This window comes from Rhizobium herbae (assembly GCF_017873135.1).
Classification (GTDB): Bacteria; Pseudomonadota; Alphaproteobacteria; order Rhizobiales; family Rhizobiaceae; genus Pararhizobium; species Pararhizobium herbae.
Genome location: NZ_JAGGJV010000009.1, coordinates 112,891 through 169,195, shown reverse-complemented (window position 1 = coordinate 169,195; position 56,305 = coordinate 112,891). Strand labels below are relative to the sequence as shown.

53 protein-coding genes (1 of these 53 cut by a window edge) are annotated in these 56,305 nt (G+C 59.7%); 23 read left to right on the top strand and 30 right to left on the bottom strand.

The genetic code is table 11. The features are described from left to right. Positions 1 to 43 precede the first annotated feature (43 nt). On the top strand, positions 44 to 949 hold the full coding sequence (locus tag J2Z75_RS22985; RefSeq protein WP_209855117.1) for a COG3904 family protein: 906 nt from the start codon (positions 44 to 46) through the stop codon (positions 947 to 949). 154 nt (positions 950 to 1,103) lie between these two features. Next, complete coding sequence (locus tag J2Z75_RS22980) at positions 1,104 to 2,783, top strand: formate--tetrahydrofolate ligase (RefSeq protein WP_209855115.1); 1,680 nt, start codon at positions 1,104 to 1,106, stop codon at positions 2,781 to 2,783. A 57-nt stretch (positions 2,784 to 2,840) separates the two neighbouring features. Here the strand turns inward: J2Z75_RS22980 and J2Z75_RS22975 are convergent, their stop codons facing one another. The 3 genes from J2Z75_RS22975 to J2Z75_RS22965 all read right to left on the bottom strand — a co-directional run bounded on the left by J2Z75_RS22975 (position 2,841) and on the right by J2Z75_RS22965 (position 4,894). After that, on the bottom strand, positions 2,841 to 3,350 hold the full coding sequence (locus J2Z75_RS22975) for a DUF1993 domain-containing protein (RefSeq protein ID WP_209855113.1): 510 nt from the start codon (positions 3,348 to 3,350) through the stop codon (positions 2,841 to 2,843). 140 nt (positions 3,351 to 3,490) lie between these two features. Beyond that, positions 3,491 to 4,324: an extensin-like domain-containing protein gene (locus J2Z75_RS22970; RefSeq protein WP_209855111.1), complete on the bottom strand. Its 834-nt coding sequence runs from the start codon at positions 4,322 to 4,324 to the stop codon at positions 3,491 to 3,493. Between the two features lie 138 nt (positions 4,325 to 4,462). Then, complete coding sequence (locus tag J2Z75_RS22965) at positions 4,463 to 4,894, bottom strand: winged helix-turn-helix transcriptional regulator (RefSeq protein ID WP_209855109.1); 432 nt, start codon at positions 4,892 to 4,894, stop codon at positions 4,463 to 4,465. 89 nt (positions 4,895 to 4,983) lie between these two features. On the opposite strand from J2Z75_RS22965, the gene J2Z75_RS22960 reads away from it, so the two are divergent. The 6 genes from J2Z75_RS22960 to queF all read left to right on the top strand — a co-directional run bounded on the left by J2Z75_RS22960 (position 4,984) and on the right by queF (position 11,646). Then, the gene (locus tag J2Z75_RS22960) at positions 4,984 to 5,799 is read left to right on the top strand and encodes an oxidoreductase (protein ID WP_209855108.1); all 816 of its coding nucleotides are present in this window, start codon (positions 4,984 to 4,986) and stop codon (positions 5,797 to 5,799) included. A gap of 39 nt (positions 5,800 to 5,838) precedes the next feature. Beyond that, entirely contained in the window at positions 5,839 to 6,840 is a 1,002-nt protein-coding gene (locus J2Z75_RS22955; protein WP_209855107.1) for an NADP-dependent oxidoreductase, read from the top strand. Positions 6,841 to 7,005: 165 nt separating this feature from the next. After that, a complete protein-coding gene (locus tag J2Z75_RS22950; protein ID WP_209855106.1) occupies positions 7,006 to 7,749 on the top strand; it encodes an SDR family oxidoreductase in 744 nt (247 codons plus the stop codon). Positions 7,750 to 7,992: 243 nt separating this feature from the next. After that, positions 7,993 to 10,182, top strand: coding sequence for an anthranilate synthase (locus J2Z75_RS22945; RefSeq protein ID WP_209855105.1), 2,190 nt, complete (start codon positions 7,993 to 7,995; stop codon positions 10,180 to 10,182). A 79-nt stretch (positions 10,183 to 10,261) separates the two neighbouring features. Beyond that, on the top strand, positions 10,262 to 11,185 hold the full coding sequence (locus tag J2Z75_RS22940; protein ID WP_209855104.1) for a cation diffusion facilitator family transporter: 924 nt from the start codon (positions 10,262 to 10,264) through the stop codon (positions 11,183 to 11,185). Then, complete coding sequence (queF, locus tag J2Z75_RS22935) at positions 11,182 to 11,646, top strand: preQ(1) synthase (RefSeq protein ID WP_209855103.1); 465 nt, start codon at positions 11,182 to 11,184, stop codon at positions 11,644 to 11,646. The genes J2Z75_RS22940 and queF overlap by 4 nt, the downstream gene beginning before the upstream one ends. A gap of 54 nt (positions 11,647 to 11,700) precedes the next feature. Here the strand turns inward: queF and J2Z75_RS22930 are convergent, their stop codons facing one another. Continuing rightward, positions 11,701 to 12,279 carry a HupE/UreJ family protein gene (locus J2Z75_RS22930; protein WP_209855102.1) on the bottom strand — a complete coding sequence of 193 codons (579 nt, stop codon included), beginning with the start codon at positions 12,277 to 12,279 and terminating at the stop codon, positions 11,701 to 11,703. 209 nt (positions 12,280 to 12,488) lie between these two features. After that, on the bottom strand, positions 12,489 to 13,190 hold the full coding sequence (locus J2Z75_RS22925) for a DUF2076 domain-containing protein (protein WP_209855101.1): 702 nt from the start codon (positions 13,188 to 13,190) through the stop codon (positions 12,489 to 12,491). 247 nt (positions 13,191 to 13,437) lie between these two features. Between J2Z75_RS22925 and J2Z75_RS22920 the strand changes: the two genes are divergently transcribed. Both J2Z75_RS22920 and J2Z75_RS22915 read left to right on the top strand, forming a co-directional pair. Then, positions 13,438 to 14,019: an ATP-dependent Clp protease proteolytic subunit gene (locus J2Z75_RS22920; protein ID WP_407692808.1), complete on the top strand. Its 582-nt coding sequence runs from the start codon at positions 13,438 to 13,440 to the stop codon at positions 14,017 to 14,019. A 266-nt stretch (positions 14,020 to 14,285) separates the two neighbouring features. Further along, the gene (locus J2Z75_RS22915; protein ID WP_209855099.1) at positions 14,286 to 14,921 is read left to right on the top strand and encodes an acyltransferase; all 636 of its coding nucleotides are present in this window, start codon (positions 14,286 to 14,288) and stop codon (positions 14,919 to 14,921) included. Positions 14,922 to 14,960: 39 nt separating this feature from the next. Here J2Z75_RS22915 and J2Z75_RS22910 read toward each other — a convergent pair whose 3' ends face one another. Together J2Z75_RS22910 and J2Z75_RS22905 are read right to left on the bottom strand one after the other, a co-directional pair. Then, positions 14,961 to 16,151: a right-handed parallel beta-helix repeat-containing protein gene (locus J2Z75_RS22910; protein WP_209855098.1), complete on the bottom strand. Its 1,191-nt coding sequence runs from the start codon at positions 16,149 to 16,151 to the stop codon at positions 14,961 to 14,963. Between the two features lie 135 nt (positions 16,152 to 16,286). After that, on the bottom strand, positions 16,287 to 17,990 hold the full coding sequence (locus J2Z75_RS22905; protein WP_209855097.1) for a hypothetical protein: 1,704 nt from the start codon (positions 17,988 to 17,990) through the stop codon (positions 16,287 to 16,289). A gap of 172 nt (positions 17,991 to 18,162) precedes the next feature. Between J2Z75_RS22905 and J2Z75_RS22900 the strand changes: the two genes are divergently transcribed. The 4 genes from J2Z75_RS22900 (at position 18,163) to J2Z75_RS22885 (ending at position 24,887) form a co-directional block, all read left to right on the top strand. Then, positions 18,163 to 19,119, top strand: coding sequence for a class I SAM-dependent methyltransferase (locus tag J2Z75_RS22900; RefSeq protein ID WP_209855096.1), 957 nt, complete (start codon positions 18,163 to 18,165; stop codon positions 19,117 to 19,119). Between the two features lie 23 nt (positions 19,120 to 19,142). Further along, positions 19,143 to 20,402, top strand: a complete 1,260-nt coding sequence (locus J2Z75_RS22895) for a capsular polysaccharide export protein, LipB/KpsS family (protein ID WP_234937513.1) — start codon at positions 19,143 to 19,145, stop codon at positions 20,400 to 20,402. A 433-nt stretch (positions 20,403 to 20,835) separates the two neighbouring features. Beyond that, positions 20,836 to 22,545 carry a 2-isopropylmalate synthase gene (gene leuA / locus J2Z75_RS22890; protein ID WP_209855095.1) on the top strand — a complete coding sequence of 570 codons (1,710 nt, stop codon included), beginning with the start codon at positions 20,836 to 20,838 and terminating at the stop codon, positions 22,543 to 22,545. A 392-nt stretch (positions 22,546 to 22,937) separates the two neighbouring features. Then, positions 22,938 to 24,887: a methyl-accepting chemotaxis protein gene (locus J2Z75_RS22885; RefSeq protein ID WP_209855094.1), complete on the top strand. Its 1,950-nt coding sequence runs from the start codon at positions 22,938 to 22,940 to the stop codon at positions 24,885 to 24,887. A 70-nt stretch (positions 24,888 to 24,957) separates the two neighbouring features. Here the strand turns inward: J2Z75_RS22885 and J2Z75_RS22880 are convergent, their stop codons facing one another. The 4 genes from J2Z75_RS22880 to J2Z75_RS22865 form a co-directional block, all read right to left on the bottom strand. Continuing rightward, positions 24,958 to 25,788 (bottom strand): anti-sigma factor family protein, encoded by an 831-nt coding sequence (locus J2Z75_RS22880; protein ID WP_209855093.1) that lies wholly within the window; start codon positions 25,786 to 25,788, stop codon positions 24,958 to 24,960. Positions 25,789 to 25,791: 3 nt separating this feature from the next. Further along, positions 25,792 to 26,310: an RNA polymerase sigma factor gene (locus J2Z75_RS22875; protein WP_068956743.1), complete on the bottom strand. Its 519-nt coding sequence runs from the start codon at positions 26,308 to 26,310 to the stop codon at positions 25,792 to 25,794. A gap of 196 nt (positions 26,311 to 26,506) precedes the next feature. Further along, the gene (locus J2Z75_RS22870; RefSeq protein ID WP_209855092.1) at positions 26,507 to 27,064 is read right to left on the bottom strand and encodes a tetratricopeptide repeat protein; all 558 of its coding nucleotides are present in this window, start codon (positions 27,062 to 27,064) and stop codon (positions 26,507 to 26,509) included. Positions 27,065 to 27,223: 159 nt separating this feature from the next. Continuing rightward, positions 27,224 to 28,126, bottom strand: a complete 903-nt coding sequence (locus J2Z75_RS22865; protein ID WP_209855091.1) for a metallophosphoesterase family protein — start codon at positions 28,124 to 28,126, stop codon at positions 27,224 to 27,226. 100 nt (positions 28,127 to 28,226) lie between these two features. Between J2Z75_RS22865 and J2Z75_RS22860 the strand changes: the two genes are divergently transcribed. Then, a complete protein-coding gene (locus J2Z75_RS22860; RefSeq protein ID WP_209855090.1) occupies positions 28,227 to 28,715 on the top strand; it encodes an NUDIX domain-containing protein in 489 nt (162 codons plus the stop codon). A gap of 1 nt (position 28,716) precedes the next feature. On the opposite strand, the gene J2Z75_RS22855 is transcribed toward J2Z75_RS22860, so the two are convergent. Further along, a complete protein-coding gene (locus J2Z75_RS22855) occupies positions 28,717 to 29,700 on the bottom strand; it encodes a glutathione S-transferase family protein (RefSeq protein ID WP_209855089.1) in 984 nt (327 codons plus the stop codon). 280 nt (positions 29,701 to 29,980) lie between these two features. On the opposite strand from J2Z75_RS22855, the gene J2Z75_RS22850 reads away from it, so the two are divergent. Both J2Z75_RS22850 and J2Z75_RS22845 read left to right on the top strand, forming a co-directional pair. Next, on the top strand, positions 29,981 to 30,481 hold the full coding sequence (locus J2Z75_RS22850; RefSeq protein WP_209855088.1) for a GNAT family N-acetyltransferase: 501 nt from the start codon (positions 29,981 to 29,983) through the stop codon (positions 30,479 to 30,481). A gap of 98 nt (positions 30,482 to 30,579) precedes the next feature. Continuing rightward, positions 30,580 to 31,752 (top strand): glycoside hydrolase family 5 protein, encoded by a 1,173-nt coding sequence (locus J2Z75_RS22845; RefSeq protein ID WP_209855087.1) that lies wholly within the window; start codon positions 30,580 to 30,582, stop codon positions 31,750 to 31,752. A gap of 509 nt (positions 31,753 to 32,261) precedes the next feature. Here the strand turns inward: J2Z75_RS22845 and J2Z75_RS22840 are convergent. The 5 genes from J2Z75_RS22840 to J2Z75_RS22820 all read right to left on the bottom strand — a co-directional run bounded on the left by J2Z75_RS22840 (position 32,262) and on the right by J2Z75_RS22820 (position 39,912). Further along, positions 32,262 to 32,531 (bottom strand): hypothetical protein, encoded by a 270-nt coding sequence (locus J2Z75_RS22840; RefSeq protein WP_209855086.1) that lies wholly within the window; start codon positions 32,529 to 32,531, stop codon positions 32,262 to 32,264. A gap of 559 nt (positions 32,532 to 33,090) precedes the next feature. Continuing rightward, positions 33,091 to 35,160: a hypothetical protein gene (locus J2Z75_RS22835; RefSeq protein ID WP_209855085.1), complete on the bottom strand. Its 2,070-nt coding sequence runs from the start codon at positions 35,158 to 35,160 to the stop codon at positions 33,091 to 33,093. Between the two features lie 10 nt (positions 35,161 to 35,170). Continuing rightward, positions 35,171 to 37,978 (bottom strand): DUF4159 domain-containing protein, encoded by a 2,808-nt coding sequence (locus J2Z75_RS22830; protein WP_209855084.1) that lies wholly within the window; start codon positions 37,976 to 37,978, stop codon positions 35,171 to 35,173. Beyond that, a complete protein-coding gene (locus J2Z75_RS22825; RefSeq protein ID WP_209855083.1) occupies positions 37,975 to 38,895 on the bottom strand; it encodes a DUF58 domain-containing protein in 921 nt (306 codons plus the stop codon). Before J2Z75_RS22825 ends, J2Z75_RS22830 begins: the two co-directional genes overlap by 4 nt. 3 nt (positions 38,896 to 38,898) lie before the next feature. Then, positions 38,899 to 39,912: an AAA family ATPase gene (locus J2Z75_RS22820; RefSeq protein ID WP_209855082.1), complete on the bottom strand. Its 1,014-nt coding sequence runs from the start codon at positions 39,910 to 39,912 to the stop codon at positions 38,899 to 38,901. A gap of 167 nt (positions 39,913 to 40,079) precedes the next feature. Here J2Z75_RS22820 and J2Z75_RS22815 point away from each other — a divergent pair, with 167 nt between their 5' ends. The 3 genes from J2Z75_RS22815 to J2Z75_RS22805 are packed head-to-tail and all read left to right on the top strand — an operon-like array spanning position 40,080 to position 42,579. Beyond that, entirely contained in the window at positions 40,080 to 40,703 is a 624-nt protein-coding gene (locus J2Z75_RS22815; RefSeq protein WP_209855081.1) for a DUF1285 domain-containing protein, read from the top strand. Further along, entirely contained in the window at positions 40,700 to 41,332 is a 633-nt protein-coding gene (locus J2Z75_RS22810; protein ID WP_209855080.1) for a CoA pyrophosphatase, read from the top strand. The genes J2Z75_RS22815 and J2Z75_RS22810 overlap by 4 nt, the downstream gene beginning before the upstream one ends. Continuing rightward, on the top strand, positions 41,329 to 42,579 hold the full coding sequence (locus J2Z75_RS22805) for a CCA tRNA nucleotidyltransferase (RefSeq protein WP_209855079.1): 1,251 nt from the start codon (positions 41,329 to 41,331) through the stop codon (positions 42,577 to 42,579). Before J2Z75_RS22810 ends, J2Z75_RS22805 begins: the two co-directional genes overlap by 4 nt. A gap of 3 nt (positions 42,580 to 42,582) precedes the next feature. Here J2Z75_RS22805 and J2Z75_RS22800 read toward each other — a convergent pair whose 3' ends face one another. Then, positions 42,583 to 42,768, bottom strand: coding sequence for a DUF1059 domain-containing protein (locus tag J2Z75_RS22800; RefSeq protein WP_209855078.1), 186 nt, complete (start codon positions 42,766 to 42,768; stop codon positions 42,583 to 42,585). A 304-nt stretch (positions 42,769 to 43,072) separates the two neighbouring features. On the opposite strand from J2Z75_RS22800, the gene J2Z75_RS22795 reads away from it, so the two are divergent. Together J2Z75_RS22795 and J2Z75_RS22790 are read left to right on the top strand one after the other, a co-directional pair. Continuing rightward, positions 43,073 to 43,483 carry a DUF4168 domain-containing protein gene (locus J2Z75_RS22795; RefSeq protein WP_209855077.1) on the top strand — a complete coding sequence of 137 codons (411 nt, stop codon included), beginning with the start codon at positions 43,073 to 43,075 and terminating at the stop codon, positions 43,481 to 43,483. 181 nt (positions 43,484 to 43,664) lie between these two features. Further along, positions 43,665 to 44,210, top strand: a complete 546-nt coding sequence (locus tag J2Z75_RS22790; protein ID WP_209855076.1) for an adenine phosphoribosyltransferase — start codon at positions 43,665 to 43,667, stop codon at positions 44,208 to 44,210. Between the two features lie 9 nt (positions 44,211 to 44,219). On the opposite strand, the gene J2Z75_RS22785 is transcribed toward J2Z75_RS22790, so the two are convergent. The 6 genes from J2Z75_RS22785 to J2Z75_RS22760 all read right to left on the bottom strand — a co-directional run bounded on the left by J2Z75_RS22785 (position 44,220) and on the right by J2Z75_RS22760 (position 49,961). Beyond that, entirely contained in the window at positions 44,220 to 44,687 is a 468-nt protein-coding gene (locus tag J2Z75_RS22785; protein WP_209855075.1) for a MaoC family dehydratase, read from the bottom strand. After that, positions 44,684 to 45,139, bottom strand: a complete 456-nt coding sequence (locus J2Z75_RS22780; RefSeq protein WP_209855074.1) for a MaoC family dehydratase — start codon at positions 45,137 to 45,139, stop codon at positions 44,684 to 44,686. Before J2Z75_RS22780 ends, J2Z75_RS22785 begins: the two co-directional genes overlap by 4 nt. A gap of 104 nt (positions 45,140 to 45,243) precedes the next feature. After that, entirely contained in the window at positions 45,244 to 46,692 is a 1,449-nt protein-coding gene (locus J2Z75_RS22775) for a hypothetical protein (RefSeq protein ID WP_209855073.1), read from the bottom strand. 184 nt (positions 46,693 to 46,876) lie between these two features. After that, complete coding sequence (gene ychF, locus J2Z75_RS22770) at positions 46,877 to 47,980, bottom strand: redox-regulated ATPase YchF (RefSeq protein WP_209855072.1); 1,104 nt, start codon at positions 47,978 to 47,980, stop codon at positions 46,877 to 46,879. Between the two features lie 153 nt (positions 47,981 to 48,133). Further along, complete coding sequence (prfH, locus tag J2Z75_RS22765) at positions 48,134 to 48,751, bottom strand: peptide chain release factor H (protein ID WP_209855071.1); 618 nt, start codon at positions 48,749 to 48,751, stop codon at positions 48,134 to 48,136. Further along, positions 48,744 to 49,961 carry an RNA ligase RtcB family protein gene (locus tag J2Z75_RS22760; RefSeq protein ID WP_209855070.1) on the bottom strand — a complete coding sequence of 406 codons (1,218 nt, stop codon included), beginning with the start codon at positions 49,959 to 49,961 and terminating at the stop codon, positions 48,744 to 48,746. Before J2Z75_RS22760 ends, prfH begins: the two co-directional genes overlap by 8 nt. Positions 49,962 to 50,297: 336 nt before the next feature. On the opposite strand from J2Z75_RS22760, the gene clpS reads away from it, so the two are divergent. After that, entirely contained in the window at positions 50,298 to 50,609 is a 312-nt protein-coding gene (clpS, locus tag J2Z75_RS22755; RefSeq protein WP_209855069.1) for an ATP-dependent Clp protease adapter ClpS, read from the top strand. A gap of 12 nt (positions 50,610 to 50,621) precedes the next feature. Here the strand turns inward: clpS and J2Z75_RS22750 are convergent, their stop codons facing one another. The 6 genes from J2Z75_RS22750 to J2Z75_RS22725 form a co-directional block, all read right to left on the bottom strand. Next, positions 50,622 to 51,083, bottom strand: coding sequence for a GNAT family N-acetyltransferase (locus J2Z75_RS22750; RefSeq protein WP_209855068.1), 462 nt, complete (start codon positions 51,081 to 51,083; stop codon positions 50,622 to 50,624). A 4-nt stretch (positions 51,084 to 51,087) separates the two neighbouring features. After that, the gene (gene pth, locus J2Z75_RS22745; protein WP_209855067.1) at positions 51,088 to 51,816 is read right to left on the bottom strand and encodes an aminoacyl-tRNA hydrolase; all 729 of its coding nucleotides are present in this window, start codon (positions 51,814 to 51,816) and stop codon (positions 51,088 to 51,090) included. An 81-nt stretch (positions 51,817 to 51,897) separates the two neighbouring features. Then, the gene (locus tag J2Z75_RS22740; protein ID WP_209855066.1) at positions 51,898 to 52,611 is read right to left on the bottom strand and encodes a substrate-binding periplasmic protein; all 714 of its coding nucleotides are present in this window, start codon (positions 52,609 to 52,611) and stop codon (positions 51,898 to 51,900) included. A 127-nt stretch (positions 52,612 to 52,738) separates the two neighbouring features. Next, entirely contained in the window at positions 52,739 to 53,455 is a 717-nt protein-coding gene (locus tag J2Z75_RS22735) for a substrate-binding periplasmic protein (RefSeq protein WP_209855065.1), read from the bottom strand. 22 nt (positions 53,456 to 53,477) lie between these two features. Further along, positions 53,478 to 55,859: a bifunctional diguanylate cyclase/phosphodiesterase gene (locus tag J2Z75_RS22730; protein WP_209855064.1), complete on the bottom strand. Its 2,382-nt coding sequence runs from the start codon at positions 55,857 to 55,859 to the stop codon at positions 53,478 to 53,480. Positions 55,860 to 56,102: 243 nt separating this feature from the next. Then, on the bottom strand, positions 56,103 to 56,305 hold the 3' portion of the coding sequence (locus J2Z75_RS22725) for a 50S ribosomal protein L25/general stress protein Ctc (RefSeq protein ID WP_209855063.1). The gene runs 403 nt beyond the window's last position; only the last 203 of its 606 coding nucleotides appear in the window; the start codon falls outside the window, past its right edge; it ends in the stop codon at positions 56,103 to 56,105.

Genomic DNA, 56,305 nt, shown 5'->3' with positions numbered 1-56,305 from the left:
CGTGGATCGGCGGCAGAGGGTTTCGCTGAGAATATTGTCGCAGATGCACGGATGGGTATTCGCGCTGATTGCTCTGTCTGTCCTCGCAATTCCGGCGCCTGCCGGTGCGGCTCAGCCGGACAAGGAGGCCATGGTCTTTTCCATCGTGCGGAATGCGGCGCCCGCATGCGAACCCAATTGTCCGGAATGGATCTTCGCCGAAGGCAAGATCGTCGGCAATTCCCCTTCCGGGCTGAAGCGGATTTTGAAACAGGCGGGGAAGCGGCGGCTTCCCATCCTGATCAATTCGCCCGGCGGCGACGTCGATGCGGCCATCGCCATGGGGCGGATGATCCGGGCGAAAGGACTTGATACCGCGGTGTCTTTAACCCGCTTCAAGGGATGCAAACCGCGCGATCCCGATTGCAAGCTGCTTCCCCAAAATCAGGGCGTCTATTCCGGAAATGCCTATTCCGGGGGTGCGTTCTGTGTTTCGGCCTGTCCGCTGATGCTCGCCGGGGGTATCGAACGCCTCGCCAGCCAGTGGTCCTATGTCGGCGTCCATCAGGTGACGACCGTCTATCGGGAGGCCAAGGTCACCTACCAGACGCGCTATCGGATCGTGAATGGCAAAAAGAAGATTCTCGATCGAACGGTCGCAAGCCGCGGTCCCACCAAAACCCGCACCACAACGAAACTCAGCAAGGCCATGCGAAACAAGCTGGTTGGATATTTCGGCGAGATGGGCATCCGCACCGCTACTCTGGATGCCATGCTGAGTACTCCGGCCAGCGAGATGCGGCAACTCCCCGAAAACGAATTGTTGCAGCTGAAGCTCATCACCCGATCCGGAACGGTCGACATGCTTGTGGCCTCCGCTATCTGCAGGAACGAAGTTCCCGCTGACAACTGCAGGGCGACGATGTCTGTTCAGACGATCCCGGGGCCGGCGAACTCCCCGAAGCCATAGCGAGCATGTTCGCCTGCCATATGCGATTTGTCGCTGAGAAAAGGTGATTTGTCGTTTTTGGCGTACCCGGCGGCAAAGTAGGGTGTGGCCAATACGTTCGCTTCACGCTCATATGCGTCGAGATAAAAAAACGGTGGAAGGGGAGAGACACCATATGGCCGAGGTCAAGTCCGATATCGAAATAGCCCGCGCAGCGACGAAAAAACCGATCCTCGAGATTGGCGCAAAGCTTGGGATCCCGCCCGAACATCTGCTTCCCTACGGCCACGACAAGGCGAAAATCAGCGCCGAATTCATCTCACAACAGAAAGGCAGACAGGACGGCCGGCTGATCCTGGTCACGGCGATCAATCCGACGCCGGCGGGCGAAGGCAAGACGACGACGACCGTCGGTCTCGGCGACGGGCTCAATCGCATTGGTAAGAAGGCGGTCGTCTGCATTCGCGAGGCGTCGCTCGGCCCCTGTTTCGGCGTCAAGGGCGGGGCGGCTGGCGGCGGCTATGCGCAGGTCGTGCCGATGGAGGATATCAACCTCCATTTCACCGGCGACTTCCACGCCATCACGTCCGCTCACAACCTGCTGTCGGCGCTGATCGACAACCACATCTACTGGGGCAACGAGCAGAATATCGACATCCGCCGTATTGCCTGGCGCCGCGTGATGGACATGAACGACCGGGGGCTGCGCCATATCGTCGGCTCGCTTGGCGGCGTTGCCAACGGTTTTCCGCGTGAGACCGGCTTCGATATCACCGTCGCCTCGGAAGTGATGGCTATCCTGTGCCTGTCCACCGATCTCAAGGATCTCGAAAAGCGCCTCGGCGACATCATCATCGCCTATCGGCGCGACAAGACGCCGGTCTTTGCCCGCGATCTCAAGGCCGACGGCGCCATGGCCGTATTGTTGAAGGATGCGATGCAGCCGAATATCGTGCAGACGCTGGAAAACAATCCGGCCTTTGTGCATGGCGGCCCGTTCGCCAATATCGCACACGGTTGCAACTCCGTGGTGGCGACGACGACGGCGTTGAAGCTTGCCGACTATGTCGTCACCGAAGCCGGTTTCGGCGCTGATCTCGGTGCGGAAAAGTTCTTCGACATCAAGTGCCGCAAGGCTGGATTAAAGCCCGATGCAGCGGTGATCGTTGCGACCGCGCGCGCGATGAAGATGAATGGTGGTGTAAAGAAGGAAGATCTCGGCCAGGAGAATGTCGACGCCGTGAAGAAGGGCTGCGCCAATCTCGGCCGCCATGTCCAGAACGTCAAAAAATTCGGTGTGCCGGTGGTCGTCGCGATCAATCATTTCACCTTGGATACCGAGGCCGAGATCCGGGCGATCAAGGACTACGTCGCGACCCTGGGTGCCGAAGCGATCCTTTGCAAACACTGGGAGCAGGGCTCTGCAGGCATGGAGGATCTGGCCCGCAAGGTCGTGGCGCTGGCCGAAAACGGCCGTTCTCAGTTCTCGCCGCTCTATCCCGACGACATGCCGCTGTTCCACAAGATCGAAACCATCGCCAAGGACATCTATCACGCCGGCGAGGTTATCGCCGACAAGTCTGTACGGGATCAACTCCGGATATGGGAAGACCAGGGCTACGGCCACCTGCCGATCTGCATGGCCAAGACACAGTATTCATTCTCAACCGACCCTAATCTGCGCGGCGCGCCGACCGGGCATACCGTGCCCATCCGCGAGGTTCGCCTGTCGGCCGGCGCCGGCTTCGTCGTCGTCATTACCGGCGAGATCATGACCATGCCGGGCCTGCCGAAGGTGCCGTCGTCGGAGAAGATTTTCCTGAACGAGCAGGGTTTTATCGAAGGGCTGTTTTAGGACCAATCATGAGGACCGTGGCATATGCACGGCCCCAGGCCCTCAGCAGCTTTCGCCTCAGCTGTAAGCGCCGAGGTAGTCGACCTTACCTACCGCCACGCCCTTGTTGCGCAAGATGTCGTGGGTGGTGGCGACATGGAAGAAGAAATTCGGCAGTGCGAATTTCAGCACGTAATCGTCGCCAGTGAAGGTAAATTTCAACTTGCCGAAACTGATGGTGACGTCGCGGCCATCGCTGCCCTCCAAATCGGACGGCTTGACGGTTTCGAGGAAGGCGATCGTCTTGGCGATGCGTTCGCGAAGTTCGGCAAAGGTCTTTTCCTCATCCGGAAAGCTTGGCGCGGGAACGCCGGTCAGGCGCCCGATCGCGTTCTTGGCGGTGTCGCTGACGCGCTGGATCTGGCCGGAAAGCGGCAGCATATCGGGGGCAAGCCGGGCACCGAACAAATCGTCCAGCGGAATCTTCTTTTCGGCCGCGTGGGACTCGGCCTTGTCGAGAAGTGCGGCAAGAACGTTCAGACCGCGAATGAACACCGGTACCGACAGTTTGAACATGGAAACAGGCATGGAGAATTCCTTGTCTTGGGTGCCGGGGGCAAGTCCAACGATCTCAGACAGATGGGGTGCGCTCGGCCTTCGCGCAAGCCAGATGTGGCTGCCGGATGCTATCTTTATCAAGCCAAAGCCGGATGATGTGTGACGATGTCTCACCGGCAGTAACGGTATCCGCCTTTCCGCTCGATCACGTCGAAATGCAGGTGGTCCTCGTGGGCTTCGTCACTGCCGGGGTCGAGCACGGTTTCGAAATAGAGGCAACCGGTCGCGGTCACCGCGCGCTGGAAGGCACCGGCTAGTGTCGAATCTTCGTCGCGCGGTTGGATCTCGATCGATTTGCCACTCTTGAAGGTGAAGGAGGCGATGTCGATGGCATTGCCGCGCGCGTGTTCGGAGATCTTCCCGGTCTTTGCATTGTTGCGCAACCGGCAGATATAGCTTGATGCCTGATTGATCGTGGTCAGTGGGCCTTCGTTTTCGAGGGCTGCCCTGACAGCAGGCAGGACCGCGTCCTTGGTCCAGCGGGCGAGTTCCAGCGCCGTTTCGCAACGCATCTTGCCTTCGGGCTTCAGCGTGATGCCGGGAAGGACGGTCTGGAGCGTCAATGGTTTGTCGATGCCGCAGCCCTTGCCGTCATCGATCCGCTTTTCCTCGCGAAAGGTGGCGCCGAGTTCCTTCAACGCCGTCAGGCAGGCGGCATATTCCTTGCCGTCCTCCGGCGCAATCGTCAGCACCGGCTCGGGTTTGCTTTCAGGCGTCTCTATAGAAGGCGTGTCGGGCGAAGGCTTGGTCTCCGGCGATGTCTGTGCCGGTTTCTCGTCCTTGGACGGCAGAGGGTCTTCCTTCGCCTTTTTCTCCGTTTTTTCCGCCGGTTTCGCCGTCTCTGTTGTTGCCGGCTTTTGTTCGGGGAGGGGACCTTTTTCGGGAAGGCCGGCGCTTGAAAGCAGGAGGATCGACAGGAGGGAGGCGATGATTCGAAGGTGCATGAACGAACTCCGGTTCTGCCAGCGGCGGCAGGGTCACGGTTTCACAACGCATTCGGGCGGTGAAGGGTTGCATTGCAGCCGCAAGGCATCGCTTCACTGCCCATGGAGTTCCTTCAGGGCATTTGTCGAGGCTTGGTATTATTCCGGTGCGCCGATCCGGATGGGACGTGTTCCGACCGGAGCGCCGGTGACGCGGTCGATGGTGACGGCATCGATCTCCGTTCCGGTCTCGGCGTCGAAGAACCGCGTCACCTCGCCGCCGCTGCGATGCTTGCGTCCCCACGCGCCGATCGCAAACAGCACCGGCAGAAAGTCGCGGCCGGCCTGCGTCAGCAGATATTCGTCCCGTGGCGGACGCTCGGAATAGCGGTGTTTTTCCAGCAGCCCATCGTCGGTTAGGGCTGAAAGCCGCGCCGTCAGCATCGTCGGCGCGATACCCAGACTTTTGCGGAATTCATCGAAGCGGGTCAGCCCCGTATGGGCATCCCGCATGATCAGCATGCTCCATGCGTCCCCTACAATGGCAAGGCTGCGGGCGATCAGGCATGGTTGGTTCGAAAGATTCTTCATGTTGATATCTTTTTGATAGTGACTTACTACTAAAATCATAGTAACTGATTGTTCATCGATGTTCCACGACAAAATGAAAGTTGAACGCAATGAACAAGACAGAACGCGGCATCGCCCTGGTGACGGGTGCTTCCTCCGGGATTGGACTGGCAACGGCACAAGCGCTGCGGCGCGATGGCTATCGTGTTTTCGGCACCAGCCGGAAGCCGATGCCCGATACATCGGATGGGATCACGATGCTGGTCTGCGACGTGATCGATGACGCATCGGTGCAGAGCCTCGTCGATGAGGTTCTCAGCCGCGCGGGGCGGATCGATCTTCTCGTCAACAATGCCGGTCTCGGGCTCATAGGGGGCGCTGAAGAATCCTCCGTCGCACAGGTGCAAGCCCTGTTCGACGTCAATCTGTTCGGCGTCATCCGCATGACCAATGCGGTGTTGCCGTCGATGCGGCGGCGCGGCAAAGGGCGCATCATCAACATCGGCTCGGTCCTGGGCTTCATACCTGCGCCCTATTCGGCTTATTATTCAGCGGCCAAGCACGCAATCGAGGGCTATTCGGAATCACTGGATCACGAGGTGCGTGCCTTCAATATTCGCGTCTCGGTGATCGAGCCGGCCTTTGTGCGTACTGTCTTCGACCAGAACGGGATCAAGCCTGATTCCCTGCTGAAGGAATATGATCGTGCTCGAGCCGACGTGGACGCGCTCTTTCGCGATGTGATGCCCAAAGCCGATCTGCCGGATGTGGTCGCCGATGTGGTCGTCAAGGCCGCGGCCGATGCCCGTCCGCGACGGCGCTATACCGCCGGCAAGGCAGCCAGACAGATCAGCATATTGCGCCGGTTTGCCCCCGCAGAGATATTCGACAAGAGCTTACGCAAGCAGTTCCGCCTGCCGGTCTGACGGCACTGCTCGCTCGCCATGAAAATGAAAGTTAAGCTGATGAAATCATTCATGATCGATCGCTACAAGAAAAGCGGCGCCCTGCGGCTCGGCGAAAGTCCTTTGCCTGCTATGAAGGACAACGACGTCATGGTGGAAATCCATGCCGCCGGAGTGAACCCGTTGGACAGCAAGATCCGGGACGGAGAGTTCAAGCTCATCCTGCCCTACCGCCTTCCTTTGGTGCTGGGCAACGATGTTGCCGGTGTCGTGGTCCGGGTCGGGGCCAAGGTCCGGCAGTTCAAGCCGGGCGATGAGGTCTACGCGCGTCCGGCGCAGGATCGCATCGGGACTTTCGCGGAATATATTGCCATGGACGCGGCCGATGTCGCCTTGAAGCCCGCCAACCTGACCATGGAAGAGGCCGCCTCCATTCCGCTTACCGCCCTGACGGCATGGCAGGCGCTGGTCGAGCGGGCCAACGTGCAGAAGGGGCAGAAAGTGCTGATCCATGCCGGCTCGGGCGGTGTGGGCACGATGGCGATCCAGCTTGCCAAGCATCTCGGGGCTTATGTGGCGACGACCACCAGCACAGCCAATATCGATCTCGTCAAAAGTCTCGGCGCAGACGTCGTAGTCGACTACAAGACGGACGACTTTGCGACGGTGCTGCAGGGCTACGACGTCGTGCTGAACAGCCTCGGCAAGGACACGCTGGAGAAGTCTCTTGCCGTGCTGAAGCCCGGCGGGAAATTGATCTCGATTTCCGGTCCGCCCGATCCGGATTTCGCAAAGGAGAATGGTTTCGGCTGGCTGCTGCAACAGATCATGCGCCTGCTGAGCTCAGGAATCAGGCGGAAATCGAAGCGCCGGGGAATCCGCTATTCCTTCCTCTTCATGACGGCGAATGGCGGACAGCTCGCAAAGATCACCGCCCTGATCGAGGCAGGCGTCATACGCCCGGTGATGGACCGGATTTTTCCGTTCGAAAAGACCAACGAGGCATTGGCCTATGTCGAAACGGGTCGTGCGAAGGGCAAGGTCGTTATCGCCGTCAAATGACATCCGACAAGTAGAACTGTTGGAGCAAAGCGCGCAGACGAATTGCGCCAGATGCTCTCGCCGATCCGGCAGGCATCGGAGCCGGAAAAAGTGAAAGTGGCCGGAATCCCTCGGCTTTTCCGATCAACAAAAAAGTGCACGTGCACATTGAGAGAAAGAAAAATCATGTCGCAGAAAATCGAAAATGCCGTTGCTCTCGTCACCGGCGCCAATCGCGGTATCGGCCGCGAATTCGTCACCGAACTGCTGCGCCGTGGCGCAAGCAAGATCTATCTCGGTGCCCGCGATCCGGCTTCGCTTGCCGATCTCGTTGCTGTCGATCCTGCTCGCCTCGTGCCGCTCAAGCTTGATGTGACCAAAGCGGCGGATGTCGCGGAAGCCGCGAAAGAGGCAACCGATGTCACGCTGCTGATCAACAATGCCGGTTTTGCCGGCGGGCAGGGGGTTATCTCCGCGTCTGACATTTCGATCGCCCGGCAGGAAATGGACGTGAACTATTTCGGCGTGCTGGCGCTGTCGAAGGCCTTCGCACCGATCCTCGCCAAGGTGCCGCAGAGCAGCATCGTCAATGTCTTGTCCTTCCTGTCTCTGGTGACACTGCCCTCGGCCGGTACCTACTCGGCGTCAAAGGCAGCCGGTCTGGCCGCAAGCCGTTCCATTCGGGCAGAATTGCAGAGCCAGGGCACGCAGGTCGTCGCCACGATGCCGGTGCAGGTGGAAACCGACATGGGCCGTAACCTGCCGGAGCCGCGCCTGCAACCGATTGACGTTGTCAGCGAAACGCTCGATGCTGTCGAGACCGGTGTGGAAGAGGTTTTCCCGGGCGAGCTGACCCGCAATGTCGCAGCAGCGTTCGCGGCCGATCCGAAGGGCGTACAGGCGCACATGTTGACCAGGCTACCTGGCTAGGAGGCGTAAAAGCGCTGCGGAAAACGGACTTTTATTTTTCCGCAGGTGGCCGCTTGCACAATCTTGCGTCTCACGCTAACAATTCCGCCATGACACAGGCACGCAACATTGCAATCTGGTGGTGGGCTCGCTAAAGCGGCCTTGACCAGTCATGCGTGATTGAGACGACAAGCCGCCCGGAAGTTTCGAGGCGGCTTTTTTGTATTCGGGCCGCAGGAATGACGGGCCTGAACGGAGCGACAGATGGCGACGACAATTCTTGCAGACGGCGCGGAAGCCTATACCACCAAGGGCGGCATTTCCGTCACCCGCCGGCGGCGCGAGGCCCCTTACGGCGAAGCGATCTCCAGCTATGTCGACAGGCTCGACGAACGCCGAGGCGCGGTCTTTTCCTCCAACTACGAATATCCGGGCCGCTACACCCGCTGGGACACGGCGATCATCGATCCGCCGCTCGCCATCTCCTCCTTCGGCCGTTCGCTGTGGATCGATGCCTATAACGAGCGCGGCGAAGCGCTGTTGTCGATGATTTCCGACCATCTTGCCGGGATTGCGGACATCACGCTCGGTGCCTCGACGGCCCGCCGTCTTGACCTGACGATCAACATGCCGGACCGGGTCTTCACCGAAGAAGAACGCTCGAAGATGCCGACGGTGTTCACGGTGCTGCGTGCGGTGACCAGCCTGTTCTATTCGCAGGAGGATTCCAGCCTCGGGCTTTACGGCGCCTTCGGCTACGATCTTGCCTTTCAGTTCGATGCCATCGAACTCAAGCTCAAGCGTCCGGACGACCAGCGCGACATGGTGCTGTTCCTGCCCGACGAAATTCTCGTCGTCGATCACTATGCCGCCAAGGCCTGGATCGACCGCTACGATTTCGCCAAGGACGGCAAGACCACCGCAGGCAAGGCGGGCGATATCGCGCCGGAACCTTTCCGCACCGTCGACAGCATTCCGCCGCATGGCGATCACCGCCCCGGCGAATATGCCGAACTGGTGACGAAGGCGAAGGAAAGTTTTCGCCGCGGCGACCTTTTCGAGGTCGTTCCCGGCCAGAAGTTCTTTGAGCGCTGCGAAAGCAAGCCATCGGAAATCTCTAACCGGCTGAAGGCGATCAATCCGTCGCCCTACTCCTTCTTCATCAATCTCGGAAACCAGGAATATCTGGTCGGTGCCTCACCGGAAATGTTCGTGCGCGTCTCCGGCCGCCGGATCGAGACCTGCCCGATCTCCGGCACGATCAAGCGTGGCGAGGACCCGATCGCCGACTCGGAACAGATCCTCAAGCTCCTGAATTCAAAGAAGGACGAATCCGAGCTGACCATGTGCTCGGACGTCGACCGCAACGACAAGAGCCGTGTCTGCGTACCCGGCTCGGTCAAGGTCATCGGCCGCCGCCAGATCGAGATGTATTCGCGCCTGATCCACACGGTCGACCACATCGAAGGCCGCCTGCGCGACGACATGGATGCCTTCGACGGCTTCCTCTCCCATGCCTGGGCCGTCACTGTTACCGGTGCGCCGAAACTCTGGGCGATGCGCTTCATCGAAAGCCATGAAAAGAGCGCCCGCCTCTGGTATGGTGGCGCCATCGGCATGGTTGGCTTCAACGGCGACATGAACACCGGCCTGACACTGCGCACCATCCGCATCAAGGACGGCATTGCCGAGGTGCGCGCCGGTGCCACATTGCTCAACGACAGCAATCCGGAAGAAGAAGAAGCCGAAACCGAACTGAAGGCATCCGCCATGATCGCAGCGATCCGCGACGCAAAATCCGCCAACAGCCGCGGCACCGGCCGCGACGTGGCCTCGGTCGGCACCGGCGTCAATATCCTGCTTGTCGATCACGAGGACAGCTTCGTCCACACGTTGGCCAACTATTTCCGCCAGACGGGTGCGACGGTCACCACCGTGCGCTCGCCGGTCGCCGACGAGATCTTCGAACGCGTCAAGCCGGACCTCGTCGTGCTGTCGCCCGGTCCGGGCATGCCGAAGGACTTCGATTGCAAGGCGACGATCAAGAAGGCGCGGGCCCGCGACCTGCCGATCTTCGGCGTCTGCCTCGGGCTGCAGGCGCTCGCCGAAGCCTATGGCGGCGACCTGCGCCAACTCGCCGTTCCGATGCACGGCAAGCCGTCGCGTATTCGCGTGCTTGAGCCCGGAATTGTCTTCTCAGGGCTCGGCAAGGAAGTGACGGTCGGCCGTTATCACTCGATCTTCGCCGATCCCTCGACATTGCCGCGCGAGTTCATGATCACAGCCGAGAGCGACGACGGCACGATCATGGGCATCGAGCACATGAAGGAGCCGATCGCAGCCGTGCAGTTCCACCCGGAATCGATCATGACGCTCGGCGGCGACGCCGGCATGCGGATGATCGAGAATGTGGTGGCGCACCTGGCCAAGCGGGCGAAGATCAAGGCTGCCTGACAAAGCATGGACGCAAGGTTGAAAACCGTCGCGCCCGAAATGGCGCGGCGGTTCTTTTTATTGGAAATGGGGGCCAGCAATGGCGACTGACACTCAGGGAAACAAGGCCCAGCGTTTGGCGTTTTGGGGCATTCCGCTCGCGGTCCTCGTACTGGGGTTGAAGATGCTCGCCTGGTGGCTCACCGGCTCGGTAGCGCTGCTGTCCGACGGGCTGGAATCGATCGTCAACGTCGTTGCCGCGATCGTCGCCTTCGTCGTTATCGGTTATGCGGCAAAACCCGCCGATGCGGGCCATCCCTTCGGTCACTACAAGGCGGAGTATTTGTCGGCAGTCATCGAGGGCGTGCTGATCGTCGTGGCGGCGCTGCTCATCGTCTGGGAAGCCGTGCCGGCCATACTGGAACCGCGCCTGATGGAAGCCCCGGTTATCGGCCTTGGGATCAATGTCCTCGCCGGCATCGTCAACGCTCTCTGGGCCTATACGCTGATCCGCGCCGGGCGGGCGCTTCGCTCGCCGGCATTGGCGGCCGATGGCCATCACATCCTCTCCGACGTCGTGACGTCGATCGGCGTTCTGATCGGCCTCGTGCTGGCCATCGCCACCGGCTACGCGGTGCTTGATCCGCTGCTCGCGGTGCTGGTTGCCTTCAACATTCTCTATCAGGGCTGGAAGGTGATCAGCCGTTCTGTCGACGGATTGATGGACAAGGCCGTTCCCGCCGAAGAGGAAGATGCGATCAAGCAGGCGATTGCCGCCAATGCGACCGGCTCCCTCGGCGTCCACGACCTGAAGACCCGCGAGGCGGGATCGGCCATCTTCGTCGATTTTCATATGGTGGTTCCGGCGGCCATGCCGGTCGGCGATGCGCATGATATCTGCGACCGCCTGGAAGACGCGATCCGGGAGGTCAATCCCGGCGCCAAGATTGCCATCCATGTCGAGCCGGAGAGCGAAAAGGCCCATGGTATAAGAGTGAAGGTTATTGAAGGAATGAAACGATGACGAAAACGGATGTCTCCGGCCTGTCTCAACTGGGCCAGAATGTGGCAGCACCCCAAAGCCCCGAAGAGGCTGTACTCGAGCGCGTGCCGACCAGCCATGCAGGCACGGATTTCGTGGTGCGCTTCACCGCGCCGGAATTCACCTCGCTCTGCCCGATGACCGGCCAGCCGGATTTCGCCCATATCGTCATCGACTATGTGCCGGATGGCTGGCTGGTCGAATCCAAGTCGCTGAAGCTCTACCTGCATTCGTTCCGCAATCACGGCGCGTTCCACGAGGATTGCACCATCGATATCGCCAAGCGCCTGGTCGATCTGCTTGCGCCGAAATGGCTGCGGATCGGGGCCTACTGGTATCCGCGCGGCGGTATTCCGATCGACGTGTTCTGGCAGACCGGCGCACCGCCGGAAGGCCTTTGGTTGCCGGATCAGGGCGTTCAGCCCTATCGCGGGCGCGGCTGAAACGAAAAACGGCGGGTTGTTGAGCCCGCCGTTTTTATTTGGATAGAGTGGGTGTCAGCTGAAGATCAGCGCCATGCCGGCGAACGCGGTGATGCCGCCGAGGATGCGCGAAATGATCCGGCCGGACGAGAGCCGGCTGACGCCAAGACCCAGGCCGATGCCGGCGGCATGCAGAAGTGCTGTTGCGACCACAAAGCCGGTGCTGAAGGGCATAGCGCCGGCGGCACCCAGTTCGCCGCCATGGGCATAGCCGTGGAACAGGGCAAAGACCCCGACGACTGCTGCGCAGGCCAGCGTCTCCATCCGTACCGCCATGGCAACCAGAAGGCCAAGCGCGACGACGGAGGCGAGGATGGCCGGCTCGACGAAGGGCAGGTGCACACCGGTCATCGCCAGCGCGAAACCCAAGGCCATGGTGCCGACAAAGGCGGACGGAACGATCCACAGCGCGCGGCCGCCGATCTGCGCTGCCCAGAGGCCGACGGCGATCATGACGAGGATATGGTCGAGGCCCGACAGGGGATGGGTGAACCCTGCCATCAGCGAACCATGCCCGGCTGGATCGAGATGGGCAAAGGCTGGCGCTGCGGAGGCGGCGAAGGCCAGGCCCGTGAGAAGAAGGCGTTTTTTCATTGTGGTCCCCACTGAAGGGCGGGAGCGTGGGAGGCGGCCCCGCCGGATGCGAATTCATGACGCCGGTATCTTATTGCCGATTGTGAACCTGTCCATACGGCAAATACCGAAGAGCCGGAAAAACGGTTTCGACACCTTTTTTCCGGCACTGATGTGGTTTGTACCCGTATTCGGTTTGAACGTTGTTTTTGCCGGGAGGACAGCGGCGGTCAGACGTCGAAGCTGTCGTCGGAAAAATCCGGGCTGTCGTCGCTGAAATCGGCATTGGTAAGGGAATTGTCGTTTCCGGCAGAGTTGGCGATATCCGGCGTCGTATCGCCGCTGCCGAAGTAATTGTTGTTGACGACGTTTTCCTCGATCACCTCCTGTGGTCCAGTCAGCCCGCCTGTTCCGCCAAACAGGCCATGGCCGCCACCGAAGAGGCCGGTCAGCGAATTGGCAAGCAGCATGCCGCCGGCAACGCCCGCTGCCGTCCCCATCGCGCCACGCAGGAAGCCGCCGGCGGGAGACGGGGCAGCTGCGCCCCACGGACCGGCGGTCGGCCGCTGTTCATTCCCCCAGGGGCCGGAGGGTGCCGACTGCTGCGCATAGGCGGGTTGAGAGGATTGCGGAGGTTGACTGCCGAACAGGCCGCCGAGACCGCCAAGGAAGCTGCCGCCGCTTTTCTGCGGCTGCTCACTTCGGCTTTCCAGCTCCGTTATCCTTTGTTCCAGCTCCTTGAGGCGGCCGGCGGCGGAGCGCAGTGCCTGATCTTGCAAGATCACCGCCTGGGACAGAAGGTACGGGGCGTGGGGTTGGGCACGGATGGCCTCGTTGATCAGCGTTTCGGCCTGCGGATCGCGCTGGGTATCCTGCGCTGCGCGGGTCCGTTCGAAAAGCTCTTCGAGCAGTTTTTGTTCATCAGGTGACATCATCGTTCTCCTGGGACACGGGGACGGCATCTCTTGTCGTGCGTTCCGGTCGTCACGAACCTGATTTAGGCAACGATCATGGCGGCGCAACGTCGCGGGGCCTGCATTACGCATTTGTAATGGATGATGTCGCCGCCGCATTTTTACCAATGCGCCGCTTTGCCTCGCAGGCCGCATTGTTATAGGAGGAAAGTTGCACTATGTGCAGGACAGATGAAATCATGCTGGAGACGAGCGTATGAATCGTATGAATGAAGACGAGGAAGACAAGGCAAAGGAACTGCCTTTGGGCAAGGAAACCGAGGCGAACCTTTTCAAGTCGCGCTCGATCTTTATCTACGGCACGATCAACCAGGAACTGGCGCAGAAGGTCTGCTCGCAGCTTGTGGCGCTTGCCGCTGCCAGCGACGAGGACATCCGTATCTTCGTCAGCTCTCCGGGCGGTCATGTCGAATCCGGTGATTCGATCCATGACATGATCCAGTTCATCAAGCCGAAGGTCTGGATGATCGGCACCGGCTGGGTCGCTTCCGCCGGCGCGCTGATCTACGTATCGGCTCCGAAGGAGCGGCGCATCTGCCTGCCGAACACGCGCTTCCTGCTTCACCAACCCTCTGGCGGCACGCGCGGCATGGCCTCGGACATCGAAATCCAGGCCCGCGAGATCATCAAGATGAACGAGCGCCTGAACCGGATCTTTTCGGAAGCGACCGGTCAGTCGGTCGAGAAGATCGCCAAGGACACGGACCGCGACTATTGGCTCTCGGCTGAAGAGGCCAAGACCTATGGTCTCGTTTCGCGGATCGTGAAGTCGGCCGCGGAAATCTGAGCCTTTCGGATATTCGAAGCATTTCGACCCCGCTGGTTTTTCCGGCGGGGTTTCTTATTGTCCGGGAGCTGTAGCAGTGAGGGGATGATCTTGGGGAACCGTGTCGATTGCAACGAGTTTCATGTTCTCGGCAGCGCATTGATCCAGATATTGCTCGCTCGGTAAATGCAAACGCACGCGCCAATAACAGGCGGTTCCGTCCCTGCTAGCGGATTGCAGCTGTAACGGTTTGCTGTTATTCGGGACGCAAAAGATAGTGAGGAAGAATGTTCGGCAAGCTGATATTGCAACTCGATGGCTCGGAATTAGAACGAAAGAAAGCCAAGTCGGTTACCGGATCCTGCAAGGTGCTGGGTGGAACGGAAAATCTCATCTCCATCGGCGAAAACTCTGTTTTTTCTGGAGATATCGTCATCACCGGCAGCGGAAACAAAGTTGTCATCGGAAACAACTGCGATTTTAACGGCAAGATCACCGTCAAGGGTGATAATCAGACCGTCCATTTCGGCGATCATTCGACGGCCAAACGGGTGAGCATCCTTTGCCAGGAAAACTGTGACGTCATCATCGGCAAATGGTGCATGCTGTCGCGCGGTATCGAAATCCGAACGACGGACGCACACTCGATTATTGACAGGGCAACAAAGGCCCGAACCAATTTGCCCGGATCTGTCTCCATCGGCGCCCACGTCTGGATTGGTGCAAATGCGATGATCAGCAAGGGCGCACGTATTGCAGCCGATACCGTTGTGGGTGCTGGATCTTTCGTCAACGGTCAGTTTGATGAGGAGTCCGTTTTGCTCGCTGGGGTCCCGGCCCAAATCCGCAAACGCGGACTGACCTGGAGCCGGTCGCTTAAGTTCAATCCGGCTCGCATTGACGACTGGCGGGAAGATGTCTGAACATTCTTGCCGCCATACACCATAAACGATAGCCTTCAGCTATCGGAAAGTGTTGCCGATATCGACAGTACCTGTGACGGGCGAGTTCAACAAGTCTGCGCGGAATTGCGCTCCCACTTCGGTCGGGGCAGGCATATTCGTGAAGCTGTTGTTCCGAATCGTCGTGAAGTCATCCTCTATCCGCACACCCACTTCCGTCAGATTGGCGAATCTGTTGTCCGTGATGATGTTGGAAGGGGCGTGGTCGAGGAAATATCGGTTTTTCAGCGCCCCAGTGTAGGGCGACTTGTCCCAGCAATCCGATTTTGACAAGTCGCGGCTTTGGCGTGATGCGACCCAAACACCCACCGGCATATTCATAAAGGTGTTGCCAACTATCTCATTATGGGCAGCGGGCTCTACACGTATGCCGGTTTGGGCGTTATGCTCCGAGCAATTCTTATAGAGAAAAATTCCACCACCTGCGTTCCCGTCAAAGACATTGTCTTTGATCAGATTTGAAGACGCAGAATCGATCGCCAGACCTTCACGGAAAGAACTCGGAATTTTTTTTACTTTTCCGGATGTCCGGTTTCGAAAACCGCAGTGTTCGAAAACATTGCCGAGAATCTGATTATATTTGGAATAAGCGTCGATGTAGATGCACACGCCATACGAATCTTTGATCGTCGAATTGCTTACCGTCACCCCGGTAATGTATTTCTTGATGTAAATACCTGCGTTTTTCGCAGCACCTATGGTCACATCGTCAATGACAACGCTTTTCGGGGAGAATGCTCGAACGGCATCGCCATTCATCTGTTGTGATTCACTAAGGCCCGCAACATTCACGCCGTTGTCGATCACTATCCCCGCCGAGTCGGCATTCAGGATGATGCAATTTTTGACCGAGATATCGGTGATAACCTTGCCCGCGTCAGCCTTGATTTGGATACCAAAGTCCCGTTGGTACTGCAGGTTGATCGTCGCGCCGCGGCAATCCAATGTTGTTTGCGACTGCGAAATGACAAAGGTTTCGTCATATTCGCAGTCCGGATCCAGCAGAACCAGTCCGGTCAGCTGACGCGCTTCACTCTGTAACGAGCAAGCCTCCTTTGCCTGTGCTGGGCTACCGTTAACAGCCCACAGGAAAAGAAAAATGACGTTGATAAAAACAGCCAAGGGCGCATTCAGCATAAAGTTCAGCTCAGCAGCCCTGGCCTCTTTGCGGTATTTCTGGATTTTTTGCACGTCAGATGGCTCACTGATTTGCTCTTGTATCCGTCCCACAACACCGGGCATTGCCTACGACGTCGTCACCACTGGCAATGCTTGTTACGTTCATGGTCCTGAAGGACGTGTCTCGCCGGATTCTGGCTCAATAGATCAGGATTCTGCCCGACTGATATCGGGAGCATCTTGCAACAACGATTTGGACTTTTGTGGTTCCACTGCCGCTACGGAAGCAAGTTCGTTCAATTGCTCATCGCTGAGAATGTACACCGGTCGACCCAGGCCAATACGAGTGCTCTCAAATTTTGGATCATCGATGCTAGGCGAGCGTACAAAGAGATCCCCTGATGCCGCATTAAACACGCTGGATGCCGCAAATACTCGTTCGACCCCGAGATAGGACTTCATTCTCTCTGCGCCATATTCATCGATAAGGTCCTTAGCGACGACGACCGCAGATGGTCGGAATAGCTCATTGCCGATCTTCGGCTCCGCGTTCGCGGTGGTCAACTGAAGCTGGTTGTGCGGAGCTTGAAGGATACTGTCCAGGTTTTGCTGGATACGTGAGAGGGCCTCTCCATCGATACCAAATTTTTCGTTCGAGAAATTACTTGCCGCCCATTCCAGTGTACGTTCGGACATGCGGTGATCGTTCGATCGCAGTGCTTCATCTGCGTGTAAGGAAAATTGAAGTCCTGATGTTGCTATGAGGATATCCGTATTTTCCCATATGGTCGGCAAATCAATATACTTCATCGCAATGCTGGGTTTGGACATCAGCCGCGCCTCAAACAGCATTGTACTGTTGACCGAAACAACCAGATCGGCTTGGCACAATGTCTCCTCGGGAGTCAGGACATATTCGCCGGCGACGTCGATCGATACGTTCGGGCTTGCGTTCAACCTCAGTTGTAGATGTTCAGGCAGAATTTGTTCGCGCGACGGCGGCGTTCTTAAAAACAGATGGTGTCCTCGGTCGTGGCAATATTGCAAAACGTCCGAAATAGCCGAGGCCTGCCGCTGCCTAGCGTATTTTTTGTCGTTATAGTTGTCCATGGGTTGCATCGTGAACAGCACGATCTTTGCGTTTTCAGCGATGCCGAACAATTGCTCAAACTGCTGCCTGGTGAGAGCCGGACGATATTTGAAATCGAAGTCCAGCTTTGGCGACCCCACCTTGACGATACGGGATCGCGGATATCCTCTCTCCTCGAAGATTCCCGCCTGCATCTCACCCCAACACAGAACGTGATCCGTCAAGGGGGCGTTGGTTCTGCGGCGTTTCTGGTAATAGAAAGTGTCGGTTGTCGAAAAAACGCTTTCGTGCGGGATCAATATAGTCCTAATCCCGATGCTCCTGCAGGCGAAAACGATTTCTCTAAGGGGGGCAGTCCAGTCGAGTGTCAAAACAATCGCGTCAATCCCCTTGGTGCGCAATGCAAGCAGCGAAGCCAGGGCCAGCCGGCGGAACCGGATCGGGTCCCTTTCCGCTGCCTGCGTCAGTGCTCTGCGGATCTCAGGGTGCTGTTGACCCTTAAAGATATTGACATCGACAAATTTGATATGCGGGCAGGCGTCGATGACCCGTGCGATCAAGATGTCGCTGTGCTCTGGTATCCACCTCACGTAACCGACCATTTTTGTCCCTGCTTCCTTTGACGGAAGGTCAATGGGATTGGTCGATACAGCCCAGTCCTCGAAAAGGAATTCGAAATCCTCTTTTGAGGCGACGGCCGATAGCGGGGGTCTTTTGTGAGCCGCAACCGCGCGTCGAACCGGTTTTGCTGATTTCTTTTTACCGAAAAAAAAGTTCCAACTATGTTTTATGTTCTTTTCCAAACCGAAACCTATTTTCATGCAAGCTTGCTCCAGAGGCACGCGACCGCCTGTTTAAAACCACTTGATAGTGAGTTAGATTCGCAATGTCCACAATGCAAGGGTGGTCGCCAGTTGCCGCACGGATACACGAACGGGATGCCACAGTTCTGGTGAATTGAAACCTCAAATACGGGCACTTTTAGGAGCGGTAATGCCGATTCCAAATCTCAAGAAAAATGCTGTCGTTAAGGTCCGGCAATTGCTAAAAGATGGGAACATTGCTCCTGCAAGGATTATTTGTTCCCTTTTCGAATGCGACAAAACCGCTCCGGCGGAAGAGATAGCTTTTTACGGAAGGCTGCTTTTAATGACTCGTCAATACGGCCTGGCAAAACGGACCCTCCAATTTGCTTACGGCAAGTCAAGATCGGACGATGTTGGTCGCGATCTGGAAACGGCGACCTGGTTAGGCAAAAGCAGGAGTGATCTTCGTCAGATGCGGGCGGGCGCGGCACTGTCATTCGTCCTCGATTTGCCGGATGTGTCCCGGGTACTCGACGTTGGTTCCGGCGGTGGTCAGCATGCACAGAAGTTTGCTTCTGCGGGCAAATCGGTGCATTGCGTTGATTACGGACGCTCCGTCTACTTTCAGCGATCGGAAACGGTCCCAAAGCTTGAGGGGGGTGATGTCGTCGAATTGACGATCGGAGATTTCATGGATCTGCCCGTGCAGCAGCCATATGATCTGGTGTGGTGCAGCCATGTACTGGAACATCAAGTGGATGCGAATGCCTTTCTCAAGCGATGCCTCAGTTTCACCGCTGACGACAAATGGCTCGCAATAACCGTTCCTCCTCTGAAACACTCAATTGTCGGTGGTCATGTCAGTCTCTGGAATGCGGGACTGATTCTGTACCAACTGGTTATGGCTGGAAACGATTGCTCCGATGCGGTTGTCATGACATATGAATACAACATCAGCATCATTGTCAGGAAACGGATCATTTCCCTACCCGTACTGGATTACGATGCCGGCGATATCGACCGGCTTGCTGATTTTCTGCCGCATAATTGTGGTGAAGGTTTTGACGGACGTATGATAGGCGGTCGAACGCCTCGAATACCCAACGAATTGGAAACTCAGGAATTGACGGTTCCGATCCATTAAGATTCTGAACAGAGTTAGAAAGCATGAAAATTTCAAAATTGGCAAAGACTATTTACCGCGCTATAACGCGGCCATTATCCGCGAAAAAACGCAATTGGTTGAACCCTGGAACGGCAATCCCTTCGAGGAACGCTGTTCCTGAAAGTCTGAGTGAATTCCTCGCCAAAGGTAACGGTGCCAAGCTAGATAATCCGCCCCTTTTCGCTTTTTACTTTGATGATCGGAAGAGTTACCTAAAAAAGTGGTTTCCGGAGAAAACTTTGCTTCTTATGGGCATGCGCGTTGACAAGGGCATGTTCGAAAAGAATTTCAAGTCATTGTTGCTGTCCAATCCGGATTCCGAGATTTTGTCTTGGGGATACCGGGCCGACAAGTGGGTTTATGATTTTGCCAACGAGCATTGCATACCGCTAACCTATTGTGAGGACGGCTTCATCAGAAGCACCGGATTGGGCAATGAGAGGCAGCAGCCGTTGTCGCTTTGCTTCGATCGTCAAGGCATCTACTTCGACGCACGCTCGCCATCGGACCTTGAAACCCTGCTGTCGCTCTACGACTTTCAACGCGATGCGACGCTCATGGAGCGGGCAGCGGTGTGCAGGGAAAAGCTGCTTTCCCTGGGGTTAAGCAAGTATAACTTTGCCAGCCCACAGGACATTGACAATATTTACGGGCCAAAGTCGGGGAAAAGAATTCTCGTACTGGGCCAGGTCGAAACGGATGCATCCATAAAATACGGCTGCGAAAAGAAGATCAACAACAATGACGCGGTGCGCTTGGCCCGGGCCGAAAATCCGGATGCGCAGATTATCTACAAACCGCATCCCGATGTTCTTCACGGAGGCAAATTGCAGGTCTCTGACCCACAGGAGGTCGCGGATATTGCGACCGTCGTATACGAAAGCATTCCTTTCGCGCAGGCGTTGGAAACGATCGACCATGTCTACACCATCACGTCGCTTGGTGGATTCGAGGCTTTGCTGCGCGGAATCACGGTTACGACTTTGGGATGCCCGTTTTATTCCGGATGGGGGCTCACCGACGATCGCCAGCCCAATCCACGCCGTAAGCGCAACCTGACAATCGATCAGTTGTTCGCCGGGGCTTATATCCTTTATCCTTGGTATTTTCATCCCCTGGACAACCGTCGCATTGAACTTGAGGAAGCGCTTGAAGTTATGGCGCAGCTTAAAGCCGGGCGGGATGCAGGGATCGATGCGACTCCATCTGCGCTTATGGGAATTGCATTACCCAACGTTGTGGCTGCGTCGGTAACGACGTGATGTCGCCAAGGGAACCGGCACAGTTCCAAACCACCGTGCCGGTCCTCGTCTTTGGCGATCCAATCATCGTTCGATCGTTCCGAAAGCAGAGTCTTCACGGATTTTCTCGGTTGCCCTTGCCTCCGCCTCCGGTTATATACCGCTTTATGTTGAAGTCAGGCGCCATCATCATCGAACAGGTTTCCCGCGGGCACATTGCCTTTGCGGAGCGTTCGCGCGCCTTCACATCGCTTCTTCTTCTCGGCCTTACACGCGGTTGCCGGGTTCTTTGAAGGAGCGCCCGGTGGCCGAAAGCCCACCGGCCCCAGCTCCTTGCATCCTGTGAATTCCAGATACGAAAAGAACCCGAGAGCCAGCATTTTGCCGTCGCAATGCGACCGTTGATCGGTTATTGCATGCGGGCCATGCGCCTCACAGATGAAGAGAAGCCGCAATGATCATGAAGTCCCACACCGTCAAGCAGGGCATGCCCGAGGCCGCGGTCAAGTACCAGCCCTATCCGCAGATCAATATTCCCGACCGCACCTGGCCGGGCAACACCATCACCAAGGCGCCGATCTGGTGTTCGGTCGACCTGCGCGATGGCAACCAGTCGCTGGTCGACCCGATGGGTCACGACCGCAAGGCCCGGATGTTCCAGCTGCTGCTCGACATGGGCTTCAAGGAAATCGAGATCGGTTTCCCGTCCGCGTCGCAGACCGATTTCGATTTCGCCCGCTGGTGCGTGGAGGAGGGCAATGTTCCCGCCGACGTGTCGCTGCAGGTCCTGGTCCAGTGCCGTCCCGAACTGATCACCCGCACGTTCGAATCGCTGCAGGGCGCCAACAAGCCGATCGTGCATTTCTACAATTCCACTAGTGAGCTGCAGCGCCGCGTGGTGTTTGCCAAGGACGTGCGCGGCATCAAGCAGATCGCCACCGATGCGGCCAAGATGATCGCCGACATGGCCGCCAAGGCCGGTGGCGGCTTCCGCTTCGAATACTCGCCGGAAAGTTTTACAGGCACCGAGCTGGAAGTGGCGCTGGAAATCTGCAACGCGGTGTCCGAGATCATTCAGCCGACGCCGGACAACAAGCTGATCCTGAACCTGCCCTCGACCGTCGAGATGGCGACGCCGAACATCTACGCCGACCAGATCGAATGGATGTGCCGCAATCTCGACAATCGTGAAAACCTGATCATCTCGCTGCATCCGCACAATGACCGCGGCACGGGCATCGCCGCCACCGAACTGGGCCTGATGGCCGGCGCCGATCGTGTCGAGGGTACGTTGTTCGGCAATGGCGAGCGCACCGGCAACGTCGACGTGGTGACGCTGGCCTTGAACATGTTCACGCAAGGGATCGACCCCGAACTGGATTGCTCCGACATCGAACGGATCAAGGAAGTCTACGAATATTCCAACCAGATGGTCATTCCGGAGCGTCACCCCTACGTCGGCGAACTGGTCTACACGGCCTTCTCCGGCTCGCACCAGGATGCGATCAACAAGGGCATGAAGGCGATCAAGGTTGCCAACAAGCCATTGTGGGAAGTGCCGTACCTGCCGATCGACCCACAGGACGTCGGCCGTTCCTATGAGGCGATCATCCGCATCAACTCGCAGTCCGGCAAGGGCGGCATCGCCTATATCCTGCAAGCCGACTACGGCATCAACCTGCCGCGCAACCTGCAGGTCGAATTCCGCGAGGACATCCAGCGCATCACCGACGAACATGGCAAGGAACTGCCGTCGAAAGCGATCCATGGTCGTTTCATCGAGCGTTATGTCGATCAACCCGGCGCCCGCATCCGCTTCGTCGATCACCACACCTATCCGGTCGGCGAACACAAGGGTCTCCGCGTCGTTGCCGCCGAGATCACCGACGATGGCGAGACCAGACGGATCGAGGGCAAGGGGACAGGTCCGATCGACGGCTTCATCAATGCGCTGTCGATCTATCTCGGCATCGATATGTCGGTTGCCGATTACTCCGAGCATTCGCTGCAGCACGGCTCCAATGCCGCGGCGATCGCTTATGTCGAAGTCGAATATTCGGGCGGCAAGCTCTTCGGTGTCGGAATCAACACCAATATCGTCGCGGCGTCCCTTGAAGCCATCGTTTCGGCTGCCAATCGGGTTCTTGAGCAGAAGCAACGGTAAGCTTCGTCATTTCGAACAAGCATGAGAATCAAACAGTTCAGGACCGCAGCGCCACCGCTGCGGTCTTTTTGTGTGCGCTGCGGTATGATTTTTCAGGAAAATCCGAAACTGCGAATCCTGTTTTGTACTTTGGGTAAAATTATGGATTATTCTGCGCGTCATGATTGTATCTGCATTCGCGCTAAAGTTTAATTTTTCATTAAAAGAATTTATTAACCACAAAGATCTAATATGCCTGTCCAGTAAGACAGCTGGACACACAGCGCCGTATTCGGCCTGCTGCCATGAAGGCACGCCCGATCCCGATTAGCCGGGATGTCTTGATTATCTCATTCATTTGAAAAGCGCTGCCTGTGCCTGTTTCTGTGCGCCGGCCAGTAGGAGGATTCAACATGAAACTAGGTTTCGGCATCGGAATGCGCCTAGGCATTGGCTTCGGCTTTCTCGTTCTGCTCATGCTTCTTCTGACCCAGCAATCGGTGTCGAAGGTCGACGCGATCAACAGCGATCTCGGCGAGATCAACGACGTCAACAGCGTCAAGCAGCGTTTCGCGATCAATTTCCGCGGCAGCGTTCATGACCGCGCCATCGCCATCCGTGACGTGACGATCGTCGAGACGCCTGAGGAGCGGCAGGCTGCGGTCTCCTTGATTGCGAAGCTTGCCGATACCTACGCTGCCAATGAAGCGAAGATGAAGGACATGATCGCCGCCGGCGCGTCCGACCAGGAAAAGACGATCCTTGCGGAAATCGCCGACATCCAGTCAAAGACCAACCCGCTGGTAGCAGAAATCGTTTCCCTCGAAGACAAGGGAGACAAGGCTGCGGCCAAGAAGATCCTGCTGGAGCAGGCGCGCCCGCTGTTCGTTTCGTGGCTCGGTGCCATCAACAAGTTCATCGACTACCAGGAAGAACTCAACAAGTCCGTCGGCGGTGATATCCGTGGCGTGGTGAGCGGGTTCCAGACGATGGCTCTTGGTTCGCTGGCCGGCGCGGTCGCGCTGGCGATGATCGCCGCTTTCGTCGCGACCCGGTCGATCACCGGCCCGATGGCAAAGCTGCAAGCTGCGCTTCGCCAGATGGCGCAAGGCAAGCTGGACGGCGACCAGGCGCTCGATGCCCGTCGTGATCAGATCGGCGATCTGGCCCGCGCCGTTGGTGCTGTCCGCGACGCCGTCGGCTCGCAGGCCGCGCGCCAGGCTGAAAGCGACGCAGAGCGGGCGGCTGCCGAACGAACTCAACTGGAAAATACTGCCCGCCAGCGCGACGCGGAAACTGCCCAGACCAACCATGCCGTGGCCCAGCTTGGTGAAGCGTTGGAAGAGATGGCGAATGGCAATCTCGAATTCCGCCTGTCCGAACCCTTCGGCTCAGCTCTCGACGAGTTGCGCGTCAACTTCAACAATTCCGTCGACAAGCTCCATTCGGCTCTCAAGGCGATCGGAGGCAATGCCTTTTCGATCGACGCCGGCGCTAAGGAAATTAGCGGGGCGGCCAACGATCTGGCGCGCCGGACCGAACAGCAGGCGGCCTCGATCGAACAGACGGCCGCGGCACTGGACGAAATCTCCGCGACCGTCAACGATTCGACCAAGCGGGCCGAAGAGGCGGGAACTTTGGTTGCCAAGACGCGTGCAAACGCCGAGCGCTCCGGCGAGGTCGTCAAACGCGCAGTCGCGGCGATGGGCCAGATCGAAGGCTCATCGAACGAGATCAACAACATCATCAGCGTCATCGACGATATCGCCTTCCAGACCAATCTTCTGGCGCTGAACGCCGGTGTCGAAGCGGCACGGGCAGGGGACGCGGGCAAGGGCTTTGCCGTCGTGGCACAGGAGGTGCGCGAGCTTGCCCAGCGCTCTGCCAATGCCGCCAAGGAGATCAAGCAGCTGATCAACAATTCCGGCGAACAGGTGCGTTCCGGTGTGACGCTGGTCGGCGAAACCGGCAAGGCGCTGACCGAAATCGTCGCCGAGGTGCAGGAGATCAACCGCCATGTCAACTCGATCGTCGAATCCGCCAAGGAACAGTCCGTGGCGCTGAAGGAGATCAACGCCGCCGTCAACACAATGGATCACTCGACGCAGCAGAACGCCGCGATGGTCGAGGAAACCTCGGCTGCCAGCCAGAAACTCGCCATGGAAGCAGCATCGTTGTCCGATCAACTGGCAAAATTCCGCTTCGAAGGCGGCGGCAATGTCAGGCATGTCCAGGCAGCCGGACCTTCATCGACGCCGCGTTCTTCACCGGCTGGCGCCATGATCCGCAAGGTGGCCTCGGCCTTCGGCGGCCGCGCCCCGGCGGCCCAGGCTCAGGCATCAAACGACTGGCAGGAGTTCTGATATCTGAATACCACCAAAAAGGGCCGCATCCCGACAGAGGCGGCCCTTTTTACGTGAGCGGTGTCGGTCTTCAGATCGTCGCCGATACGGCGTCGGCAAGCTGCTGAAGATTGGCATCGGCCGAAGGGCCGACCACCACGTAGGCCGCACCGGCCTTCTGCCAGGAAATCATCGCGATATCGTCGCGCATGCTTTCGGTCATCTTTCCGTCCGTCGTACCGGGTCTGCTCTTGAGGAAGCAGATCGCGAAAACGTCGCCGTCCTCGTCCTTGTACATCAGCTGTGCCACCGGTTTGCCGGCTGCGACCAGCAGGCGCGCGCCTTCAAAGGTCAGGCCTTTGTCGCTGAGATCCGGCAACGCGAAATTCACCCCGACGCTTGAGGCCAGCCAGCTCTCGATCTTGGTGTTGCCGGCCGGAACTTCGACCAGATGTTCCGCCGTTTGCCGCGAATAGATGCGGTGGTAATCGGCGATATCGTCGAGCCAGGTGCGGGCAGCGGCCATGTCCACGGGCGCAACGCCGTCATTGCCGGTCTTACCGATGATAAAGCCGGTCGAGCCGCCGACGAGCAGCAAAGCGATCGACGCCGCGAGTGCCCGCGGCCAAAGGCGCAGCCTTGCCTGGCGCGGCGCGGCGTTGACGACGCGCTCGGACTTCGGATTGACGCCGGGTCCCTGCTTGATGCGACGGACCAGCGACAGCGGGACCGGATCGTGCAGAAATTCCTCGAATGCCTTGTTGCCGAAGGCGTTGCCGGCCTTCAGCATTTCAAGCACCAGCCGGGCTTCGTCATCGCGCGCCACCAGCTGTTCCAGTTCTTTCCGTTCCGCTTCATTCACTTCGCCGTCGATATAGGCCGACAGACGAACTTCAAGCGCGAGCCCCTTCGTGTTTTGCAACGTTCAGGCCCTCCTTTCCGTCGTCTCTGTAATCATTGCGGCCAGACGCATGCGTGCGGTCGAAAGCCTGCTCATCACCGTGCCGATCGGGATCTTCAGAATATCGGCGGCTTCCCGGTAGCTGTGCCCCTCGACATTCACCAACAGGAAGACGCTCGCCAGCCCTTCCGGCATGGAGAGGATCATCTTCTGCAACTGGTTGGCGTAAACGGCCTTTTCGCCGGATGCCTCGATCGACAGTTCGTCCTGTTCGGATGCATCGACGGTGCCGCCGCCGGTGCGTACCTTGCGTTTTCTGATTTCGTCGATCCACAGGTTGCGTGTCATTGCGTATATCCAGCTTTCAAGCCGCCCTTCACCGTTCCAGAGGTGGTTGCGGGTGATCGCACGCTCGCAGACCTCCTGAACCAGGTCATCGGCGTCGGCGGCGTTGCGCGTCAGTGTCATTGCGAAACGGCGCAACTTGGGCAGCACACTGACCAGGTCCCGTCTGAATTCGTTCGATTCTGCCGCTGGACGCATTGCTCTTCCAAAGAAACGTTCCGGATCGGGATTTTATTCGTCCGGGTCGAAATACACGCCGGTTGATATGAAACATTTGACCCATGGTCTGCAAGTCGGCAGCCGGCCGGAAGCACATATTTCGCCGCTTCGGGACATTTCTCAATACCAAATAACAGGCCGAGCAACCCTGAAGAGCAGCCCGGCCTGGTCTCGATCAATAATGGCGGACGCCGCCGAGGGATTCGAGAAGCGCGCGGTAGGCCCAGCTGTTTTCGCCACCACGATCGCGAATCTCGATCAGCTGCGCCTTGGCCTCCTCGACCTTGCCCTGTTCGATCAGCGCCTGGCCCATATAGGAGCGGGCGAGGATGTAGTTCTCGTCCGCCTGCAGCGCGCGCTTGTAGAAGCTCATGCCGAGTTCCATGCGTCCGGCCTTGCGGTTGGAATAGCCGCGATAGTTGAGAATACGGGCGCTGTTCTGGTCCTTGACGGCGTCCAGCACCTTCAGCGAGTTTTCATACTGGCCGGCATAGGCAAGTTCGCGCGCCGCCTTGAACAGGGTGTCGTCATCGAGCCCGCTTTTCTTCGGATCGGCACATTCCTTCTTCACCTCGTCCCAGACCTTTCCATCCTTGCATTCGGTCGAAGTCTTGGTTTCTTCCGGCGGCTTGGTCGTGTCTTCGCCGGCGGCCCAGGCCGATTGGCCGAGGGCAAAGAGGGAGGCGGCTGAAAACAGGGCAATCAGTGCGGTCTTGCGATTGATCATGGTCATCTCCTGGCTGAAAACTGCTTCCGGCAAACCGGGTTGCGCGACGTCCTTGCGGGGGCCAGCGGTCCTGTCTTCCGGTCAGTCACGTATGACGGATGACGAGCGCCGATTATTTCGTCAGCATAGCGGTTTTTGGTGTTTTGGCGAGTAACGATCGCAGGATCAAAAGCGCGTGGTTTCGACCAAAGTCACCGAACGGCCGTCCATGGTGAGTTCGAAGCGCTCGCGGACCAGGTTCCATTGCCCTGGGCTTCCAGAGATGAAAAACAGGTTGAATCCGGCCGGCGGTTTCTTGCCGCCCCGGCCTTGAGATGCCGATGCGATGCCGACGACCGGTACCGGTTTCACCTGGCCCTTGAGCGAATAGACCGTGTTCAGATGCGTATGCCCGTGCAGCACCAGTTCGGCGCCGCCGGCGGTAATCGTGGCGGCAAACCGCCTGATGCCGAGCATGCGCTTGTGCATGGAGGTTGCCCCCCGGATCGGCGGATGGTGGATCATCACGACGCGGAACAGGCCGGCTTCGCCCGCCGCGCGCAGCAGATTGACTGTTTCACGCGCCTGGCGGCTGCCGAAATAGCCGCTGGCAGCAAAGGGCGGCGTGGCAACCGCGGTCGAGCAGCCGATCAGCGCCACGGGTCCGCGAACGCGCAGATAGGGATAGCAGTGAAAATCCTCGTCCCATTCCGCCGGTCCCCGCTCGCCGCGCATATAGGGATACCAGGCCCTGGTGGTTTTCTCGTAGGCGCCCGGTACATAGGCATCGTGGTTGCCGGGCACGATCGAGATGTTCTCCGGCTCGCCTGCCTCCTTCAGCCATTCGGTCATCACCTCGATTTCGCGGGAGGAGGCGAGGTTGACCAGATCGCCGGTGATCGCCAGATGATCCGGATCGACCCGCTCGATCTCGTCCATCAAAAGGTTGAGCGTATCGCCGACAAGATGGTTGCGGCGGTTGCGGTGCCAGTTGACGAAGCCGGTGATGCGTTTCGATGCGAGTTCGCGGAACGAAAGATCGGGCAGGGGGCCAAGATGAATGTCGGAAATATGCGCGAGTTTGAACATAACTGGTACCTAGCGCATATTCCTGAAAAGGGGAATCACTCGACGCGGTTTATCCTCCCCGAGACGATGGGTGAGCAATGACGGAAGGAACCCGATCGGCATGAGCGAAACGCCACCGGAAATGCGCAGCTGGAGATCCAGGCTCTTTACACGCCTGGTCCATAGCTATTTCGCGCTTGCGCGGGGCATGACGATGGGGGTGCGCGCTGCCTGCTTTGACAGCGAGGGCCGGGTTTTCCTAGTCAGGCATTCCTATATTCCCGGTTGGCACATGCCGGGCGGCGGGCTGGAGCGGGGCGAGACGGCCTTCCAGGCGCTGGTCAAGGAACTGCGCGAGGAGGGAAATCTGGAAATGACCGATCTCCCTGAACTCTTTCACGTCTATTTCAACCGTCAGACCAGCAAGCGCGATCACGTCGTTTTCTATCGTTGCCGCAATGTCCGGCAGGTCTCGCCGAAGAAGCCGGGCCTTGAGATCGTCGAAAGCGGCTTTTTTACGCTGGACAAACTGCCGGCGGATACGACTGCCGCCACCCACCGGCGTCTGGCGGAACTCTCGGGGAGCGCTCCGCCAGCCGATTTCTGGTAGCTCAGGCGGCCAGCGTCTCGCGGCCATGCGGTGCGTCGAGGGCGAGGATTGGCCCGACGGGAACCACGCCGGTCGGATTGATCATCGTGTGGCTGCGGTAATAGTGTTCCTTGATGTGGCGCATGTTGACCGTCTCGGCGACGCCTTCGACCTGGTAAAGGTCCTGCAGGTAGCCTTGCAGGTTCCTGTAGTCTGCGATGCGGCGGATGTTGCACTTGAAATGGCCGACATAGACCGGATCGAAGCGCACCAGCGTCGTGAACAGCCGCCAATCGGCTTCGGTGACCCTTCCGCCGGTCAAATATCGCCGTGTCGACAGCCGCTCCTCCAGCTCGTCCAGCATCTCGAACAGCACCGTGACGTTTTCCTGGTAGGCGTCCTGCGTCGTGGCAAAGCCTGCTTTGTAGACGCCGTTGTTGACGGCGTTGTAGATGCGCTCGTTGAGACCGTCGATTTCGCCGCGCAGGTCTTGCGGATAGAAATCCTCGTTCGAACCGGTCAATCCATCGAAAGCCGAATTGAACATCCGGATGATTTCGGAGGATTCGTTCGAGACCATCCTGTTCTGCTGCTTGTCCCAGAGCACCGGCACGGTGACGCGGCCGGAATAGTGCGGGTCGGCCTTCACATAGACCTGCCAGAGCGCGTCCGAGCCGAACAGATGATCGACGGTGCCGCCGATCTCGTTCTTGAACTCCCAGCCCTTCGACAACATCAGCGGATCGACGACCGAGACGGTGATCAGGTCTTCGAGCTTCTTCAGCTTGCGGAAGATCAGCGTGCGATGCGCCCAGGGGCAGGCGAGCGACACGTAGAGATGATAGCGCCCGGCCTCCGCCTTGAAGTCGCCTTCGCCGGAGGGGCCGGCCGAGCCGTCGGCGGTGATCCAGTTGCGGAACTGCGCGGCCGCCCGCTTGAAATGGCCCTTGGTTTCCTTCGTATCGTACCAGACGTCCTGCCAGACGCCGTCAACCAGCATGCCCATCGTCGCTATCTCCCGCGGCGAGAGCGCCGCTTGTTCCGTGAATTCGTTGTCCTCTAAATAGCGACTATAGGCGGCGCATATAGCCCGCAAATACTGAACAGTGCGTTTTAGGCTTTGACGTGGCGCTTTTTTCTGCTATCCGGCCATCCAGAATTTTCATGCACACGGATTCAATTTGATGTTTTTCCCGGGAAGCCCACGACGACGCTGATGCCGAAAACGCCTTGAGGGCGAAGCCATCACCTTTTATCCGTCTCGTATGCCCGGTTTCCCGATGTTCATGAAAAAGCACGACCTCGTCTATCTCACCGAAGACGCTTCCCACGACGCTGCCATCGACCTCATCAATGAGGAAGCATTCGGTCCCGGCCGGTTCGCCCGCGCCGCCGCCCGCATCCGCGAGCAGGGTCCGCACGACCTGTCGCTGTCCTTCGTCTGCGCCGACGATGGCGAAACCATCGCCTCGGTGCGGATGACCCCGGTTCTCGCCGGCTCCATCAAGGGCCACCTGCTCGGGCCGCTCGCGGTGCGCCCGTCGCACAAGAACCGCGGTATCGGCCGGGAACTGGTGCGCATCGCCGTCGAGGCGGCGCGGCGCAAGGGGTCGCAATGCGTCATCCTGGTCGGCGACCCGCCCTATTACCAGCCGCTCGGCTTCGAGAAGGTCGCTTATGGCGCGCTCACTTTTCCCGGGCCGGTCGATTTCAATCGCGTTCTGGTCGTGCCGATGACGGAAGACGTTCATGCCGGCCTGAAGGGCGACATCCATTGGCGGGCGTGATTGCCGGGCAAGGGAATACCGGCGGATAAGTCCGCCGGTTTCCCAATTCCGCCACAGTGACTGCGAATATCCCGGCCATCGCAACCGGGATATTGTCAATGCGTCTCCTGCCGGCCTTCTTCGCCTCGCTTCTGTTTGCCAACTCGGTCTCCGCCGCCGATCTCATCCATTTCTGGGACAAGCCGCAGCACGGTGGCAACAGCTTCAATCGTTTGCCGCCGGACCAGGCCTATTTCGACGCCCTGAAAGGCTATGGCGCCAGCTGGGTGCGGCTGTCCTACGACAAGTGGAAGCCGGCGAAACGCGACTTCCTGATTGGCGATGCCGACAAATACGAGGGCATTCCGGCGCAGGACCTTGCGACGCTGAAGGCGACGCTCGACCGGGCCGACAAGGCCGGGCTAAAAGTCGTGATCACGCCGCTGTCGCTGCCCGGCATGCGCTGGGCGCAGAACAACGGCAACACATTCGATGGCCGGATCTGGCAGGACGAGGTGTGGTGGGCGCAGGCCGCCGCCTTCTGGAAGGATCTGGCCGCGGCCCTGAAGGATCACCCCGGTGTTGCGGCCTACAACATCATCAACGAGCCGGCACCGGAGAAGAACAATGGTGTTGCCGAACATGCGAGCGCGGATGCGATGGGCGCCTGGTATGCCGGGCAGGCTGGAACGGCGCGCGACTTGCCTGCCTTCTACGAGACGGTCATCAAGGCCATCCGCGAAGTCGATCCGTCGACGCCGATCATGGCCGATGCGGGCTGGTATGCGGCAGCCGATGCCTTCAGCTATTGGCCAAAGCCGCTCGCCGACGACAAGGTGCTCTACAGCTTCCATATGTACGAGCCCTATGCGGCCACCAGCGCGCCGAATATGAAGCGCGAAACCCCTTATGCCTATCCGGGCAAGGTGCCGTTCGGCGATGCTGACGAGACCTGGAACCGCGAGCGTGTCGCAGCTTACCTGAAACAGCCGGTCGACTGGGCCGACAGCCATAATGTACCCCGCAACCGCATGGTCGCCGGCGAATTCGGCTGCATGCGCCGCTGGGCAGGCTGCACGACCTATCTCGAGGTCGTGCTGACGTCGCTCGACGACAGCAAGCTGCACTGGGCGTTCTACAGCTTCCGCGAGGATAGCTGGGATGGCATGGATTACGAGCTCGGCTCGAAAAAGGTCCACTGGAAATATTGGGACGCGATCGATGCCGGGGAACCCGATCCGGTCAAGCGCAAGCCCGGCCCGGAATTCGATCCGATTCGGAAGAGGTTGTAGGCGGCCCGCAGAAGAAGACTGCGCGCCAAGCGAAGGTTGAACCCCGCACTCATTTACCGGTCGGCCATACAGAAGGCTTGCTTTGGCTGACCGAGGCTAGCCTGAAAATGCTAGTCGAAATCAAAACTCCCCCACTTTTTTGCATTTTGTATTGCCGCCATAAGAGTGTCGTGCCCTTGATCTCTGTGATCTATAGGCTCATCTAAAAAAAGCTCTATGGAATTTTTTCGCAAATTGTACATCTCGCGTATTTCCTCGTCGGGCCTATATGCGTCAATGCTTTGAACGTAATATAGATTAGATCCCAAATGGCTGAAGCAAATAAAAACGTATACAAATTTACTATTATTTGAGTTTTCCCACACCTCAATTTTTTCGTACATTTTTATTTCAATAGCTCCCTTCTTCCAGACATAACTCCGCTCCCGTATTTGCTTTGGTATTTTCGAGCTAAGTCACAAACTTTCCAGAAGGTGTCGTTACTGCCGCCTTTTTGCTCTTTACATGTACTATATTTCCAGTCTCTGTGTCCTTGTATTCGCGTCCTTCGCGAATAATTCGCCCTCACCGACCGCCCTATGTGGGTCGGTTTTTGCTTCTTCAGCCCGTTGGCGTCCATGCGCTGTGTATGGGTCAAAAGTTTTCTTCTTACCATCGGGATCGTCATCATCAGGATCATCGTCGTTCTTATTTTCGTCTGGCGTTGCACCACCAACTGACGCACCGTCTTTTTTCGAAAAATCAGACTCATCTCCACCACCAGCGGACGAATTGGACATCACCCCTAAGTCAATTGCCTAGGTGCTACAATGACCAACTCATCGTCAATCAATGTGACGAGTGAAGCGCGGCCACGGATCCTCATGTGCGTTTTCGCGTCCTTTCGGCATTCGGGTTCATGATTGATCCGATAGTTGATTAGCCGTCGCCATCCTTCATGTGAGAGCGCGATCTGTTCTGCCGTTGGTATATCCACCCCCGATGAGGCCCGGATTTCTTTGATCAGCAATGTCCAAGATGCCTTCTCGCGAAAAAGCCTATCGACTAGAAAGAGAACACGATCTTCCATTTTCATATCCAACGCTGCCTTCGTTGAAGCGCTTAGAGGTCAAGTCCGAGAAGATTGCTAATAGAACCTAGCTTGACTGGCAACAACCACGGCTAACGGTCATTCCTAAATTTCAATCACGGTAACGCAACCCGCGCCGCCAAATCGGGAGCAAGTGCCATGCAGCTCGAATAAGAGGTGCTACTGGCGATAGGTTAGTGATATGTCGTGTTGCTAACTCAGGAGTGAAACCCGATGGCGCACCACTAAAACTGCCGTCGGACAAATATTCACCGCCCCTCGCGATGCCAAGTCGCCGAAAGCACGAACAGCAGCGCCGCCAGACCAAGGAAGCCGGCAAACAGCGACAGCGAATTGATGCCCTTCAGCACCGTCTCGTCGGTCATGCGCAGCGACATGCGCTGGTCGTCGGCAACGCGGACGGCGCCGCGCACCGGCAGGATCGGCGGCAGGTCGACCGGACCATTGGCATCGGCAAGGCGCTGCACCAGTCCCTTGGTCTTTTCCGCCCAGGGCGTAAGCGTTTCCGTGGTCGAGATCGTCGCCTTGAACTCCGGCGCATCGACGCTGCCGACATGGACCAGCGTGTTGAGTTCGCCATTGGTGACTTCGAACAGGCCGGTCTCGGCCGTGCGGACACTGGCCTTGTAAAGGCCCGGTTCGCCTTCCTTGAGAGCGATCCTCTCCGTCTTGCCCGAGGGGTAGGTCAATGTGGCTTCGCCCGGATCGCCGGCAATGGTCTGGCGGGCGATTTCGAGCGTCCGGCCGCTGGCATGGGCCGTGAGCGCCTCTTCCTCCAGCGCCGGTTCCTGCATCAGCCAATGGGCCGTGCGGCGATAGAGCGAAACGCTCGGGCCGCCGCCCTCAAAGCCGCGCGACCAGAGCCAGCCCTGATCGGACAAGAGCATGGCGACGCGGCCCTTGCCGACGCGGTTCAGCACCAGGAGCGGTTTGCCGTCGGCGGCCTGCATCACCGTCTGGCCGAGCGGCTTGTCGACATCCACCGTGCGGAACCAGCGGCCCCAATGCGGCGGCTCGCTGTCGGCGCCCGCGAGGCCGCGGGTGACCGGGTGTTTCTTTCCCTCATCCGAAAGACGCGGATAGAAGGCCTTTTCATTCATGAAGCCGGTGGGGCTTGCGGGAAGTACGGCCGACAGCGGCGTCGTTGCAATCGAATCATCGCCGGCATGTTCGGGGCCTGCCGCGATCAGCAGCGCGCCGCCGTTTTCGACATATTGGGCGATGTTGTCATAGTAGAGGATCGGCAGAACGCCGCGATGCTGATAGCGGTCGAAGATGATCAGGTCGAATTCCTTGATCTTCTCGACGAACAGTTCGCGCGTCGGAAAGGCGATCAGCGACAGTTCGTTGATCGGCGTGCCGTCCTGTTTTTCCGGCGGCCGCAGGATGGTGAAATGCACGAGATCGACGGCGGCGTCGGATTTCAACAGGTTGCGCCAGGCGCGTTCACCGGCATGTGGCTCGCCCGAAACCAGCAGCACGCGCAGGTTTTCGCGGATGCCGTCTATGACATGGACGGCGCGGTTGTTGGCCTCCGTCACTTCGCCGGCAACAGGTGCCACGGCGAATTCGAGGATGTTGTTGCCGCCACGCGGGACGGTGAAGGCGAAGGGCACGTCGGTGCCGGGCTCAGCCATTTCCGTGGCGATCCGGTTGCCGTTGAGGCTGACGGTGACTTCCGCCGTGCCGCCGGGGGCTTTGCCGTCATCGGCGATGCGGAAGGTGACCTTCTGCTCCTCGCCGACAATGCCGAAGCGCGGGCCGCTGACGATCTCGATGCGGCGATCGAATTCGTCCGGCTTGCCGGTGATCAGCCCATGGATCGGCGCGTCGAAGCCGAGCGTCTGGTTGACGTCCGGAACATCATGGATCTGGCCGTCGGTGATGAAGATCGCGCCGCCGACGCGGGCGGGCGGGACATCGGCCAGCGCCGTCTGGAGGGCGGTGAAGAGCTTGGTCGACGGCGTTTCTGTATTCTCGTCATCTGCCGCCTCGACGATGCGCGCCTCGATCTGCGGGAATTTGGCCAGCCGCTGCTTCAGCGTTGCCAGCGCCGCATCGGTCATTGCGCGGCGGCCGGCATTGTCCTGGCTCTGGCTGCGATCGACGACGACCCCGACGATGGTCGAGAGCGGTTCGCGCTCCTCCTGGAAGAAGACGGGATTGGCGACCGCCAGGCACAGGGCCACCAGCGCCGCCGTGCGGAACGCCACGCCGCGCACGCCGCGCCAGAAGCCGAGCGCCGACAGCAAGATTGCCACGAGCGCAAGAGCGGCGATCGCGGACCAGGGCAATAGAGGCTGAAAATCGAGTGTCATCGCCATGCCCTCACTGGCCAAGCCGTTCGAGCAGAGCCGGGATATGCACCTGGTCGGCCTTGTAGTTGCCGGTCAGCATATACATCATGATGTTGACGCCGGAGCGGAAGGCGAGTTCGCGCTGCTGCTCGTCCGGCGGCACGGTCGGCAAAAGCGGCATACCGTTGGTGTCGATCGCCCAGGCGCCGGCGAAATCATTGCCGGTGATCATGATCGGCGACACGCCGTCGCCCGAGCGCGCCGGCCTGCCGGTCGGCTGTGAGCCATTGTCCGGTTGAGCCTCGATCCACAGCGGGCTGCCATTGTAGCGTCCGGGGAAGCTCGACAGCAGGTAGAAGGACTTGGTCAGCACATTGTCGGTCGGCACCGGCTCCAGCGGCGGGATGTCGAGATCGGCAAGGATCGCCTGCAGCCGCTCGCCGTTGGGACTGGTACCGGCGCTCGTTCCAAGCGAGGAGAATTGGTCGCGCGTGTCGAACAGTACCGTGCCGCCGGCACGCATATAGGCGTCGATCCGGCTGATCGCCGCCGGGCTCGGCATCGGCGCATTGGCCGACACCGGCCAGTAGATCAGCGAATAGAAGGACAGCTCGTCCGAGGCGATATCGAGGCCGATCGGCGGGCCGGGTTCGAGCGTCGTACGGTAGGTCAGGAATTCGGTCAGACCGGCAAGGCCGCGCTCGGAAAGGCGGTCGACATCGGCTTCGCCGGTGATGACATAAGCCAGATGGGTCTTGTCCAGTTGCCGGAGGATCAGGTCGTCGCCGGGCCTGCTGTCATCGGCAAGCGAAGAGGCGGGTGTTATGATCAGCGTACCCGCTGCCAGCGCCAGGACGATCATGGCCGCGGCCGGCATTCTCAGCCGTGCAAAAGCGCCGCCCATGAACAGGACGACGGCCGTATCGATCAAAAGCAGGATGAGCGCCGCGGCAAACAGCGACGGTTTCAGCGACCACGCCTCGGCGCCGATCAGCGGTTCGGCGGTGTAGGGTATGGAAAGACCGGTGGCGTCGATCGGCTTCAATTGCGTATCGCGGGGCAACAGGTTCAGGGCGGTAAATCCTTCTTCCGAACCATAAAGGCCGGGCGGGTTTTCGGCGGTGGAGACCGGCGTCGTTCCCGCCGCGATTTCCAGCGGCCGCGCCCGGCCGGTTTCGCTGATCAGCACGCCGTCGGCATTCAGCAGGCGGTACGGTGCCAATGTCTGGCCCGACGCTGCTCCGTCGCTCGCTACACCGCCGCTGCGCGACAATTGCACGCTCCGGCGCAGCATCTCGACGAAATCGCCCGAGATCGGCAAGTTCGACCAGGTCGCCTCGGCGCTGACATGGAAGAGGATGATGCGGCCGGCGCCTTGCGTCTTGGTTGTCACCAACGGCGTGCCGTCGGCAAGGCTTGCCCAGGTGCGCGACGAGAGATCGGCGGTCGGTTCGGCAAGAACCTGCCGCTTGACGAGGATGCCTTCGGGACGCGGCATGCCGGCAAAAGGGCTCAGCGCCGGATAGTCGGCCAGCGGCTGCGGCTCCGACCAGGACAGGGCACCACCCAGTGCGCGTTCGCCCTGTCGCAACGTGACGGGCACCAGCGGATCGTCGGCAGGGGCGGCGGCCAGGCGCGGACCGGCAAAGCGGATCAGCGTGCCGCCGTTTTCGATCCATTTGGTCACCGGCGCATAGGTCTCTTCCGGCAGGCGGCCGATATCGGCCATGATCAGCATGGATGGCTTCTGCGCCAGCAGTTCGGGGATCGACACCGCCAGATCGGCTTCGTTTGGCTGGATCAGATCGGCATAGGGTGCGAGTGCCCGATTGATATAGTAGAGCGGGGAGAGCAAAGGCTGCGACTGGTCGCGCGCCTCGCCGCTCAGGAGAGCCACGCGACGGCGGCGGAAGCCGTCGTCGAGCAGGAACGTGCCGCCGGCCGTCGCCGCGCCGTCGATGGCGACCCGCGCGAAATCGTTGCGCAGTTCGAACGGCGCTGCGAGCGTTCCCTTGGCCAGCCCTTCGCCGGCTGCAAAGGCGAGAGAGCCATTGGCGATCGCCCGACCGCGCGTATCGTAGGCGGTGATCGGCAAAGTCCGTGCAGTGGCGGTATCGAGGCGGGTGGCGCTAACCACCATCGACTCGGCATCATTGGCGGAATTGCTGATGGCCACCGCCTGGTCGTTGCTGCCCTCGATCAGTCTGAAATTTTCCGGGGAGAGGGCGGCGAGTTCCGCCATGATCTTGGTGTCCCCCGCATCGATACCGTCCGACAGGAAAGCCAGTGTGCCCGGAGCCGTTCCATTGAGCCCCGTGCGCAAGGCGTTGATCGCCGCTTCCCGATTGGGGCGTAGCGGCTGCGGCGCGGCGGCGGCCATGCGGTTGCGCGCAGATGTTGCCGATCCCGGCACGGCATTGTGTTCGCTGTCGGCGGTGAAGACGATTGCGACCGGCAGGTCCTTTGCTTCCGCGTCTCCGATCAATGCGTCCGCCGTTTCGACGCGACGCTGCCAGTCGGTTGCCGTCGCCCAGCTGTTGTCGATCACCAGCGCCAGCGGACCATTGCCGGCCAGCGTGTTCGAGCGCGGATTGAAGACCGGATCGGCGATGGCGAGGATGATCGCAGCGGCCATCAGCATGCGCAGCAGCGTCAGCCACCACGGGCTTTTCGACGGTGTCTCCTCACGCTTGAGGACGCTGGCGAGAATCCTGAGCGGCGGGAAGACTTCGGTCACAGGCTTCGGCGGCGTCATGCGCAAAAGCCACCAGATCGCCGGCAGGGCGACGAGGGCTGCGAGCATCAGCGGATTGGCGAAGATAAACGGCAGGAAGCTCATAGCTGGCCTCCATGGGTCGCGCGCCCGGGCATGCCGGAGAGATACATGTGCACCGCCACCAACGCTTCGGAGGCAAGATGGTCGGTCCGGTGCGGCGTGAATGTCCAGCCGAGATGGCGGAGGTTTTCGCCGAGGCTGTCACGCCGGGCAATATAGGCGCGTCGATAGTCGTCGCGGACGATCTCGGCACGGCCGGCCGTCAGCTTTTCGCCGGTTTCCGGATCGGTGAATTCGGTGCGGCCGGCATAGGGGAAACTCTCCTCGGCGGGGTCGGCGATCTCGACCACATGGCCACGCAGGCCGCGGCGGGCAAGCGGTCCGAGCTGTGCCATGATCGTGTCGGCCGGGTCGAGGAAGTCGCCGATCAGCACGAGGTCGCTCGCCCCCCGGATCATTGCCGTTTGCGGCAGGCCGCCGGACAGCGGCGTGTGCATCAGCGCCGTTGCCAGCCGTTCGGCGGCGTTGCGGGCCGAGACAGGCTCCATCACGCCGGGGCAGCCGATGCGCTCGCCGGAACGGGCGAGAATTTCGGCCAGCGCCAGCATCAGCACCAGCGCCCGGCTTTCCTTGGAGACGGCACCGAACTTCGACTTGTACATCATCGACGGGGAGAGATCGGCCCAGAGCCAGATGGTATGGGCTGCCTCCCATTCGCGGTCGCGCACATAGGTATGATCGTCGCGGGCCGAACGGCGCCAGTCGATACGTGACAGGCTTTCGCCATCGCTATAGGGGCGGAACTGCCAGAAATTTTCGCCGATGCCACGCTTGCGGCGCCCGTGCCAGCCGGAGATGACCGTGTTGGCGATGCGCTTTGCCTCGACCATGCAATCGGGGATCAGCCGGGCGCGGCTCTGCGCGCGGGAAAGAACCTCTCCGGACGGCGTCGGTTCGACGATTTGCCCTATCGAGGCCATTCATTATCCCTTGGCTTGCTTGACCAGGCCGGTGATGACGTCACGCACCGACATGCCTTCCGCCCGTGCCGCGAATGTCAGCGCCATGCGGTGCTGCAGAACCGGTTCGGCGAGCGCCATGATGTCATCGATGGATGGTGCCAGCCTGCCGTCGTAGAGGGCGCGGGCGCGGGCGCAGAGCATCAGCGACTGGCCGGCGCGCGGGCCGGGACCCCAGGCGACGTTCTTGTCGGTTGCCGCGTTGCCGTTTCCGGGGCGGGCCGAACGCACCAGCGATAGAATGGCATCGACCACCTTTTCGCTGACGGGCATCTGGCGGATCAGGTGCTGGATATCCTGAAGCTGCCTGGCATCGATGACGCCGTGAACTTCGTTTTCATGGATACCGGTGGTTTCCAGCAGGATCTGCCGTTCGGCGGCAAGCTCGGGGTAACCGACATCGACCTGCATCAGGAAGCGGTCGAGCTGGGCCTCGGGCAGGGGATAGGTGCCTTCCTGCTCCAGCGGGTTCTGGGTTGCCAGCACATGGAAGGGCTGCGGCAGGTCGTTGCGCTGGCCGGCCACCGTGACGTGATATTCCTGCATGGCCTGGAGGAGCGCCGACTGGGTGCGCGGGCTGGCCCGGTTGATTTCGTCGGCCATCAGCAGTTGCGTGAAGATCGGGCCTGGCACGAAGCGGAACGACCGCCGGCCGTTTTCGTCCTGGTCCATCACTTCCGAACCGAGGATATCGGACGGCATCAGGTCCGGCGTGAACTGGATACGGCTGGAGTTGAGGCCAAGCACGGTGCCGAGTGTCGAGACCAGCTTGGTCTTGGCAAGACCGGGAACGCCGACCAGCAGCGCGTGGCCGCCGGAGAGAACGGCCAGCAGCGTCTGTTCGACGACGCTCTCCTGGCCGAAGATCACCTTGCCGACTTCCTTGCGGATCACGGCGATTTCGCCCAGAGCCTTTTCGGCGGCGGCGATGATCGCCTTGTCGTCGATCGCGCCGTCTGTCGTCTTCATCACACCCATCGTCTGTCTCCAGTGGCCGGCAATGGTGCCGAATCGCGAAAAGCGCTCTTTCCGTCTCTGTTTTTCAATCTATGCTCCGCCCGGTGGCTGACAAGACGCAAGCAACGCACTATCTCGTGAGGCGGTGCTCGATAAAACGCAAGAATAGGGCCAAACGGGACGGAACGATGGCGGATGCCGAAATACATGGGACAGGCGATGCGGCGGGCCTTGCGGCGCTGATCACGCGTGCTGCCGGCCAGACCAACGGGCAAACCAGGGGTTTACCGCCCGTTGAGCGGTGGAATCCACCGTTTTGCGGCGATATCGACATGGAAATCCGCGCTGACGGCACTTGGTTCTACATGGGCACGCCGATCGGCCGGCAGCCGTTGGTGCGGCTGTTTTCGACGGTTCTGCGCAAGGACGAGGACGGCCGGACCTATCTCGTAACTCCTGTGGAAAAACTAGGCATCCGCATCGTCGATGCGCCTTTCGTCGCCGTTGAGATGAATGTGACACAAAGAGGTGGTGAGCAGGTGCTAACATTCCGCACCAATGTCGGCGATGTCGTGGAGGCAGGGGGCGAGCACGATCTTCGCTTCGTCATCCATGGCGAGAACAGAGAATTGAAACCGTACCTGCATGTGCGCGGACGGTTGGAGGCGCTGGTTTCGCGCGCGGTGATGTATGATCTTGTCGCACTCGGCGAGACCGTGGTGATCGACGGCGTCGCGATGTTTGCCGTCCGCTCCGGCGGCGTGGTGTTCACCATCATGCCTGCCCAGGAACTGGAAGCGCTTTCGGCATGACCGATATCCTGTTTTCAGCCGAGGATTTTCGGCGTCGCGCGTTGGAGCAATCCGGCAGCCCGGTGGAGGATGCCTGGCGCGAGCATGGTGATTTCCTGCTCAATCCGGATGTCATCCCCTATCTCGAAACGCTGAAATTGAAGGATGCCGCCGTTCTCGTTCCGGTCATCGACGATGGCGACGAGGCACGCGTTATCTTCACCCAGCGCACCGCCACCTTGCGCAAGCATTCCGGCCAGGTCGCATTTCCCGGCGGTGCCATCGATCCGGAGGATGACACACCGGAGCGTGCTGCCTTGCGCGAAACCGAGGAGGAAATCGGCCTTGACCGGCGTTTCGTCGAGACGGTGGGGCGGTTGCCCCACTACATGGCGATGTCCGGTTTCCGCATCACGCCGATCCTGGCGATCGTGCAGCCGGGCTATGACCTTGCGCTCAATCCCAATGAGGTTGCCGCCGTCTTCGATGTGCCGCTGTCGTTCCTGATGAACCCCGACAATCACGGTCGCGGCCAGGCCACCTGGAAGGGGGCCGAACGGCATTTTTACAGCATGCCCTATGGCGAGCAGCATATCTGGGGCATTACCGCGGGCATTGTCCGCATGTTGTACGAAAGGCTTTATGCATGACCTCCGTTGCCACTGAGGCCTGGTTTTCGGCACCTGCGCTGACGCGCGTCTTCGATCTGCTGAATGCCGATGGCGGCGAAGTCCGTGTCGTCGGCGGCGCTGTGCGCAACAGCCTGATGGGCCTTGCCGTCGCCGATATCGATATGGCGACCACGCTGCTGCCGGAAGAAGTCGTCGCCCGTGCGAAGTCGGCCGGTATAAAGTCGGTTCCGACGGGGATCGAGCATGGCACGGTGACGCTGGTGGTCGATGGTGCGCCCTACGAAGTGACGACGCTGCGCCGCGACGTGGAAACCGACGGTCGTCGTGCCGAGGTCGCTTTCGGCACGGATTGGCAAGTGGATGCCGAGCGACGCGACCTGACGATCAATGCGCTCTATGCCAATGCGAAGGGTGAGGTCATCGACCTTGTCGGCGGGCTCGCGGACATCGAAAAACGCAATATCCGCTTCATCGGCAATGCCGCCGAGCGCGTCGCCGAAGACTATCTTCGGGTTCTCCGCTTCTTCCGCTTCTTTGCCCACTATGGCTCCGGCCGTCCGGATGCCGACGGTTTGCGCGCCTGTGCACAGGCGCGCTCCAAGCTGTCAGGGCTTTCCGCCGAGAGGGTGTGGTCGGAGTTGAAGAAGCTGCTTTCGGCTGAGGATCCGGGGCGGGCCTTACTCTGGATGCGTACTTCCGGGGTGCTGACCGAAATTCTGCCGGAAAGCGAAAAATGGGGTATCGACGCAATTCCCGGACTGGTGTCCGCTGAACAGACATTCGGCTGGCAACCCGATCCCCTGTTGCGGCTTGCTGCGATGATTCCGCCGGATGCCGAGCGTCTGGATGCGATGGCAAAGCGGCTGCGGCTGTCGAAGGCGGAGGCTGCCAGTTTCGCCGCATGGACAAAGGCGCCGCGCCTGCCGGCCGTCATCGCTGATACGGCTTTTGATCGACTCCTCTACCGCAACGGAGCCTATGGTTTGATGACGAGCCTCCGGCTTGCACTGGCCTCGTCGCGGCAGAAATCCGAAAACGATCCGGCGCAACTGCCGGAGACGGCACGGCTGAAACGATTGCTGACACGGGCGGAGAAATGGCAGAAACCGGTCTTCCCGCTGACGGGTTCCGACGTTCTGGCCGTGGGCATTCCGGCGGGTCCGCGTGTCGGGGAAATCCTCGGGCAGCTTGAGGACACCTGGGTGGACGGCAATTTCAATGCGGACCGGGCAACGCTTGTTGCCCGGCTTCAGTCACTGGTCTGAAAATCAGGCCGCTTTCGTTTCCTCGACGATGCGCGCCTTGATGTTGTCGACCATGGTTTCTCGGATCAGCGTTTCGCCGTGGGACTGACGCAGGTGATCGACGGCGCGGCGTACGACTTCCGCGTCGCTGTCGGCGCGGGTGTGCCAGTCGCAACCGGGTACGAGGGACCCGCATTCAAACAATCGCATGATGCTCCTCCTTATTTTGCGTATTCCGCCTGACCGGTGGTTTCCGGCGGGCGGGATACGTCCAGTATAACCGAAAACGCCTGCCGTTGGTTCCCGGACTGCGAGAAGCGCCTTCCTGTTTCTGACGATGGTGCAATCATTGCAAATGGGCGGCCGGCAGCGGCAGGATCGCGACATGGCCTTGAAGCTTCCTTCTCAGGGTCACATTGTCGCCCGATCCATCCTGAAGTTTGTCGTCAGGGGTTCGCCCCTCCGGAAAGGCGGTGAAAACCGTCTTGAGACTGACTTAAGGAAGGACACGCATATGACCATTCGCCACATGCCCGTCGCAGCTTTGACCGCTGCAGCACTCAGCCTGATCGTCATCAACTCGCCGGCTTTTGCGCAAGGGGCCGCCGAGCCGCAAGGCACGCAGCCGATACAGGGCACAGCACCCGCTGCCATCAGCGATCAGAAAATCGAGGCCTTCGCCGTTGCCTATCTGCAGGTCGACAAGGTGCGTCAGGACTATGCCGCCAAGATCGGCGCCGAAAAGGACGCTGTTAACAAGCAGAAGCTGCAGAACGAAGCCAACCAGCAGATGATCAACGCGGTCGAAAAGTCACCCGGCATGTCGCTGGATGAATACAAGACGGTCATCACCGCCGCGCAGACCAATCCGGATGTCGCCAAGAAGGTGCAGGAAAAACTGAAGGTTACCAACTCCGCCCAGTAGGGGCGTGGTCAGCATCGGAGCAGGGCCACTCTATTGCGCCCTGCTCCATAGTCCCCATGGAAAACACCGGGTATCGCTGCGGCGAACGGACGATTGCCGACAAAAATCCACTATAGAAAAATGTGGCTTTGATGCTATGCCTTCGTCTCCCTGAGACGTCCGCAAAGGCATGCCTTCCATCATGAAATCTTCTCTCCAGCAGGAATTGATCGCCTCGATCCGCAATATCGCGGATTATCCGAAACCCGGCATCATGTTCCGCGACATCACCACGCTGCTCGGCAATCCGCGCGCCTTCCGCCGCGCGATCGACGAGCTCGTTCATCCCTTTGCCGGCACGAAAATCGACAAGGTGGCTGGTGTCGAAGCGCGCGGCTTCATCATGGGCGGCGCGATGGCGCACCAGATGTCGGCCGGGTTCGTTCCGATCCGCAAGAAGGGCAAGCTGCCGCACGATACGGTGCGCATCGCCTACAGCCTGGAATATGGCGTCGACGAGATGGAAATGCATCGCGACGCCATCAAGCCGGGTGAAAAGGTCATCCTTGTCGATGACCTGATCGCCACCGGCGGTACGGCCGAAGGCGCGACAAAGCTCCTGCAGCAGATGGGTGCCGATATCGTTGCCGCCTGCTTCATCATCGACCTGCCGGAACTCGGCGGCCGCAGGAAGATCGAGGCGCTCGGCGTCAAGGTGCTGACGCTGATCGAGTTCGACGGTCACTGAGGCCCAATTTCAGGGAAACTCGATCACCTTGCTCTCGAACCGGATCACCGGTTCGCCATTCTGGTTCTCGCCTTCGCACAGGATGGTGTTGATGCGCCATCCCGGCCGCGACTCCAGGTCCTTGGCCGCGACGAAGGTAACGGAATAGGTGATCGTGTCGCCGGCAAAGACGGGTCGCAGCCAGCGCATGTCGCGAAAGCCGGGCGAGGGGCCGAGCTTGGGGGCAACGATGCCCTTCGCCGCCAGCCGTTTCATTTCCCCCATCCAGTAGGGCACGAAACACTTCATCCAGCCGGCGCAGGTATGCCAGCCCGACGCGCAGAGCCCGCCGAACAGCGATTTCCTGGCTGCCTCGGCATCAAGATGAAACGGTTGCGGATCAAATTTTTCGGCGAAATGGATAATGTCCCCGGCGGTAAAGGTGACCATTCCGATCGTTTCCCGTGTGCCCTCGGGATGGAGGTCCGACAGCTTCATGCTTTTTCCCCCGCCGGCTGGCAGCGGATCATGTTGGCATAGTCGCAGACCGCCACCGTTTCGCCGCGCTGGTTGGTGACGACGGCTCTCAGCCGCACGATGCCGATCTCGGGTCTCGATCGGGAGACGCGTGCCTCGACGACCGTGCAGGCGCCCGATAGCGTGTCGCCGGCCAGTACCGCCTTCTTCCATTCCATGCTGTCGACGCCAGGAGAGCCTTCCGAGGCCGTCTCGTGGATATAGCTGTCGCAGAGCATGCGCATCATCATGGCGCTGGTGTGCCAGCCTGATGCCGCCAGGCCGCCGAGAATACTGGCCTTGCCGCCTTCTTCCGACAGGTGCATCGGCTGCGGATCGAATTCAGACGCAAAGGCGATGACATCCTCGGCCTTCACGATGATCGGCTTGAACTCGAACCGCTTGCCGGCCGGAAAATCCTCGAAATGAAGCATGGGCAATCGTCCTCCAACCGCCATGTTTTAGCATCCGTGGGCGCGATGGGAAATGAAAACAGGCGGGAATCGAGCAGGAATGATGCGACCCACTTGGCGGCAGGTCATGGCTGGAAGGGCAGATCCTGACCGTTGATCTTCACCTTCTTGTTCTCGTCGACAACGATGTTCCACATCTGCCGGCCATCCGGCGCCGGCTTGGCAAAGCCCTTGACCATCAGCAGCATGAAAGCTGCCTGGCCGAATTCCGGCACTGTCGCGGCGTTCTGCTGCAGATAGGAAATCGTCTTGTCGAAATCCTTGGCGTAGAGGGTGAGGTCAGTATTCTGGCGGCCCTGCTGCTCGGGATAGACGGTGGTAGTGCCGGAGAGACTGAAGTCGTAGACGGCGGAGCGGGCCGAGATGTCGTCATATTTGATCGTCAGTGCGCCGCCCGGCAGGAAGATGCGGCCGACCTCGGCCGATTGTTCGTCGGTCAGCGGTTTCTCGGCGTTGAAATCGGCATGGTCGATGAAATAGGTGATGCCGCTGGCAAGATCGATGTTCTGAAACGAGATGCGCGAGTTCACGGTTTCCGGCAGCGCCGCCATAAACGCATCCGGCACTACGCCGGGCGGCACAGACGGTTTGTCGATCGCGATGCCGAAGCCGAAATTGGCCTTGTCCTTCAGGCCGTTCGTATCGATCGTATAGCGCAGGGTTTCGGCGCCGAACGTGCCCGTTGGGGTGCCGACCTTGAGGTTGGCGACCTCGATCGATTCCAGCAGCGTCTCGAACATCGGCAGGTTGGCGCGAACGAGCGCCTTGAGTTGCACCTGCTCCGTGGGCAGCAGCGTCTTCTTTTTCACCTTGTCGAGGATGAAAAACACGATGTCCTGCAGTGGGCGATAGGCAAGGCCGTTGAACGCCACGTCCGCCGTCACGTTGTCGGCGGAAATATCGATCTTCGTCTTGGCGGGATCGATGACCGTTTCAGTAAAGCCGTTCAACGCCGTGTTGGATCGGATGTCCACCGTCTCCGGCGTCGCCCGCTTGGTATCTACGGTCGATTTCATCGACCCGAAGCGGGCCTCGACGGATTGCTGCGGGGATTTCGACGTCATGAAGATGCCGTCTGCGGTCATCTCCGCGGATTTGAAATAGAGCAGGTCCGGATCGACGATGCCCTCGGTGCGCATGGCGTCGATCTTGTAGGTAAAATCGGTTTTTTCGGTTCCGGTGGCCAACTGTCCCCTGACGTCGAGATCCGCCGTCTGGGCGAAGTGCCACAACCCGTCTTCCATGGGCCTGATCAGCGACAGCAAGGGCTTCAAGCCGGAAATGCTGAACGTGTTCGGATCCACATCCTTCAAAAGCACGGTCGGATCGAAGGTGACTTCATAGTCCGTTGTGCCGGGGCGGACTTTGATCAGACCTGATTTCGCCAGGTCGTCTGGCAGGTAAGCAGTGAATTTCTGTTCGAGTTCCAGCGCGCCCTGATGGCTGATGTCCGCTGCCTGAACCGATTGCGTGACGAGGGCGGTTGAAAGCAGAAGGGCGGGAAGCAGGCGCATCGAAGACTCCTTGATATGGTTGCGGGCAAACATATCGCCGATCGCCGGAAGGGCAAGTGCCGCGGCTGCCGAAAGGCACGCTCATGACAACGCCGTTCGTCAAAATGAGCGAACGGCGTTCCAATATATTGAATTGCTTTTAATATTTATCCGTCTGGCTCGTGTGAGCGAGCCGGTGCCGGTCTTACGTGTTGAAGCGGAAGTGGATCACGTCGCCGTCCTGGACGACATATTCCTTGCCTTCGTCCCGGCCCTTGCCGGCCTCCTTGGCGCCGACTTCACCGTTGAACGCGATGTAATCGTCATAGCCGATGGTAAAGGCGCGGATGAAGCCGCGTTCGAAGTCGGTGTGGATGACTCCGGCGGCGGCAGGCGCCTTGGTGCCGCGCGGGATGGTCCAGGCGCGCGTTTCCTTGGGGCCGACGGTGAAATAGGTGATGAGGTCGAGCAGCTTGTAGCCGGCGCGGATCAGCTGGTCGAGGCCGGCTTCATGCAGGCCGAGTGCCTCGAGGAATTCCTTGGCTTCCTCTTCCGGCAGCTGCGCCACTTCCGATTCGATCGCAGCCGAGATCACGACCGTCTGGGCGCCTTGCGCCTTTGCCATTTCCTCGACAGCCCTGGTGTGGGCGTTGCCCGACACCGCGTCGGCTTCGGCGACATTGCAGACATAAAGCACCGGATGTGCCGTCAAAAGGTTGAGGCCCTTCAGGATTTCCAGCTCTTCGGCATCCAGCGTCGACAGAAGCGTGCGAACCGGCTTGCCTTCGTTCAGCAGCTTCAGCGAAGCATCCATGACCGGCAGCAGTGTCATGGATTCCTTGTCCTTGGAGGCGGCGCGCTTGCGCGTCTGCTCGGTGCGGCGCTCCAGGCTTTCCAGATCGGCGAGCATCAGCTCGGTCTCGATCGTCTCGGCGTCGCCGACCGGATTGATGCGGCCTTCCACATGGGTGATATCGTCATCCTCGAAGCAACGCAGCACGTGCACGGTTGCGTCGACCTCGCGGATATTGGCCAAGAACTTGTTGCCGAGGCCTTCACCCTTCGAGGCGCCGCGCACGAGGCCGGCGATGTCGACGAAGGAGATGCGGGTCGGGATCAGTTCCTTGGACTTGGCGATATCGGCAAGCTTGCGCATGCGCGGATCGGGCACCGCCACTTCGCCGGTGTTCGGCTCGATGGTGCAGAACGGATAGTTCGCCGCCTGCGCCTGCGCCGTCTTGGTCAGCGCGTTGAAGAGAGTGGACTTGCCGACATTCGGCAGTCCGACGATACCGCATTTGAAACCCATGGCACCTTGTCCATATCTTGAAAAACTTTGCCCTGCCTATGGGGGAAGGGCTTGATATGGTCAAGCCTTGCCGTTCCGCGGCGGTCGCATTTTCCGGTTTGGGCAGCCAAAGCCGGGGTAAAAGCGCGCCCGGCGCTGCCGGGCGCGCAAGTTTCACAGGCGGAACACCTTGACCGCGTTGCCGCGTTCCAGGTCCTTGTTGGCGAGGAAAAGCGCTGTCCTGGCGTTGCGCGCATCCCGTTCCGCCAGCAGTTGCAGCACGGCCTGAAGACGGCGGATTGCCGTCGCCTTGTTGCGGTGCTGCGAGCGCTCGTCGCGGCAGATGACGGTGATGCCGCTCGGTACGTGGGTCGCCCGCACGGCGCTGTCCGTCGTGTTCTGGTGCTGTCCGCCGGGACCGCCGGCCCGCAGCGTTTCAAAGCGGATGTCCTGCGGATTGATCGCTGTGGCATCCGCAGCGTCGCCTGCGAGCTCGATGGTGCGAACGCCGACGAACCAGTTCTGTCGCTTGTGATGCGGCCGCACCGTGCTCTTGAAAACGAACCGGATGGTGCCGCAATAGCCATTGGCGAACGTCGTTGCGCCATCGCCGCTGATCGTGACGATGGCGGATGCCGGGCCATGTGTATCCGGTGCCCGCGCGGCCGTTGCCTCAAAGATGCAGCCGTGCGCTTTCGCGTCCTTTTCGAGGGTGGAAAGAAGTGCGGAGAGCGCGATGCGGCATTCGACCGGGCCGTTGCCGGCGGTGACGAGGAGATGGATGTCAACCACGTTTTCGTCTCCGTTCCTGGCGGCGTTCGCGCCCCTTGTCCCGCTTGGCCTCGTCGTGGTCGATATCGACCTTCTTGTAGGTGACGAGTGGCTTCATCGCAGCCAGCGGCCGGATGAGGCCATGCCCCGCCAGATCCTCGACCACCTGTGCTGCGCTCTTGTAGGCGCCTGCGGCTTCTTCGACTGCAAGCCGGCGGTCGTCGCAGATGGCCACACCACCCCAGGCGTTACGCAGCAGGCTTTCGCGCTCGCTGCGGGTGTTGCCGGTGCGGCCATGCATGTTGCGGCGATCGTATTTGCGGCCTGCGCCGTGCGAAATCGCCCAATGTGAGATCGCAGCGCCGGCCAGCGGCTCGACCACATAGCTGAGGCTTGCCCGCGAACCGGCGATGGGGGCGATGACGCCGGCCGTCACCGCTGCTGCGCCCTTGTAATGGACATGGCCCTCCGCGCCGGCTCGCACGAGATTGTGCGGCACATCGGCGATCAGCCGGACCTCGGTGCGAAGCACCGCGGCCGCCCGCTCGGCGATGATCTGCCGGTTGAGGGCTGCCCAGTCGACGCAGAGATCATGCCGGGTGAGCCAGGCAATGCCCGCATCCGATGCCGGATCGAGCCCCTCGTCAAGAGAGGCGTTTCCGGCAAGCGTGTCGGCAAAGACAATGGCGCCGAGATTGCGTGATCCGGAATGAACCAGCAGATAGGTTTTCTGCTTGTCCAGATGCAGGGACGCTTCCGGGCACAGCAGTTCGCCCACCGCCTGGATTTCGCAGAAGTGGTTGCCGCCGCCGATCGTGCCAAGGGTATCGGCCTTTGCAACCAGCGAGCGGGCATTTTCCATTGCATCGCTGTCCATCTGGCCGAAGGCCGGCGTTTCGAGCTGACGCAGTGCGTCGGCAGCCTTTTCGATTCTGAACTTGCGCAGCGGCAAGTCGAGTTCGAAGAGGCTCATGCCGCAGCCGATATCGGTGCCGATCAGCTGCGGGTAAAGACGTGTTGACAGCGCCGCCATGCCGACGGGGCCGTATTTTCCCGGGTGAAGGTCCGGAAATCCGGCGATCGACAGCATGCCCGGCATATGGGCCATATCGGCCAGTTGTTGCAGGGCGGATCCCTCGATCCAGGATTTTTCGGTAAAGTAATGCGCCACGGCGACGGGCTTGCCGCACGGCATGGTGTTAGGACCGGAGTCCCCTATAAGATTGCCCATGGATATCTTCCGAAGACAGGGTAAATCGTCCGGCCACGCGGCCGGCTCTTTAAGCCCTCGGCAGCGTGTCTACGCTGACTAGGCCTGTGCCCTTGAGGGGCTTGCTGAAATGATGTCGGTCATTGTCGGCTCCCTGTCTCGATAAAATCTGAAGTGCCGTATACGCGAAATTGCGCGGGATACAATCATCCGCCGGCGTGCTTCGGCGACTTGACGGCCGGCCGTGTCTTCGCTGTCACAGCCGCCGCATCTTGAACGCCGGGCTGCGCGGTGCAAATATGCGGGAGACAGACGTCATCCGCCGCCAGCCTCTTTGTTTCGTGAGAGGATATCCCGATGGTCGAAAACGACACCGCTCTCCAGCCGAAAACAAGAACCAAGCCGAAGCTGGAGCGGCCGAAGCTCTACAAGGTCATCCTGATCAACGACGACTACACGCCGCGCGAGTTCGTCATCATGGTGCTGAAGGCGGTGTTCCATATGAGCGAGGAGACCGGCTACCGGATGATGATGACCGCCCACAAGATGGGCGTCTGCGTCATCGTCGTCTGCGCGAAGGACATTGCCGAGAGCAAGGCCAAGGAGGCGACCGATCTCGGCAAGGAGGCGGGGTTTCCGCTGATGTTCGCCACGGAGCCGGAGGAATAGGTTGCCTGCTTCTCAAACGCCGCCGGGCCGTCTGATCTGATACCCGGTCTTGTCCTGAATAAAGCCGCAGCCCTCGTAGAATGCCAGTGTTGCCGGATATTTCGATCCGGTGAGCAGCATGACCTTGTAGCAGCCGCGCTCCCATGCATGCGTGAATGCGTGCCGTATCAGGCCCCTTGCATGACCGCGTTTGCGATAGCGCGCGTCCGTCACGACATTTTCGATCAGTGCATAGGGTGCGCCGCTACGTGTGAGGTTCGGGATAATGACCAGCGTCACCGGTGAGGTCACGATGTCTCCCGACACCCCAACGAACACTGTCATGCCGGGCTGGGCGGAGATTTCCGAAAAGCGTGCCACTGCGATATCGAGCGGCAATTCGGGACTGTCCGCATTGAGATGCCGATAGAGCGCCAGCAGCCCTGCAAGATCGCTTTCCGTGGCTGGACGGATGCTGAAATCATCTGCCGGCATGCGCCTAGTCGCCCTTGTTACCGAACAGCTTCTTCAGCATGTCGGCCATCGGCCCAGTCGTTGGCAGAATCTTCGGCTGGGCGCCGTTGCGGGCCTGGCGGATATGGGATTTGCCCGCTGGCTTGTTCGGGCCGGGTTTCGCCGGTGCCGTCTCAGGCTCCGGCTTGCCGCCGGTGGCAAGCGTCAGCTTGTTGAGAAACTGCGAATCCTCAGCCCTCACCAGCATGTCGGCATTGTCGGCAAGAGCATCCAGCAACGGCTCCAGCCAGACGCGGTCGGTTTTGGCGAAATCGCCCAGCACGTGGTTGTGCACCTGTTCCTTGGAGCCCGGATGGCCGATGCCGAGGCGCAGGCGGCGGTATTCCCGGCCGCAATGGGCGTCGAGCGACTTGATGCCGTTATGGCCGCCATGGCCGCCGCCCGTCTTGATCCGCGCCTTGCCCTGAATGAGATCGAGTTCGTCGTAGATCGCCAGAATGTCCTTCGGCTCCAGCTTGTAAAAGCGCATGGCCTCGCCGACGGCTTCGCCCGACAGGTTCATGAAGGTCTGCGGCTTCATCAGGAGAACACGCTCGCCGCCGATCTCGCCCTCGGAAATCAGCGCCTTGAACTTCTTCGACCATGGCGAAAAAGCGTGACGCCGCTGGATCGCGTCGACGGCCATGAACCCGATATTGTGGCGGTTGCCGGCATATTGGGCGCCGGGATTACCAAGACCTGCGAAAATCAGCATGGATATATCTCTAACAGTCGGACAGAACTGTCTTGCACCGCGTCGGCGCCCGGATGTCAACTATCCGTTGGGCGCACGCGCCTATTTTCCGGCCTGACGGTACCGTTCGTAGATCGCCGCCTGTGTGCCGTTGGTGATCAGCCTGTCCAGTTCGACCTGCATTTTTTCAATCGTGCTGTCGGGAACCTGCAGATTGCAGGCGATGCCGGCGCGGGTTGCTTCAAGGTTGAGCGCCGCCTCGATCGGCTGGCCCTGCCTGCGCATGCTTTCATAGGTCGTGCGCGTCATGATCATCAACTCCACCCGGCCGCTGAGCAGCTTCTTTAACGAGAGATCGAGGCTGGCGGCGCTGTCGAGACGGGGAAATCCTTGCTGCCTGGCATAGGTTTCGGCAGAATCGTCCTTGTGCACGCCGATGGTAAAGCGCTTCGCCTCGTCGATCGTTGCGGGGGCAAACGGCTGGCCTGCCTTGCGCACCATGATCATCAGGTCGAGAACCAGCGGTTGGACCCATTTGAAGCGTGCCATCCGCTCGGGGATCAGTCCCGTGGTGAAAACGCAGGTATCCGGCGTGCTCTCGGCCAGCGAAAACGCCCGCGCCCAGGGCTGCATCTCCATCGTGTAGTCGAGTTTCGCGGCTTGCATGAGCGTCTTGACCTGATCGACGGAAATTCCCAGTAGCCTGTCGCTTTCCCGGTAGCTGAAGGGCGGGTATTCCTCTGTCAGCAGATGAAGGGGATGTGCCTGCGCCGCGCTGCAGAACGCCAGGAAGAGAGCGAGTGCCGGATATTTCATATCATTCCTTAAAGAGCGCACGCACGGGAGGGAGGCTTCCGCGACGATTCTGTTCGGACATCAATGACATACCACCATTTTGAAGCACGTGCATCAACGGGCGCCACGCTGTCGCCGCGGCGATCGCCTACCGGTTCGACCGCAGGCCGTATTTGGCAAATATCCGGTCCTGCGTGCCGTCTGCCATCAACTTGTCGAGCTGTGCCTGCATCTTTGCAACCACCTCATCCGGCAGGCCGAGATTGCACGCGAAGCCGTACAGTTTCCCCTCGAGCACGAGTGCGGATTCGAGCGCCTTGCCCTGATCGCGCATGGATTCAAACGTCTTTTCAGACGTCATCATCAGATCGATGCGCCCGCTCAACAGCTTCTTGACCGTGGCTTCCATATCGGCGGCAAGATCGATCTTCGGAAAAGCGTTTTTCTTGAGATAGTTGGCAGAGAAGTCTTCGCGCTGTGTCCCGACGGTAAAGCGTTTGGCTTCCTCGATATTTGCCGGATTGACGCCGGACCCTGCCTTGCGCACCATGACCATGTGATCGACCAGAAGGGGCTCGACCCATTTGAAGCGCTTGTCGCGTTCATCGTCGTGCCCGGTGGTGAACAGGCAGGTCCAGGGCTGGCTTTCCGCCATTGCCAGCGCGCGCGCCCAGGGGAGAATTTCGAGGGAATATTCGGTTTCGAGCGCCTTCATCAGCAGCTCGGCCTGCTCGACGGAAGCGCCTTTGATGACGCCGTTTTCGCTGAAATTATAGGGAGGATACTCCTCTGTCAGCAATTTGAGCGTGTCGGCATACGCTTCACCGGTCAGGAAAAGAACGAGTGCGAAAGCCAGATGTTTCATACCCGTTCTCCTCCCGGTTTTGTCATGCGAGGTGTGTGGCCTTCGCCTCTGACTCCATTTCCAACATTAGTAGCATATTTTCGATCGGCATTGGCCTGCTGAAAAGGTAGCCCTGGCCGAAATCGAGACCCAGCTTGCGCAACAGTTCCCACTGTTCCTTCGTCTCGATGCCTTCGGCGACGACGGTGCAACCCATCTGGTGGGAGATCGTCCGGATGCCCTTGATCAGCATGCGGCTCTTGCGGCGGATGTCGGCCGTTCCCGTGGTCAGCGAGCGGGTGAAGGACTGATCGACCTTGACGATATCGACGGGGAAGCGGTTGAGATAGCTGAGCGAGGAATAGCCCGTTCCGAAATCGTCGAGTGCGATGCGGCAGCCGAATTCGCTGAGTTGCTTCAGCACGGCATGAACATCCGGATTGTCGAGCATCAGCACGGCCTCGGTGATCTCGATGACGATGCGGGCAGGGGAGATGTGGTGTTTGAGCAGCAGTGCCGCGAGCTTGTGCGGCAGCGTCTCCTCGAATTGCAGCGGCGAGAAGTTGACGGCGAGATAGGTGGTCTCCGTACCTTCGAGCCGTGTCAGGCGGGCGAGATGGCCGATGGCCTTTTCCAGCACGCGCTCGCCGATACGGGCGATCGTGCCGGTTTCCTCGGCTATGCCAATGATCTTGGCCGGCGGCAGGATGCCCTTTTCCGGATGGTTCAGGCGCATCAGCGCCTCGAAGCCGGCAATGCGGCCATCGGCAAGGCTGACGATCGGCTGCAGATAGGCTTCGAACCAGTCTTCCTTGAGACCTGCCTCGATGTTCTGTTCCATCTCATGGCGCTCGCGGGCGGTGTCAAGCATGCTGGCGTCGAAGACGAGCATGCCGTTCTTGCCGTCACGCTTGCGCGCGTACATCGCCATGTCGGACTTCAACAGCAGCTCGGCGGCATTCGTCGCATGAACGGGATACAGCGCGATGCCGATGCTGGCGCTTACCGAAAGCTCCGCGCCTTCTATCAGGATCGGTTGGCTAAGGCTGGCACAGATGCGGTCGCCAATCTCGCTTGCCAGCGCTTCGACTTCCGCGGCATTGACCAGGATGGCGAATTCGTCCCCGCCAAGCCGCGACATCGTATCGTCCGGGCGCAGCGTCGTGCGGATGCGGGCAACGACCTGGCGCAGGACCTCGTCGCCGGCGGCGTGGCCGAAATTGTCGTTGATCCATTTGAACCGGTCGAGATCGATGAAGATGCAGGCCAGTTGCATCGCGTTTTCGTCGGCATTGCGGATGGCGTCATCAAGCGATGCTTCAAATCCCTGGCGGTTCAGGAGACCTGTCAGGTGATCGGTGATCGCCTGTGCGTGGTTGCGGCTTTCGGCTTGCTTCAGCTCCGTAACGTCGGTCATGACGGAAAGGGAGAGACCGCCGCGCTCGTCGCTGGTGGCGCTTTTCATCTCCAGGATCAGCACTGTCATCGTTTCGCCATTCGCCTTGATGAACGGCACAGTGACTTCGCAGATATTGGCATGTGTGGGGTTCACATTGCTGCGTCGTGCCCGGTAGGTTTCGTGCCAGTGTTCATCGACGAAATCGGTGAAGGTACGCCCGATCACCGCATCGCGGGCATAACCGGTCGCCATCAGCCAGTAGTCGCTGACGGCGGTGATGCAGTTGGCCGGATCGAGCGAGAACAGCATGGAGGGGGTGAGATTGTAGATGTCGGTGGCGCGGCTGTGGGCCAGCTTCAGCTCGGTCTCCTCGCGTTCCAGTTTACTCTGCATCTCGTTGAAATTATGGGCCAGGGTGCCCATTTCGTCGTCCGAAGTCCAATCGACGTGGTGACGGGAGCCGAGCCGGCGCGTTGCTTCTATCGCGGCTGTCAGACGCATCAGCGGCCGGATGACTGTGATGCGGTTGCCGATGATGGCTGAGGCAAAGACGATGCCGACGGCAACGACGAGGATAACGAAGACGCTCAGTTCATCCTTGCTGAAACGCGACAGAAGGCCGGGGGCGGAGACCCAAATTTCGACGGTGCCGACGGATTTCTGCCCGTCCTGGGAGTTGTAGAAAATTTCTTTTGCGAGAACCGTATGCGGCAGGGTGGCATCCACCGGGCCGGCAGGAAGTTGCACGGAGATCGAATTGGAACTGTCCTTGACGTGAACGGACATGATGGCGACATCGCCGATCAGCGATTTCGCGATCTGCTCGATACTGTCCGTATCGAAGTCCCAGAGCGGCTTTCCAAGCGCCTGCGCACCGGCTTCCATGAGAACCTGCGTGTTCTGCAGACTTTCACGGGCGACACGTTCTGACGACAGGGTCAGAAACAACACGATGAGAGGGGCGACGAAGATCAGCATCGCCCCACAAACGATCGCAATAAAGCGATTTTCGACAGAATGCATCATCGGATGCACCCGGTCGTTCTACCAATCTCACGTCCCATTAGGATTCTCGTACACTGAAGCCGGATAATCCCCCGACAACAACACATCATGAAAATCTTAAATGTTGCTGAAACCCATGGATGAAAACGTGTCGCTGCGGTTGCGAAGGCAGGTTTTTAAATTCGCCGGGGCGAACGGCGTACAAAGAAAAGCCCGCCGCACCTGAGGTGCGGCGGGCTGACAATCAAAGCCGACAGGCTTCGATTATTCGGATGCTGTTTCTTCTTCTTCCGTCGTGCCGCCAGCCGGCTGCGCGATGGTAGCGATCGTGAAGTCGCGGTCGGCGATAACCGGCGTTGCGTTCTTCGGCAGCTTGATGTTCGAGATGTGGATGCCGTCGCCGATCTTGAGGCCCGACAGGTCGGCCGTCAGGAATTCCGGAATGTCGTCGGCCGGAACGACCAGTT

Coding starts and splice junctions, on each gene's coding strand:
- J2Z75_RS22750 (WP_209855068.1), bottom strand. CDS start 51,083: ATGCCGGCAGATGATTTCAGCATCCGTCCAGCCACGGAAAGCGATCTT.
- J2Z75_RS22955 (WP_209855107.1), top strand. CDS start 5,839: ATGAAATCATTCATGATCGATCGCTACAAGAAAAGCGGCGCCCTGCGG.
- J2Z75_RS22975 (WP_209855113.1), bottom strand. CDS start 3,350: ATGCCTGTTTCCATGTTCAAACTGTCGGTACCGGTGTTCATTCGCGGT.
- J2Z75_RS22790 (WP_209855076.1), top strand. CDS start 43,665: ATGAAATCTTCTCTCCAGCAGGAATTGATCGCCTCGATCCGCAATATC.
- J2Z75_RS22780 (WP_209855074.1), bottom strand. CDS start 45,139: ATGCTTCATTTCGAGGATTTTCCGGCCGGCAAGCGGTTCGAGTTCAAG.
- J2Z75_RS22940 (WP_209855104.1), top strand. CDS start 10,262: ATGGCGACTGACACTCAGGGAAACAAGGCCCAGCGTTTGGCGTTTTGG.
- J2Z75_RS22845 (WP_209855087.1), top strand. CDS start 30,580: ATGCGTCTCCTGCCGGCCTTCTTCGCCTCGCTTCTGTTTGCCAACTCG.
- leuA (WP_209855095.1), top strand. CDS start 20,836: ATGATCATGAAGTCCCACACCGTCAAGCAGGGCATGCCCGAGGCCGCG.
- J2Z75_RS22795 (WP_209855077.1), top strand. CDS start 43,073: ATGACCATTCGCCACATGCCCGTCGCAGCTTTGACCGCTGCAGCACTC.
- J2Z75_RS22965 (WP_209855109.1), bottom strand. CDS start 4,894: ATGAAGAATCTTTCGAACCAACCATGCCTGATCGCCCGCAGCCTTGCC.
- J2Z75_RS22735 (WP_209855065.1), bottom strand. CDS start 53,455: ATGAAACATCTGGCTTTCGCACTCGTTCTTTTCCTGACCGGTGAAGCG.
- J2Z75_RS22915 (WP_209855099.1), top strand. CDS start 14,286: ATGTTCGGCAAGCTGATATTGCAACTCGATGGCTCGGAATTAGAACGA.
- J2Z75_RS22800 (WP_209855078.1), bottom strand. CDS start 42,768: ATGCGATTGTTTGAATGCGGGTCCCTCGTACCCGGTTGCGACTGGCAC.
- J2Z75_RS22885 (WP_209855094.1), top strand. CDS start 22,938: ATGAAACTAGGTTTCGGCATCGGAATGCGCCTAGGCATTGGCTTCGGC.
- J2Z75_RS22905 (WP_209855097.1), bottom strand. CDS start 17,990: ATGAAAATAGGTTTCGGTTTGGAAAAGAACATAAAACATAGTTGGAAC.
- J2Z75_RS22895 (WP_234937513.1), top strand. CDS start 19,143: ATGAAAATTTCAAAATTGGCAAAGACTATTTACCGCGCTATAACGCGG.
- J2Z75_RS22810 (WP_209855080.1), top strand. CDS start 40,700: ATGACCGATATCCTGTTTTCAGCCGAGGATTTTCGGCGTCGCGCGTTG.
- J2Z75_RS22865 (WP_209855091.1), bottom strand. CDS start 28,126: ATGTTCAAACTCGCGCATATTTCCGACATTCATCTTGGCCCCCTGCCC.
- J2Z75_RS22835 (WP_209855085.1), bottom strand. CDS start 35,160: ATGACACTCGATTTTCAGCCTCTATTGCCCTGGTCCGCGATCGCCGCT.
- J2Z75_RS22850 (WP_209855088.1), top strand. CDS start 29,981: ATGAAAAAGCACGACCTCGTCTATCTCACCGAAGACGCTTCCCACGAC.
- J2Z75_RS22760 (WP_209855070.1), bottom strand. CDS start 49,961: ATGGGCAATCTTATAGGGGACTCCGGTCCTAACACCATGCCGTGCGGC.
- J2Z75_RS22820 (WP_209855082.1), bottom strand. CDS start 39,912: ATGGGTGTGATGAAGACGACAGACGGCGCGATCGACGACAAGGCGATC.
- J2Z75_RS22960 (WP_209855108.1), top strand. CDS start 4,984: ATGAACAAGACAGAACGCGGCATCGCCCTGGTGACGGGTGCTTCCTCC.
- J2Z75_RS22860 (WP_209855090.1), top strand. CDS start 28,227: ATGAGCGAAACGCCACCGGAAATGCGCAGCTGGAGATCCAGGCTCTTT.
- J2Z75_RS22870 (WP_209855092.1), bottom strand. CDS start 27,064: ATGACCATGATCAATCGCAAGACCGCACTGATTGCCCTGTTTTCAGCC.
- J2Z75_RS22875 (WP_068956743.1), bottom strand. CDS start 26,310: ATGCGTCCAGCGGCAGAATCGAACGAATTCAGACGGGACCTGGTCAGT.
- J2Z75_RS22740 (WP_209855066.1), bottom strand. CDS start 52,611: ATGAAATATCCGGCACTCGCTCTCTTCCTGGCGTTCTGCAGCGCGGCG.
- J2Z75_RS22945 (WP_209855105.1), top strand. CDS start 7,993: ATGGCGACGACAATTCTTGCAGACGGCGCGGAAGCCTATACCACCAAG.
- J2Z75_RS22970 (WP_209855111.1), bottom strand. CDS start 4,324: ATGCACCTTCGAATCATCGCCTCCCTCCTGTCGATCCTCCTGCTTTCA.
- J2Z75_RS22825 (WP_209855083.1), bottom strand. CDS start 38,895: ATGGCCTCGATAGGGCAAATCGTCGAACCGACGCCGTCCGGAGAGGTT.
- queF (WP_209855103.1), top strand. CDS start 11,182: ATGACGAAAACGGATGTCTCCGGCCTGTCTCAACTGGGCCAGAATGTG.
- J2Z75_RS22985 (WP_209855117.1), top strand. CDS start 44: ATGCACGGATGGGTATTCGCGCTGATTGCTCTGTCTGTCCTCGCAATT.
- J2Z75_RS22785 (WP_209855075.1), bottom strand. CDS start 44,687: ATGAAGCTGTCGGACCTCCATCCCGAGGGCACACGGGAAACGATCGGA.
- J2Z75_RS22730 (WP_209855064.1), bottom strand. CDS start 55,859: ATGATGCATTCTGTCGAAAATCGCTTTATTGCGATCGTTTGTGGGGCG.
- J2Z75_RS22920 (WP_407692808.1), top strand. CDS start 13,438: ATGAATGAAGACGAGGAAGACAAGGCAAAGGAACTGCCTTTGGGCAAG.
- J2Z75_RS22775 (WP_209855073.1), bottom strand. CDS start 46,692: ATGCGCCTGCTTCCCGCCCTTCTGCTTTCAACCGCCCTCGTCACGCAA.
- ychF (WP_209855072.1), bottom strand. CDS start 47,980: ATGGGTTTCAAATGCGGTATCGTCGGACTGCCGAATGTCGGCAAGTCC.
- J2Z75_RS22805 (WP_209855079.1), top strand. CDS start 41,329: ATGACCTCCGTTGCCACTGAGGCCTGGTTTTCGGCACCTGCGCTGACG.
- clpS (WP_209855069.1), top strand. CDS start 50,298: ATGGTCGAAAACGACACCGCTCTCCAGCCGAAAACAAGAACCAAGCCG.
- J2Z75_RS22980 (WP_209855115.1), top strand. CDS start 1,104: ATGGCCGAGGTCAAGTCCGATATCGAAATAGCCCGCGCAGCGACGAAA.
- J2Z75_RS22900 (WP_209855096.1), top strand. CDS start 18,163: ATGCCGATTCCAAATCTCAAGAAAAATGCTGTCGTTAAGGTCCGGCAA.
- J2Z75_RS22855 (WP_209855089.1), bottom strand. CDS start 29,700: ATGGGCATGCTGGTTGACGGCGTCTGGCAGGACGTCTGGTACGATACG.
- J2Z75_RS22930 (WP_209855102.1), bottom strand. CDS start 12,279: ATGAAAAAACGCCTTCTTCTCACGGGCCTGGCCTTCGCCGCCTCCGCA.
- J2Z75_RS22815 (WP_209855081.1), top strand. CDS start 40,080: ATGGCGGATGCCGAAATACATGGGACAGGCGATGCGGCGGGCCTTGCG.
- J2Z75_RS22925 (WP_209855101.1), bottom strand. CDS start 13,190: ATGTCACCTGATGAACAAAAACTGCTCGAAGAGCTTTTCGAACGGACC.
- J2Z75_RS22950 (WP_209855106.1), top strand. CDS start 7,006: ATGTCGCAGAAAATCGAAAATGCCGTTGCTCTCGTCACCGGCGCCAAT.
- J2Z75_RS22840 (WP_209855086.1), bottom strand. CDS start 32,531: ATGTCCAATTCGTCCGCTGGTGGTGGAGATGAGTCTGATTTTTCGAAA.
- J2Z75_RS22830 (WP_209855084.1), bottom strand. CDS start 37,978: ATGAGCTTCCTGCCGTTTATCTTCGCCAATCCGCTGATGCTCGCAGCC.
- pth (WP_209855067.1), bottom strand. CDS start 51,816: ATGCTGATTTTCGCAGGTCTTGGTAATCCCGGCGCCCAATATGCCGGC.